Below are 51,340 nucleotides of genomic sequence, written 5' to 3' on the forward strand. Positions count from 1 at the left end.
GTGGCGGGGATGGGCCATTCGCCGAAGATCGCCCAGCCCCAGAAGATCGCCAGCGGCAGCCCGACGTATTCGAAGGGCGCGATCACCGCCGCATCGGCGAGCCGGTAGGAGGCGCTCAGCGCGTAGCCGACGAAGCCCGAGATGCAGCCGAGCAGCAGGAAGACCAGCGCGTCGCTCGCGCCGGGGAGAACCCAAGGGCGCAGCAGGAACCGCGCCGCCTCGCTGTCGAAGCTGTCCATGTAGCGCCCGTCGCCGGCCACCAGGTAGAATCCCGCCGAAACCACCAAGAACATCAGTTGCAGGTGCACCGCCAGCGCCGAGGCGCGGGTGGTCACCCCGAGCTTGCGCGTCAGCACCTGAAGCAGCGCGTAGAGCAGCGCCGAGACCACCGGCAGCAGCAGCACCAGCCGCGCGCCCGAATTGCCCTCCGGCGAGTCGGCCCAGGGCTGCTGCATGACCACCACGCCGAGAAAGCCGACAAAGACCGCCCCGAGCCGCCACGGCCCCACCTGCTCGCCGAGGATCGGCACCGACAGCAGCGTGATGAACAGCGGCGCCACGAAGAACAGCGCCGTCGCCTGCCCCAGCGGCAGGATCGCCACCGAGGCGTAGAAGGTCATGTTCGCCAGCACCACCAGCACCCCGCGCGCGAGATGCAGCCAGGGCGTGTCGCTGCGCAGCAGTTTCCAGCCGCCCTCGATCTTCAGCATGACCAGGATGATGCACAGCCCCACCGCCGCGCGCGTCGCGACGATCTGGTGCAGCGGGTAGCCGCCCGAAAGCAGCTTGATCAGCATGTCGTTGATGGAGATCCCCGCAACCCCCGCGCAGATCAGCGCGATTCCGAGGCCGGGACGGTGAAGGCTGGTGGCAGATGCGGCGAGTGTCATGCCCCGGCTCTAGCCCGGCCCGCAGGCAAGCGCCATATGCAAACACCCGCAACCAACGTCCTTCGAAGGAGGCTGCAAATCTCTTCGAAGAGATTTGCCCGCCGCTCCTGACGGAAACCGGCAGCAGACCCCTGCCGCACAGCCCGGCCTGCGGCATCGCACGTTGCGCTTTGCGCCGGGGGGCCTAGGTTTGCGCTCACACAAGCGGGAGGGCAGCGCATGTCCATGGTCGAGGTGACCCAGGTCACGAAAAAATACGATGGCGGCTTCGAGGCGCTGAAGGGCGTCGATCTGACCATCGAGGACGGCGAGATTCTCGCCCTGCTCGGCCCCAACGGCGCGGGCAAGACCACGCTGATCTCGATCATCTGCGGGCTGGTCACCCCCTCGGGCGGCCAGCTCCGCGTCGGCGGACACGACGTGGTCACCGACTACCGCGAGACCCGCCGCCTCGTCGGGCTGGTGCCGCAGGAGATCAACCTCGAACCCTTCGAGAAGGTGCTCAACACGGTGCGCTTCTCGCGCGGACTCTTCGGGCTGAAACGCAACGACGCGCTGATCGAGGACGTGCTGCGGCGGCTCTCGCTGTGGGACAAGCGCGACACGCCGATCCGCGCGCTCTCGGGCGGGATGAAGCGCCGGGTGCTGATCGCCAAGGCGCTGGCGCATGAGCCGAAGGTGCTGTTTCTCGACGAGCCCACCGCCGGGGTCGACGTCGAGCTGCGCCGCGACATGTGGGAGATCGTCGCGGACCTCAAGGCGCGCGGCACGACGATCATCCTCACCACCCATTACATCGAGGAGGCCGAGGCCATCGCCGACCGCATCGGGGTGATCAACCGCGGCCGCATCCTGCTGGTCGAGGACAAGCAGAGCCTGATGACCCGACTCGGCCGCAAGGAGCTGCGCATCTCGCTCGATGCCCCCCTGGGTGCCCTGCCGCCGTCGCTGGATGGCCGCGGGCTCGAGCTGCAGGACGGAGGCCACATGCTGGTGCACCGCTACGACAGCACCGCCGAGCGCAGCGGCATCGCCCGGCTGATGGCCGATCTCGCCGCCGAGGGCATCGCCGTGCGCGACGTGGCCACGCGGCAAAGCTCGCTCGAGGAGATTTTCGTCAACATGGTGCACAACGAGGAGGACGCGGCATGAACCTCCGGGGCGTCTGGGCCATCTACCACTACGAGATGAGCCGCTTCTTCCGCACGCTGATGCAGAGCTTCCTGTCGCCGGTGATCTCGACCTCGCTCTACTTCGTGGTCTTCGGTGCCGCCATCGGGTCGCGCATCGACGAGGTCGAGGGCGTCAGCTACGGCGCCTTCATCGTGCCGGGTCTGGTGATGCTCTCGGTGATCACCCAGGCCATCGCCAACGCCAGCTTCGGCATCTACTTCCCGAAGTTCATCGGCACGATCTACGAGCTGCTGTCGGCCCCGGTGAACTTCCTCGAGATCGTCATCGGCTACGTCGGCGCGGCGGCGACGAAGGCACTGTTCATCGGCGTGGTGATCCTCGGCACGGCGACGCTCTTCGTCGACCTGCAGGTGGAGCATCCCGTCGCCATGGTCGCCTTCCTGCTGCTGACCTGTATCAGCTTCGCGCTGCTCGGGTTCATCATCGGCATATGGGCCGGCAACTTCGAGCAGCTTCAGCTCGTGCCCTTGCTGGTGGTCACGCCGCTGATCTTCCTCGGCGGCAGCTTCTACTCGATCTCGATGCTGCCGCCGGTGTGGCAGACGATCACCCTGTTCAACCCGGTGGTCTACCTGATCTCCGGCTTTCGCTGGGCCTTCTTCGGCATGGCCGACGTGCCGGTCGGGCTGAGCCTGCTGGCGATCGCCGGCTTCACCGGCCTCTGCCTCGCGGTGATCTGGTGGATCTTCCGCACCGGCTGGCGGCTGCGCAGCTAGGCGCCGAGTTCGAAGGCGGCCTCGGCCACGTCGCGCCCGTTGACCTGCACGATCACCGCGTGCGGGCCGGGATGCAGCCGGAACGTGGTGGCGTCGCCCTTCAGGTGGTGACGCTTCTCCAGTCGCAGCGGCACGCCGGGCGCGAGCGTGGCCGATTTCAGCTTGAACACCTTCTCGGCGCTGCCGTTGGGGCGGTGGAAGCGCAATCGGTAGTCCACCAGAACCGGCCCGCCCTCGGGTGAGCTCAGCTCGACCGCGATCCCCAGCCTGTCGCCAATCTTCATCTCCGTGGAGGAAAGCGTCACGCGCGCCGCAACCAGCAGATCGGCGCGGTAGCCGAGCAGCGCCAGCGCCTCGGGCTCGCCGCGCTTGACCGCGGTGCGCAGGGCGTGGCGGGTGATCCAGGCCATTTCCTTCGGCTGCTGCCGGCCCTCGTCCTGCCAGCGGGCGAGACGGGTAAGCACCTCCGCCGGGGCGATCTTCGTCAGGTCGTTGAGATGGTTGGCCACCGAGCGCGTGACGAAACGGGTGTCATCGGCGTGCAGGGCATCGAGATAGCGCAGCGGCACCAGCGGATCGAGCGTTATCCCCATGCCCCAGGGCAGCTTGGGCCGGGTGCCCTCGGAGACGAGCCGCCGCACGTGGTAGTTCGGATCGTTCACCCAGGTGTCGAGCCGTGCCAGCACCTCCTCGGGCCAGCGGTTGAGAAAGGGCCGCAGCGCGAACTCCATCGAGAAGCGCTGCGTGGCGGCATGGATCAGATCGAGCGCGCGCGCCGGATGCGCCATGCCATGTTTCACCGCCAGAACGCCCGGCACCGCGTGGATGAAGCGCCCGAAGTCGTCATCCCCAAGCGTGGGATCGAGAGCCTCCGGCATCGCCGCCTCGACCTGTTCCGCCATTTCGGGAAACCCCAAAGGAAGCTGTTCCGCCAGCGCATCGGCCAGGAGCTCCAGCCGCGCATGCACCCCGAGCCCCGTGAGCCGCGACAGGGCGGTCTCGACGAAGCGCCCCGCATCGAAGCCGGGCAGCACGGAAAAATCGCGACCGAGGTCGGTCAGCGACTCGCGGTTGAACAGCTGATCTGAGAGCGAGGAACCCGCGCCCCCGCCCTGCCCGTCCGGCCCTCGTGCCATGTCTGCCCCGCTCAGATCGTCGCCAGCGTTTCGCCACCGTCGAGCACGATGTTCTGCCCGACGATGAAACGCGCATGAACCGAGCAGAGATAGGCGCACATGCGCCCGAAGTCCGCCGCCTGCCCGTATGCGCGCGTCGGGATGCCCGCAGCACGCGCCGCGCTGACCTCGGGGATGGGGCGGCCGGTCTTCTCCGACTCGTGCCTGTCCATCTGTACGATCCGGTCGGTTTCATGCACGCCGGGCAGCAGGTTGTTGATCGTCACGCCCTTCTCCGCCACCTGCCGCGAGGTGCCCGCGACGAAGCCGGTGAGCCCCGCCCGCGCCGAGTTCGACAGGCCAAGCTGCAGGATCGGTGCCTTCACAGAGCGCGAGGTGATATTGACCACCCGGCCCCAGCCGCGGTCCATCATGCCCGGCAGCAGCGCCTGCATGAGCGCGATCGGCGTGAGCATGTTGCCGTCGAGCGCCTTGAGAAAATCGGTGCGGTCCCAGTCGCTCCAGATGCCCGGCGGCGGGCCGCCGGCGTTGGTCACCAGGATGTCGGCGCCGCGCGCCACCTCGAGCACCTGCGCCCGGCCGTCCTCGGAGACGATGTCGGCGACCACCGTGGTCACCTCGACGCCATAGGCCCGGCGGATTTCCTCGGCCGTGGCCTCGAGCGTCTCTGCGCCGCGTGCGTTCATCACGAGGCTACAGCCCGCCTCGGCCAGCGCCTCGGCACAGCCGCGCCCCAGTCCCTTCGACGAGGCGCAGACCAGCGCCGTCTTTCCCGCGATCCCGAGATCCATCCTGTTCTCCCTTTTCCGTCCACCGGCGAAACGCCGGGTCACCTCTGCCGGCAAAACGCCGGGTCCGGGGCCATATGATGACACATTCCCCTGACAGACAATGGCATGTAAGCTGGGACAGCTTTTCCGGCCAAGCGCCCCGAAGCAAAGACCCCGAATTCAAGACCCGGAAGCCAGGACAGTGCACGCAGGCCCATTTCGGGAAGACCCGAAGAGAGGCTGGCGCAGGTAGAGACGAGTGATGTCAGACGCCCTTTACACTTCCGCCGGCCCGCGCCCGGCGCACAGCGTGACCGTCTACCGCGGCGCCGATCTTCGCGTGGTAAGCGGCGCCAATCTCGGCGACGAGCTGAGCTTTGCCGACGACCTGCAGCCCGACGACATCTACGCGCTCTCGCCGCGGGCACGCCCCTGCCGGCTCGCCGTCCAGCCCTCTGCGGGCGCCCCCGTCCACGTTGCGCCCTTTCACGTCGCACCCGGCAGCGAGACCGGGCACCCCGGCGCCGCGCTGCATCTGGATTGCTGCGTGATCTTCATGAGCGGCGACGGCGCCATGACCGAGGCGATCGTGCTGGTCGAGACCGATTCCGACGGGCTGGTGGCGCAGGTCTACATCATGCCGCTGGCGCCGCTGCAGCCCCGCAAGGACTACGCGCTTGTCGGGATTTCCGCCGAGGGCGCGCTGGCCCGCTTCGCCCAGGCCGCCTGCGTGTCCTTCACCCGCGGCACGCTGATCACCATGGCCTCCGGCGCGCAGCGCCCGATCGAGGATCTGCGCCCGGGCGACCGCGTGCTGACCCGTGACGACGGCCCGCAGGACATCCGCTGGATCGGCAACCAGGTGGTGCGCGCCAGCGGCGCCTTCGCGCCGATCCTGATCCGCGCCGGGGCGCTCAACAATGCCCGCGATCTGCTGGTCAGCCCGGACCACAGGCTGTTCATCTACCAGCGCCGCGACCGGCTCGGCACCGGCCGCGCCGAACTGCTGGTGCGCGCCCGCCACCTGCTGAACGGCGAAAGCATCGTGCAACAGGACGGCGGCTTCGTGGAGTACTACCAGATGCTCTTCGACCATCACCAGATCATCTACGCCGAGGGCATCGCGGCGGAATCCATGCTCGTCGACACGCGCACCCGCGCCGCCCTGCCCGCTGAACTCTCCGAACAACTTGCCGCGCTGCTGCCGCGCCACCGCGCCTCGGACCAGCCGGAGATCGAGGTGCAGGAAGTGATGCTGCAGAGGCCCGACGCGGCCGAGCTGCTGCGGCGCTCCTCGGTGGGCTGAGACGGCGGCGGCGCTGACGGTTCCGGAAAATGGGGGCGCTGCCCCCGTCCGCTGACGCGGCCTCCCCCGGGATATTTTCACCTAGGTGAAAGCGCATAGGGCTTCTTCTCTTTCCAAATACGCCGGCCCGAGGCGGCAGCCCGCGCGGCGCTCAGTGGTTGCGCAGCGCGGCGATCAGCTCGTCCTTGCTCATCTGCGAGCGCCCGTCGACGCCGATCTCCTGCGCCCGCTCGTAGAGGTCTTCCTTGGTCCAGTCCTCGTAGGGCGGCGCCTTGCCGCCCTTCTTCGAGGGGTGCATGTCGGGATTGGCCTTGGCATTCGCGATACGTGCCGCCTTCTCCGCCGAGTAGCCCTGCCCGCGCAGGTCCTCGTAGAGCTTGTCGTCCTTGATCGAGGGGCCGTGATCCTTGGTCATCGGAGGTCTCCTTTCAAAGCCTCAACCGCCGCCCGCGCCGCGCGGTTCCCCATAGACAAAACCCCCGCCCGCACCTATACGCGCGCTCATGCTGGACACCGCTTCGAACCGCCCCACCCTGCCGCCCGAGATCGCGCGGCGCCGCACCTTCGCGATCATCTCGCACCCGGATGCGGGCAAGACCACGCTGACCGAAAAGTTCCTGCTTTTCGGCGGGGCGATCCAGATGGCCGGACAGGTCCGCGCCAAGGGCGAGGCGCGGCGCACCCGCTCGGACTTCATGAAGATGGAGCAGGAGCGCGGCATCTCGGTCTCCGCCTCGGCGATGTCCTTCGAATATGGGCAGTTCCGCTACAACCTCGTGGACACGCCGGGCCACTCGGACTTCTCGGAAGACACCTATCGCACGCTGACCGCGGTCGATGCGGCGATCATGGTGATCGACGGCGCCAAGGGCGTGGAAAGCCAGACCCGCAAGCTCTTCGAAGTCTGCCGGTTGCGCGACCTGCCGATCCTGACCTTCTGCAACAAGATGGACCGCGAGGCGCGCGACACCTTCGAGATCATCGACGAGATTCAGGAAAACCTTGCCATCGACGTGACGCCCGCCAGCTGGCCGATCGGCATGGGCCGGGATTTCGTCGGCTGCTACGACATGATCCACGACCGGCTGGAACTCATGGACCGCGCGGATCGCAACCGCGTGGCGGAATCGATCAAGCTGTCCGGCCTCGACGATCCGAAGCTGGCGGAGCACATTCCGGCAGAGCTGCTCGAGCAGCTGCGCGAGGAGGTCGAGATGGCGCGCGAGCTGCTGCCGGCGCTCGATCCGCAGTCGGTGCTCGAAGGCCATATGACGCCGATCTGGTTCGGCTCGGCGATCAACTCCTTCGGCGTGAAGGAACTGATGGACGGCATCGGCGAGCTCGCGCCCGAGCCGCAGCCGACCTCGGCCGCGCCCCGGCAAATTGCCCCCGACGAGAAAAAGGTCGCCGGCTTCGTCTTCAAGGTGCAGGCCAATATGGACCCCAAGCACCGCGACCGCGTCGCCTTCGTGCGGCTGTCGTCGGGCCACTTCGAGCGCGGCATGAAGCTGACCCATGTGCGCACCAAGAAGCCCATGGCGATCTCCAACCCGGTGCTCTTCCTTGCAGCCGACCGCGAGCTGGCGGAAGAGGCTTGGGCGGGCGACATCATCGGCATCCCCAACCACGGCCAGCTGCGCATCGGCGACACGCTGACCGAGGGCGAGGCGCTCAAGGTCACCGGCATCCCGTCCTTCGCGCCGGAACTGCTGCAGAGCGTGCGCGCGGGCGATCCGCTGAAGGCCAAGCACCTGGAAAAGGCGCTGTTCCAATTTGCCGAGGAAGGCGCGGCGAAGGTGTTCAAGCCGTCGATCGGCTCGGGTTATATCGTCGGCGTCGTCGGCGCGCTGCAATTCGAGGTTCTGGGCGCGCGGATCGAGCAGGAATATTCGCTGCCGGTGCGTTTCGAGCCCTCGCAGTTCACCTCGGCGCGCTGGGTGCATGGCGAGAAGGCGGCGGTGGAGAAATTCACCAACGCCAACAAGCAGCACATCGCCCACGACAACGACGGCGACATCGTCTACCTGACGCGCATGCAGTGGGACATCGACCGGGTCGAACGCGACTATCCGGGCGTGACCCTCTCGGCCACCAAGGAGATGATGGTCTGAGCCGGGCTGTTGCAGCGCTGCACAGGCTAACAGACTGACCCAAGGTCACTTTCCGCTTCGGGACGCCGCGAAATCACAATTTCGCGGCGTCTTTCGCTTTCGCGGGACAAACCCGGGGCCGCTCTGGCTATACTGGTGCGGCAGAGGGTGCGAAGCCCCGGGCAGAGCACGTAAACCAACGACAAGAAACGACAAGACAGGCACAGAGGCAGCATGTCCCAAGACACCCTGACCATCCGGCCGCTCGAGGCCGGGGACGAGGCCGCGTGGCGCGATCTCTGGACCGGCTATCTCACCTTCTACGAGACATCGGTGCCCGAGGCGGTCTACGCCAGCACCTTCGCGCGGCTGCTCGGCGACGATCCGCGGGATTTCCGCGGGCTGCTTGCGCTGGTGGACGGCGCGCCGGTCGGGATGGTGCATTACCTCTTCCACCGGCATTGCTGGAAGATCGAGGACGTCTGCTACCTGCAGGATCTCTACGCCGCCCCCGAGGCGCGCGGCATGGGCATCGGCCGGGCGCTGATCGAGGCGGTCTATGCCGCCGCCGATGAGGCCGGCGCGCCGGGTGTCTACTGGATGACCCAGGACTTCAACACCACCGCGCGCCAGCTCTACGACCGGATCGGCACGCACACCCCCTTCATCAAGTACCAGCGGGGCTGAGCCATGCGGCGGCTGGTTCTCTCGCTCGGCCTGCTGATCGGCGCCTGCGCCCCTATGGCGCCGGAGAGCGTCAGCCGCGCCGCCGGTGCCGCCACCGTGGCACCCGATGTGAGCCCGCCGCTGGCCAGCCGCTTCGGCGCCCCCGACCCCGTGCCGCCGCGGGCCGGAAACGCGCAGATCGCGCGGGATTTCCTCGATCTTTCCTTCGCGCTGGAATCGGGCCGCGCCCTGCCGGTGCTCAGCCGCTTCGAGGGGCCGGTGACGCTGCGCGTCGCGGGCAAGGCGCCGGCAAGCCTCGGGCCCGATCTCGACCGGCTGCTGCGCCGGCTCCGCGAGGAGGCCGGGATTGACATCACCGAGGTGCAGGCGGGCGAGGCCAATATCACGCTGGTCCCGGTGCCGCGCAGCAAGATCCGCAAGCAGCTGCCGCAGGCCGCCTGTTTCGTCATTCCCGGCGTCAGCTCCTGGAGCGCATACCGCCGCGCGCAGAACGCTGGCGCGGCGAGCTGGACCGAGGTGCGCGAGCGCGAGACCGCCGCCATTTTCCTGCCCGCCGATGCCGCGCCGCAGGAGCTGCGCGACTGCCTGCACGAGGAGATCGCGCAGGCGCTCGGCCCGCTGAACGATCTCTACCGGCTGGGCGAGAGCGTGTTCAACGACGACAACGTGCACACCGTGCTCTCGGGCTACGACATGCTGGTGCTGCGCGCCTATTACGACCCAGCCCTGCACTCGGGAATGGGACGCGGCGAGGTGGCCGCGGCGCTGCCCGCCCTCCTCGCAAGGCTCAACCCGGCAGGCGAGACCGTGCCCGACCGCCGCCTTGCGCCCGCGCCCCGGCCCTGGATCGAGGCGTTGCAGACCGCGCTTGGCCGCAGCGAGCCGCTGGCGCAGCGCCGCGCCGCCGCGCAGCGGGCCCTGCAGCTCGCCCGCGCCGAGGGCTGGACCGACCACCGGCTCGGCTTTTCGCATTTCGCGCTTGGCCGCCTGCTGACCGGCGACGATCCCGCCGCGGCGGAGGTGCAGTTCCGCTCGGCCCGCCGGGTGTTTGCCGCCCTGCCCGATGCGCGGCTGCACGAAGCCTATGTCGATGCCCAGCTCGCCGCGCTGGCGCTGCGCACCGGCCACGCCGAGCAGGCGCTGGCGCTCACCGCGCCGCAGGAAGCCGTGGCGCGCCGCCACGAGAATGCCGCGCTGCTGGCCAGCCTGATGACCCTGCGCGCCGAGGCGCTGGATCAGCTCGGACGCGGCACCGAAGCCGCCTCGGTGCGGCTGGACTCTCTGGGGTGGGCGCGCTACGGCTTCGGCCCGGATTGGGACGGCGGCGCGCAGATGCGCAGGCTCGCCGCGCTCGACCGGGCGCAAGGGAGCTGAGGACACCAGATGATCGTGATCGCGGGAGCCATTCTTGGCGCCATCATCGGCGGGATGACCGCCGCGCGCCGCAAGGGCAACAGGGCCGATATCGCGCAATTCGCCGCGGTCTACGGCATCGCCTTCGCGCTGGCCGGGCTGATCCTGACGATCTTCGTGGAGAAGTTGGCGTTCTGAGCTTTCGAGATGCCTGGAAAGAGGGGGCTCTGCCCCCGAGGCGCTGCGCGCCTCTCCCCCGGGATATTTTTGCCTAGAAGAACGGGCCGGGTTGAGGCTTCGGGGCGGGCGCGGCATCATCGCCGCCGGGAGGTGAGCCATGTTCCTTCGGTTCTTCGAGACATTGCGACAGGCCCAGGTGCCGGTGTCGCTGCGCGAATTCCTGAGCTTCCTCGAAGCGCTGAAGGCGGGGCTGGCGCTTTACGACGTGACCGGCTTTTACTACCTCGCGCGCACCGCGCTGGTGAAGGACGAGCGCCATCTCGACCGCTTCGACCGCGCCTTCGCCGAGGCCTTCAAGGGGCTCGAGGCGATCTCCCTCGACGACATGCTCGAGGCGTTGGACCTGCCCGAGGACTGGCTGCGCAAGATGGCCGAGACGCATCTCAGCCCCGAGGAGCGCGCCGAGATCGAGGCGGCGGGCGGCTTCGACAAGCTGATGGAGACGCTCAAGCAGCGGCTGCGCCAGCAGCAGGGGCGGCACCAGGGCGGCAGCAAATGGATCGGCACCGCTGGCACCTCGCCCTTCGGCGCCTATGGCTACAACCCCGAGGGCGTGCGCATCGGCCAGGAGGAGAGCCGCCACCAGCGCGCGGTAAAGGTCTGGGACAAGCGCGAGTTCCGCAATCTCGACGACCAGGTCGAGCTCGGCACGCGCAATATCAAGGTGGCGCTGAAGCGGCTGCGGGCCTGGGCGCGCGACGGCGCGGCGGAGGAGCTCGATCTTGACGGCACCATCCGCGCCACCGCCGAGCACGGCTATCTGGATGTGCAGACCCGGCCCGAACGGCGCAATGCGGTCAAGGTGCTGCTCTTCCTCGACGTGGGCGGCTCGATGGACCCGCACGTGAAGGTGGTCGAGGAGCTGTTCTCGGCGGCGCGGGCCGAGTTCAAGCACCTCGAGCACCACTACTTCCACAATTGCCTTTACGAAGGGGTCTGGCGCGACAACCGGCGGCGCTGGGGCGCGCAGATGCCGACCTGGGAGGTGCTCAATACCTACGGGCCGGACTACAAGTGCATCTTCGTCGGCGACGCCTCGATGAGCCCCTACGAGATCGCCGTGCCGGGCGGTGCCAACGAGCACTGGAACAAGGAAGCGGGCGAGGTCTGGCTGCGCCGGGCGCGGACCCAATGGCCCGACCACCTGTGGATCAACCCGGTGCCCGAGAAATACTGGGGCTACACGCAGTCGATCGCTATGATCCGCGAGATTTTCGAGGATCGGATGGTGCCGATGACGCTGGAAGGGATCGAGCGCGGGATTCGCGAGCTGGCGCGCTAGAATTCCACCTCGAGCTCGACGATCTCGTCGGGCTCGGCCAGCGCGCCCGCGGTCCATTCCTTCATCGGCGCCCAGCCCAGGATCGTGTCCACATAGCCCTCGAGCCGGTCATCGAGCTGCACCGAGTAGGTGCGGAAGCGGGTACAGACCGGCGCATACATGGCATCGGCCACCGAGGGGGTCTCGCCGAAGAGGAACGGCCCGCCGTGACCGTCGAGGCATTCGTTCCAGATCACCTTGATCCGTTCGACGTCGGGGCGCGCGCCGGAGAAGATCTTGAAGCTCTGGTGCCGCGCCTTGAGGTTCATCGGCAGCGCCGAGCGCAGGTTGTAGAAGCCCGAGTGCATCTCGCCCGAGATCGAGCGGCAATGCGAGCGCGCGGCGATGTCCTCGGGGTAGAGCCCGGCGTCGGGGAAGATCTCGTTGAGGTACTGGGCAATGGCCAGCGTGTCCCAGACCTGCACCCGCCCGTGGATCAGCCGCGGCACCAGCACCGTCGGCGAGAGCAGCAGCAGCTCCTGACGGGCGGTGGCGTCGGAGGTGTCGACCATTTCCTCGACGAAATCGAGCCCGGCCATGCGGCACAGCAGCCAGCCGCGCAGCGACCAGGACGAGTAGTTCTTCGATGAAATGGTGAGCGTTGCTTCCGCCATGTCTGCCCCTCCGTGCTGCCTCTCGACGCGAGACCTCATTTTCTTGTCGCATCGGGCGCTCCGAACTGGCTAGCGTTTTCCGAAGGCAGCGAGGGGAAAACGACGTGCTCTACGCCGGATACCAGGGACTTGATGATTTTATCGCCCCTTTGCGCATGGCGGCGATGCAGGGGATCAACTTTATGCCCCGACTCAACGGCCCCTTCGCGCAGCTCACCCGGCACAACGCCGCGGCGCTCGAGATGATGTCGCGTTTCCGGCTGAGCCACAGCCGCCCGGCCTTCGGCATCAATTCCGTGCGCGTCGACAACCGCGACGTGCCGGTGGTCGAGGAGGTCGCGCTGGACCTGCCCTTCGGCACCCTGCTGCGCTTTCGCAAGGACATGGACACGCCACAGCCAAAGGTTCTGGTGACCGCGCCGCTCTCGGGCCATTTCGCCACGCTGCTTGCGGGCACGGTGAAAGTGCTGCTGCGCGACCATGACGTCTATGTCACCGACTGGAAGAACGCCCGCGATGTGCCCGTCTCCGATGGCGATTTCGGGGTCGAGGATTATATCTCCTACGTCATTCGCTTCCTCGAGGAACTGGGCCCCGGCGCGCATATCCTCGGCGTCTGCCAGCCCTGCGTGCAGGCGCTCGCGGCGGTGGCGGTCATGTCCGAGGAGCGCAACCCTGCGACGCCGCGCTCGATGACGCTGATGGCCGGGCCGGTGGACGTGCGCGAGAGCCCCACGATGGTCAACGATCTGGCCAACGAGAAGCCCATCGAATGGTTCGAGCGCAACGTGATCGCCCGCGTGCCCTGGCGCTACGCCGGGGCCGGGCGCAAGGTCTACCCGGGCTTCGTGCAGCTCACCGCCTTCATGTCGATGAACATGGAGCGCCACCGCGAGCAGCACAAACGGCTCTACGATCACATCGTCGCCGGGGAGACCGAGCAAGCGCGCAAGATCAAGGAGTTCTACGACGAGTATTTCGCGGTGCTCGACCTCACCGAGGAATTCTACATCGAGACCATCGAGCGGGTCTTCCAGAAGGCCGAGCTGGCGACCGGCGAGATGACCTACCGCGGTCGCAGGATCGACCCTTCGAAGATCCGCCACACCGCGCTGCTCACGGTCGAGGGTGGGCGCGACGACATCTGCGGGCTCGGCCAGACCTCGGCGGCGCATGATCTGTGTTCCTCGCTGCGCCCGCACCTCAAGCGCCATCACCTGCAGGCCAACGTCGGGCACTACGGCGTGTTCAACGGCCGCAAGTGGGAAAACGAGATCTACCCGGTGGTGCGCAACATGATCCTAGCCATGGAATAGGCCGCGAGCCCCCGAGACACGGGACACGGGGGTCGCGACAAGGGGGCCGGGCCGTGGCGGAAAGGCGACGCTGCCGCGCCATGCAGCGGCGCGCGCCTGAGGGAGATTGCCTGTGCCGCGCGATGACGCCAGTCTCCGCGCCATGAGCGGAGAGAAGACACCCCCCTATCCCGGCGGAATCGCAGCCATTCTCACCCAGATGGAGGGGCGCCGCGAGGCGCTAGACTTCGCCCCGGGCGAAGCGCTGCCGCCCTACGAGACGCCGCTCGCCGGGCTCTCCGCGCAGATAATCTCCGACCCCGATGCCGACCCCGCCGAGGCGCCGCCCTTCCGCTCGAACCATCACCGCAAGCGCCACGCGCTGCGGCGGGAACTGACCGGCCGGTCGGAGCTGGTGTTTCTCAACGCGCTGCTCATCGCCCACCTGCGCAAGCGCGCGTACCCCGCCCACGCCCCGGCGCTGTTCCAGCGGCTCTGGACCGAAGAGGGCGCGGCGCTTCTGGAGCAGCTCGACCCGCGATGGCTGGTCTCCTCGGTGACCACCTTCGGCGATCACGGGCTGAGCCTGGTGCAGCGCTCGGTGGGGCTGTCGCTGAGCACGCTTTTCGGAACGATGAAACTCTACGAGAGCGAGCGGCTCTACTCGGGGCTGCCGGCCGACCGCCCCTTCGCGCTGGACACCCGCGACCGCGGGTCGCTGCCGATGGAGATGGACGGCTACTCGCTGTCCGGCGGCGGGCTCGACGTGAACATGATCGGGCGGCTGTGGCTGGAAGCCGAGGGCGATCCGGTGATCCAGCCGCTCGCCCATCACCTGCTCGAGATGCTGATCGCCGACGACCGGACGGTGTTCCGCCGGATGATGACCATGCGCAAGCGACAAGCGCGGCGCGCCGGCGCGCGGCCCAAGGGTGATCTCTCCGGCAATATCGCGCCCGTCCCCGCCAGCCATCGAGGCCTGACGCCCGAGACGCTGCGCTGGGGGCTGACCTCGACCATCCGTGCACCGCTGCCCGAGATCGCCCGCTTCGCAGCCCATCACCTCGAGCTTGGCGCTGCGGCGCTGCAGATCCATCTCGACACACCCGATCCCGAGGCCGAGGCCTATCTCACCCGCCACCCCGCGGTCCGCGTCATCCAATGCGATGCCGCCTACTGGCAGGCCAGCGGCCGCGCCCGGCCCGAGGCGCATCAGGTCCGGCAGGCCTTCAACGCCACGCAGGCCCTGCGCGACGGTCTGGGGGTGCACTGGCTGGGACACCTCGACGTCGACGAGTTCCTGCTGCCGCAGCGCCCCATGGCCGCGCTGCTGGCCGAGGTGCCGCACGCCGCCGCCTTTGCCCGGATCGCCCCCGCCGAGGCGCTGGCGCCCGACGACGGCCTGCCGCACCGCTTCAAGACCACCCACAAGCACGCGGGGCAGCCCAAGGCGGTGCTGCAGGAAATCTACCCGACCTTCGGCGCGCATCTCTACGGCGGCTTCCTCAGCCACACCTCGGGCAAGGTCTTCGCCCGCACCGGCATCGAGGACACAAGGCTCGGCCTGCACAGGCTGAAATACCGCGGCGCGGACGCCAGCAACCGCCACCGGCTGGGCGAGGTCTGGCTGGGCCACCTGCATGCGCGCAGCTGGGAACAGTTCCGCGCCGATCTCGAATTTCGCCGGACGCGCGGCTCCTACCGGAAAGGCTCGGAGCGTCCCGAGATGGGACAGGCCGAGCTGATCGGTTTTCTCACGGAGGAAGAGGGCGACGCCGGGCTGCGCGCGCTCTTCGACGAGGTCTGCGCAGACACGCCCGAGCTGCGCAGGCGGCTCGCGGCGTATGGCATGCTGATCGAGCCGCCCTTCGATCCCGACGCCGCCGTCACCCGCGTCTTCGGGCGCGCGCCGTGATCCGCTGGGGCACCGTCACCACCACCAATGCGCCGCTGCCCCGCATTCTCGAGTTTGCCGCCTGGCACCTCGAGCAGGGCGCGCAGCGGCTCTACATCTACCTCGACGAGGCCGACCCCGCGGCGGAAGAGGTGCTCTCCGCCCACCCCAAGATCCGCGCCTTCACCACCGACGCCGCCTGGTGGGCTAAGCGCGGCAGGCGCCCCGAGAAGCACCAGGCCCGGCAGGCCCGCAACGCACGGCACGCCAACAACCGCAAGCCCGAGGTGGACTGGCTGGCGCATATCGACGTGGATGAGTTCCTGTTGCCCGCCCGCCCCTTGGCAGTTCAACTGTCCGAGCTGCCGCCAGACTGCCTCTGCGCCCGCGTGCGCCCGGTCGAGGCTCTGGCCAGCGCGCCGGATCAGGCCGAGACGCTGTTCAAGGCCTTCCCCCTAGACCAGAGCGCCCGCCAGCGCGCCGCCGAAGCCTGCTTTCCCACTTGGGGCCGGCACCTCTCGGGCGGCTTCCTGAGCCACGTGGCCGGCAAGCTCTTCTTCCGCCCCGGCACCGAGGGGCTCGACATCCGCATCCACAACGTGACCCTCGGCGAGCGGATGAACCCCGGCGAGCGGCCCCTACCCGAGACCGAGCTAGGCCATTTCCACGCGGCGGACTGGACGCATTTCCTGGCGGCCTACCGCTTCCGCCTGACCCGGGGCTCCTACCGCGCCGACCTGAAGCCTCAGGCGCGCGGCGCAGGCGCGGTCAACCTCAACACGCTCTTCGCGATGATCGAGGAGGACGGCGGCGAGACGGCGCTGCGCGCCTTCTACAAGGAGGTCTGCACCGCCACGCCCGACCTTGTGCAGAGGCTCTCGGACCACGGCCTTCTGCGCCGGCGCACCATGACCCTGCCTGCGCTGCGGGCACGACACTTTCCCGCAGCCCCCGAGACCTGATGGTCGGTTGACCCAGCGGTCGACCCCCCGTCAACTCGAGGCTCCGCAAACCGAGACCCTCCATGCTCACCGTCCTCAGCCATGACATCCTGCCGGTCTTCACGCTGCTGGCGCTCGGCTTCCTGCTTGGCCGGCGCGGCATCTTCGCGCGGCAGGACGCGGCCTCGGCCAACCGGGTGGCGCTGATGGTGATGCAACCGGGGCTGATCTTCCTGGTGATCGCGACGGTGCCCTTTGCCGCGCTCGAACTGCGCAGCCTGCTTGCCTACGGCGCCTGCGAAGCGCTGGCCTTCGGCGCCTCCTACGCGCTCGCCCGCCGCGCCTTCGGCTGCGAGAAACTCGAGGCGTGGCTGCTGGCCATGGCTGTGGTCTTCGTCAACTCGCTGCTCTACATCCGCCCGATCGCGCTGCTGCTCTACGGCGAGGACGGCGCGCTTCCGGTGACCGCGGTGGTCGCCTGGGACACGGCCATCGCCTTTGCCTTCTTCATCATCAGCTCGGATCTCATCGCCCGCCCCTCGGCCGGGCCCTTGCCGGCGCTGAAGCGGCTCTCGGTGAACCCCACGCTGATCGCCATCGGGCTGGGCGTGGTGGTCAACCTCTCCGGTCTGCCGCTGCCCGAGCCGATCCTCACCGCCTGCCGCTTCGCCGGGGCCGCAACCGCACCACTGGTGCTCTTCGCGCTTGGCGTGCTGCTCTCGGGGCAGAGCCTGAAACCCTCGCCGGTGGTCGCCACATACTCGGGGCTGAAACTGCTCGGCTTCCCGCTGCTGGTGACGTTGGCGGTCTGGCTGGCCGGGGCGAGCGATCTGTGGCAGGCGCAGTTCAGCTTGCTGGCGGCGGGACCGTCGGGGGCCATGGCCTTTGCGCTGGCGCTGCTGCACGGGATCCGCACCGACCGCATCGCGGCGGTCACCATCTGGACCAGCGCGCTGTCCCTGCTCTCGCTGGCGGCGCTGGCCTGAACGTCAGTCCTTCGCCGGGAAGACGAAGCAGCGGTCGCGGCGCACGGTCAGCCACAGCGGCGTGCCGGGCTTCGGCAGGAAGACGTTGGGCACCGTGGCGCGGATCATGCCGCCGTCGAAATCCATCCGGAACTCCACGAGGCTCTCCGAGCCCATGAAGCGCGCCCGCTCGACCACGCCGCGCGCCGGGGTGCCGGCCATCTGCGTCGGGTTCGGGCCGCGCCCGCCGCGGTCGAAATCGATGCCCACGTGCTGCGGGCGGAAGACGATGTCGACCTCGCCGCCGTCGGGCACCCCGGGCGCCAGGAAGGGGCCGAAGGGCGTATCCGCCAAGGCCCCCTGAACTTTGCCGCGCAGCGAATTGATATCGCTGAAGAATGCGACCGCCGCCTTGTCCGCCGGGGCGTTGTAGATATTGTAGGGCGCACCGCGCTGGACGATCTTGCCGCCGCGCATCAGCGCGATCTCGTCGGCCATGCGCATCGCTTCCTCGGGCTCGTGGGTGACCAGCAGGACCGAGGCGCCCTCTTCCTTCAGCACCGCCAGCGTCTCGTCGCGGATGCCGTCGCGCAGCCGGTTGTCGAGGCCGGAGAAGGGCTCGTCCATCAGCATGATGCGCGGTTTCGGCGCCAGCGCGCGGGCCAGCGCCACGCGCTGCTGCTCACCGCCCGACAGCTGGTGCGGGTATTCGTCGATGAAATGCGCCAGCCCGACACGATCGAGCAATTCCACCGCCCGTGCCCGCTTGGCGCTGCCCGCGCCCCTGAGGCCGAAGGCGACGTTCTCGCCCACCGACAGATGCGGAAAGAGCGCGAAATCCTGGAACATCAGGCCGATGGCCCGGCGCTCCGGCGGAATGCGGAAGACCGTGTCGCAGATCAGCGTGCCGTCGACGAAGATCGAACCGCTGTCCTGCATGTCGACCCCGGCGATCATCCGCAGCGTCGTCGACTTGCCGCAGCCCGAGGGGCCCAGCAGACAGGTCACGTGCCCCGGCTCGATGGTCAGCGAGACGTCGTCCACGACGGCGCGCCCCTCGAACCGCCGCACGAGGTTCCGGATCTCCAGTCGGGGGTGCGCCACTGCTGCCTGCCTCGCGTTGTTCCCGAAGAAAAGCGTCGGGGATTGAGCTTATCCGCCGGAGTAGCAGCCCCCAAAGCGGCAGACAAGAACAAGGGACCCACGCGCCAGGCCAACTCCTGCCCCCTGCGCGCTCCGCACAAGGAGCACGCAGCCTCCAAGGCAGAATTTCCCGCAAGAGACCACCGGAGTCGGGCGCGTCGGGACTGCGTCAAATACGCACACGGACCATGCAATCAGGGGTTGATCTTGAGCCCGCCTGCGCTACCAAAAAGGCCTCACGGCCATAGTAACTCAAAGTAACATTCGCAATACTTCATTAGAATTTTTCGACCTGACATTACCGTTAGAATTCGGCTAACTTTGCTAAAATTCACGTCAGCGTGGCCGTTTTCGGGTTGTGATACCGTGTGAAATCGGCTGCCTTCTCTCGACGCCGCCAACGACGATCAGGGAGTTCCATGTCACTATTCATCATTGCGCTCCTTCCCTTTCTCGGAGCCCTGCTGCCGGGCCTGATGATTCAGGCCGGTCGCCGGGCCTGCGGAATGACGACGCTGTTCGTCACCCTCGCCGCGCTGCTCGGATTGGTCACCCACCTGCCCGCGGTCTGGGCCGGCGAGACGATCACTGCCTCGGTCGAGTGGATGCCGACGCTCGGGCTGAACATGACGCTCTTCCTCGACGGGCTGGGCATGATGTTCGCCATGCTGATCCTCGGGATCGGCGCGCTGGTGATCATCTATGCCCGCTACTACCTGACGCGCGATGACAACATGGGCGAGTTCTACACCTACCTGCTGCTCTTCCAGGGCGCGATGGTGGGCATCGTCCTGTCGAACAACATCCTGCTCCTGCTGATCTTCTGGGAGCTGACCTCGCTGTCGTCCTTCCTGCTCATCGGCTTCTGGAAACACCTGCCCGAGGGCCGCCAAGGCGCACGCATGGCGCTCACGGTGACCGGCATGGGCGGTCTGGCCCTGATCGGGGGCATGCTGCTGCTGGGCGCGGCGGCGGGCACCTACGAGATCACCGAGATCATCGCGCGGCGCGATGTCATCCAGGCCTCGCCCTACTACCTTCCGGCGCTGCTGCTGATCCTGCTCGGCTGCTTCACCAAGTCGGCGCAGTTCCCCTTCCATTTCTGGCTGCCGCACGCCATGGCCGCGCCGACGCCAGTGTCGTCCTACCTGCACTCGGCGACCATGGTGAAGGCGGGCATCTTCCTGATGGCGCGGCTCTGGCCGGCGCTCTCCGGCACCGAGGAATGGTTCTGGATCGTCACCTCGGCGGGGCTGATCACCATGGTGCTGGGCGCCGTCATCGGCCTGTTCAAGCACGACCTCAAGGCGCTGCTGGCCTTCTCGACGGTCTCGCACCTCGGGCTCATCACCATGCTGCTCGGCACCGGCACCGCCTATGGCGCGATGGCGGCGGTGTTCCACATCCTCAACCACGCGGCCTTCAAATGCTCGCTCTTCATGAGCGCGGGCATCGTCGACCACGAGGCCCACACCCGCGACATCCGCCGCCTTGGCGGGCTGCGCCACCTGATGCCGATCACCGCGACCATCGCCATCGTCGGATCGCTGGCGATGGCCGGCATCCCGCTGTTCAACGGCTTCCTGTCGAAGGAGATGTTCCTCGAGGAAGCCTCGCACACGGTGCTCTTCGGCTCGCACTGGCTGGTGCCGGTGCTGGCGACGTTGGGGGCGATCTTCTCGGCCGCCTACAGCTTCCGCTTCATCGGCCATGCCTTCCTCGGGAAGACCCGCGACGACTATCCGCACACGCCGCATGACCCGAACTTCGGCATGTGGGGACCGCCGGCCTTCCTGGGGCTGATCGTGGTCACCGTGGGCTGCCTGCCCTTCCTCGCCGAACCGGTGGTCAAGCTGGTGACCGCCGCGGTGATCGGCGAGGTGGCCGAGGTTCCGGGCGCCCACCTCGCGCTCTGGCACGGGGTCACCCCGGCGCTGATCATGTCGATCATCGCCACCGTCGGCGGCCTGATCCTGCTGGCGCTCTTCACCCCGCTGCTGAAGGGCTGGGACGCCGCGCCGCGCCCCGAGGCCAAGCAGATCTTCGACGCGCTGATAGGTGCCTGCGCCCGCGGAGCAGAGCGCCTGACCTTCGGGCTGCACAACGGCAGCTTCTCGCGCTACGCCGCGATCTTCACCGTGACCGTGCTGGCGGTTTCCGCACACGCCTGGTTCACCGGCACCCTGGGGCCGGTGACGCGCGAGATGCTGCCGATCCAGCCGCTGCCGCTGGCGGGCTGGGTGCTCATCGTCAGCGCCACCGGGTTCATCGTCTTCTTCCACCGCAACCGGCTTGCGGCGCTGATCCTCATGGGGGTCATCGGCACCATGGTGTCGATCGCCTTCAACTACCTCTCGGCCCCGGACCTCGCGCTGACGCAGATCTCGGTCGAGGTGGTGACGATCATCCTGCTGCTGCTGGCGCTGAACTTCCTGCCCAACACCACGCCGATCGAATCGTCGGTCTCGCGCCGGGTGCGCGACGGGCTGCTGGCGGGCGTCGCCGGGCTCGGCGCGGCCGGGCTCACCTATGCCATCCTGCGCCGCGACTTCTCGATGGGCACGATCTCGGACTACATGCTCGAGAACTCCTACTACGGCGGTGGCGGCACCAACGTGGTGAACGTGATCCTCGTGGACTTCCGGGGCTATGACACCTTCGGCGAGATCATCGTGCTCGGCATCGCCGCGCTGGTGATCTACGCGGTGACCGAGGCGCTGCTGACCGGCCCGGTGCGGGCGCGGCTGCTCAACCGCGTGCCCGACCAGGACCAGGCCGGGGACGCGCACCCGCTGATGATGGTGGTGGTCACCCGGCTGCTGCTGCCGGTGGTGCTGATGGTCGGCGCCTACATCTTCCTGCGCGGCCACAACGAGCCGGGCGGCGGCTTCGTCGCGGGTCTCGTGGTGTCGATCGCCGTGGTCATGCAGTACATGGCCTCGGGCTTCGCCTGGGCCAACGAGCGCCAGCGCTACCCCTACCACGGGGTGATCGGCGCGGGCGTGCTGATCGCCGGGCTCACCGGCATCGGTGCCTGGCTCTTCGGCCGCCCCTTCCTGACCTCGACCTTTGGCTACGTGAAACTGCCCGGTCTTGAGGAGTTCGAGCTCGCCTCGGCCATGGCCTTCGACCTCGGCGTCTTCCTCGCGGTCGTGGGGGCCGTGCTGCTGTCGCTCGAGAGCTTCTCGCGCATGGCGCGCCGCTCCGGCGACGAGACCAGCGAGCATGCGATGGACATCGACCCCTCGCGCGACACCGAAAACGAGGGGGCCTGATCCATGGAGTTTCTCATCGCGACCACCATCGGCGTGCTGACCGCCGCGGGCATCTACATGGTGATGCGGCTGCGCACCTTCCCGGTGATCATCGGCACCTCGCTGCTGACCTACGCCGTGAACCTCTTCCTCTTCGCCTCGGGCCGGCTGGTGATCAACCAGCCGCCGATCCTGCGCGACGACGTGTCGAGCTACACCGACCCGCTGCCGCAGGCGCTGGTGCTGACCGCCATCGTGATCTCCTTCGGCATGACCGCCGTCGTGGTGATGATCGCGCTCGCCTCCTACCTCAACGCCGATGACGACCACGTCGACGAGGCAGGGCATCTGGCAAAGGAGCGCCGCGCCGGAGACGACCCCAAAGAAGACCCTGAGACGCAACAGGGCGAGAACAAGGAGTTCCGCGCATGATGCACTGGATCATCGCCCCCGTGCTGCTGCCCGCGATGATGGCCGCCATCATCGTGCTGGCCGCGCGCTTCCACGAGAGCCTTCAGCGCATCTTCTCGGTCGCCTCGCTGGTGGCCACGCTCGCCATCGCCATCGGCCTCTACGTGCAGGCCAGCGACGGCACGGTGACGCTCTACCAGCTCGGCGACTGGCAGGCGCCCTTCGGCATCGTGCTGGTGGCCGACCGGCTGGCGACCACGATGGTCCTGCTGACCGCCGTGCTCGCGCTGCCGGTGCTGGTCTATGCCATCGGCTCGGGCTGGGACCGGCGCGGGCAGCATTTCCACGCGCTCTTCCAGTTCCAGATCATGGGGATCATGGGCGCCTTCCTGACCGGCGACGCCTTCAACCTGTTCGTGTTCTTCGAGGTGCTGCTGATCGCCTCCTACGGGCTCATGGTCCACTCGGGCGGCGCGACGCGCACCCGGGCGGGCGTGCAGTACATGCTCTACAACCTGCTTGGCTCGACGCTCTTCCTGTTCGCGCTCGGCACGCTCTACGCGCAGGCGGGCACGCTGAACATGGCCGATCTCGCGCAGCGCGTGGCGCAGGCCGATCCGGGCAATTCGGCGGGCCTGCGCGTCGCCGCCGTGCTGCTGCTGCTGGTCTTCGCGATCAAGGCCGCGCTGCTGCCGCTGCACTTCTGGCTGCCCTCGAGCTATGCCGAGGCGCCCGCCCCGGTGGCCGCGCTCTTCGCCATCATGACCAAGGTCGGCGCCTATTGCATCATCCGCGTGCACACGATGATCTTCCCGCCGAGCTCGCCGCTGATGGCGGGCGCGCATGAGGAATGGCTGCTGCCGCTGGCGCTGATCACCCTGGCGATCGGCATGATCGGTGTGCTCGGCGCGCGCGAGATCGGGCGTCTGGTGGCCTTCTCGGTGGTCGGCTCGATGGGCATGCTGCTCGCTTCCGTGGCGCAGTTCACCCCCGCCGGCATCGCCTCCGCGCTCTATTACGCGCTACATTCGACGCTGACCACGGCGGCGCTGTTCCTGATCGTCGACGTGATCCGCGAACGGCGCGGCAGCGTGGCCGGCACCGTCCGGGAAACCCTGCCCATGGCGGGCGGCGCGCTGGTCGCCGGTCTGTTCTTCGTGGCCTGCATCGCCATGGCGGGCCTGCCGCCGCTGTCGGGCTTCGTCGGCAAGCTGCTGATCCTCGAAGCCTCGCAGGGCAGCGCGGCGATGAGCTGGGTCTGGGCCGTAGTGCTCGGCTCGTCGCTTGTCGCGGTCGTCGGCTTCTCGCGCGCGGGCTCGACGATCTTCTGGAAGCCGCACCAGCTCGCGGTCGAGCACTGCGGCACGGCAGAGGATCCCGAGGACGAACAGGGCGCCCGCGAAGTGCGTGACCCCACCGACGGCCATGCGCCGCTGCCGATGCTCGCCATCGGGACCCTGGTCGCCCTGCTGGTCGCCCTGACGATCTTCGCCGGTCCGGTGATGCGGCACCTCGACGCCACCGCCGCGCAGCTCTTTGCACCGGAGCCCTATATCTCCACCGTGCTCGAGACGCCCGGCAAGGAGATCGTGAAACACTCTGACGATCACTCCGAAGACGGGTCGGAAGACCATGGCGAGACCGGCTCGGGCGGTGGGGACGTGCCCGCCGACGAGGGGCATGACCCGGGTGCCGAGGCGGCAACTGACGACGCATTGGGAGGACACTGATGGCCACGCGTTTCGTGCAAAGGCTCTTTCCGCACCCGCTGCTCTCGGTGGCGCTGGTGATCATCTGGCAGCTGCTGGCGAACGAGCCTTCAATCAACAGCCTCGTCTTCGGGGCGATCCTCGGCGTGCTGCTGCCCTTCGCCACCGCCGCCTACTGGCCGAACCGCCCGCAGGTGACCCGGCCCTGGATGCTGATCCCCTACGGCCTCGTCGTTGCCTGGGACATCATCACCGCCAATATCACCGTCGCGCTGATCGTGTTGTTCAAACCCAACCGCAACATCCGCTCGGCCTGGGTCAACGTGCCGCTCGACATCCGCACCCCCGAGGCGATCACCGCGCTCGCCGGAACCATCACCCTGACGCCCGGCACCGTTTCGGTGGATCTCTCGGACGAGGGCCACGCGCTGCTGGTGCACGCGCTGCACACCGATGATCCCGAGGCAGTTGCCCGCAAGATCAAGCACCGCTACGAACGCCGCCTGAAGGAGATTTTCGAATGATCGTCACCTATGCGCTCATCTTCGCCTTCGCCGCCGTGAGCCTGTCGCTCCTGCTGACCATGATCCGGCTGGTGAAGGGCCCCCGGAGCGGCGACCGCATCCTTGCGCTCGACACGCTGTCGATCAACGCCGTGGCGCTGATCATCCTCGTCGGCATCGCCGGGGCGACGCAAATCTACTTCGAGGCGGCGATCATCATCGCCATGCTCGGCTTCGTGTCGACCGTGGCCGTGGCCCGCTTCGTGCTGAGGGGAGACATCATCGAATGAGCCACGGCATCCTCGACATCGCCATTGCCGCCGCGCTGGTCATCGGCGGGCTGTTCACTCTGGTGGGCTCGATCGGCCTGCTGAAGCTGGAGGCGCCCATGGCCCGGCTGCACGCGCCGACAAAAGCCTCGACCCTGGGCGTGGGCTCGATCCTGCTGGCCTCGGTGCTCTACGCCTATGCCTCCGGCGCCCCGTCCTACCACGAGTTGCTGATCATCGCCTTCCTGTTCATGACGGCGCCGGTCTCGGCCTATTTCATCGGCAAGGTGCACATCCACCTCGGCCAGAACCGCAAGCCGCTGCCGAAACCCGCGCGCGACCGCCTCTGGGCGACCGAGGCCAAGCGCGAGGAGGACACGCCGAGCGTGCCCGAGATGAAGGCCGACGCGTAAGCGCAAAAGGCGGCGGTCAGCCCGCCGCCTCGAGCGCCTTGCCGAGCCGCGGCAGCCGCGCCTTCTTGAGCAGCCCGCGCATGCTCCAGTCCTCGCCCGACAGCCGCCGCGCCTCTGCGAGGACCGCCTCGCAGGCGTCCTTCACGTGGCCCGGGTTGGCCTCGCAGAGACCGCGCAGGAAGCCGTCGGCATCGACGCGCGAGAGCCCTTCCTCGGCGAGGATGTTGCGCGGGAAATCCTTGGCGTTCTCCGTGACGATGAGATCGGCACTGCCGGAGATGGCCGCCGCCAGAACGTGCAGGTCTGCCGGATCGGGCAGCCAGAGCCGGTCTTCCATGGCGGGTTGGTACCGCACCTCGGAGCCCGGCCATGCGGCGCGCACCTGCGCGATCTCGCCGCGCGCCTGCACCTCGCCCATCGGGCCGAGCTTGCGCGCCGCCAGCGCCCATTCTTCCAGGATGCGCCCCGACCACAGCGGCTGGTAGAGCCCCTGCGCCGCGACGCCCAGCAGCACCTCGCGCATCACCGTCGGGTAGATGACGCAGGTGTCGAGCAGCACCTTCACAGGCGGAACACCAGCGCCTTCAGGTAGCCCGACTCCGCCAGCTGCGGCAGCAGCGGGTGATCCGGCCCGGCAAAGCCGGTGTGCAGCAGCTGCGCCCGGCGCCCGGCCCGGCCGATGCCGCGCAGGCAGGCGCCGGTGAAGCTCGACAGGTCCGCCGCGTGGGAGCAGGAGCAGAGCACAAGGTAGCCGCCCTCTTCGACCAGCGGGGCCGAGAGCCGCGCGACCTTCTCGTAGGCGCGCAGGCCAGCTTCCAGCGCCGGCTTGGCCGGAGCGAAGGCGGGCGGGTCACAGACCACGAGGCCGAAGCGCTCGCCCTCGGTCCCCAGCGCCTCGAGCGTGTCGAAGGCATCGCCCTGGCGGGTGGCGAAGCGGTCCGCCGCGCCCATCCGCTTGGCGCCCTCCTCGGCCAGCGCCAGCGCCGAGGCCGAACCGTCGACCGACAGCGCGCTTGCCGCGCCGCCCGCCAGCGCCGCCAGGGCAAAGCCGCCGACGTGCGAAAAGACGTCGAGCATCTTCTGCCCGCTCGCCAGCCGCGCCGCGAAGCCGTGGTTCGGGCGCTGGTCGTAGAACAGGCCGGTCTTCTGGCCGCCGGTGAGGTCGGCCATGTATGTCGCGCCGTTCATCTCGACCGGCAGCGGCGCCTCGGGCGCCTGGCCCAGCAGCACCGCATCCTGATCGTCGAGCCCCTCGAGCTGACGGCCGCGACCGCCGGCGTTCTTGAGGATGTTCGTCACCCCGGCAACCTCGGCCAGCGCCTCGGTCAGCTCCGGCAGCAGCAGCTCGGCCCAGGCGGCGTTGGGCTGGATCACCGCAGTGTCGCCGAAACGGTCGATGATCACCCCGGGCAGCCCGTCGGCCTCGGCATGCACCAGCCGGTAGTAGGGCGCCGGGAAGAGGCGCGTCCGCAGCTCCAGCGCGCGGGTCAGCTTGGCGACGAGCCAGGCCTTGTCGATCTGTGCCTCGGGATCGCGGTCGAGCATCCGGCAGATGATCTTCGAGCTCGGCGTCACGCCGACCAGCCCCAGCACCTTGCGGTCATTGTCCTCGAGCCGCGCGACGGTGCCGGCGGCGAGGTTGCGGGTCCGGCGGTCAACCACCAGCTCGTTGGCATAGACCCAAGGGTAGCCCCGGCGCAGCGCCTGCGGCTTGGCCTTGGGAAGGAGACGGACGGTAGGGAGATCGGGCTGTGTCATCTGGCCCCTTTAGCGCCGCGCGGGGACGTTGGGAAGCACCTTCGCAGCGACCAGGGCGCATATCGCGCCTCCCCGACGTGCGGGCGTAGCGGGGACGCGGCCATTTCATCGCAAGGGCGCAGGACCTGCCCCAATTTCGCGCGTGCGCGCCCGGAGGCGCTCTCCCGCCACCGTTGCGGCTTTACTGATAGCGCTAACCGGGTTACATCCTCCCCAAGGACGCCAGACCGGGCCGACCCCGGACAGCGAAAGGAGCCCCCTCTCATGTCGCTCAACGCCACCATCGCAAAGGTCACCGCCGAGATCGAGGCGCGCTCGGAGAACCTCCGCGGCACCTATCTCGACCGCATGCGCCGCGCCGCCGAGGAAGGCCCGCGCCGCGCCCACCTGACCTGCGGCAACCAGGCCCACGCCTATGCCGCCACCGGCCAGGACCAGCACGCGCTGGCGACGGGCCGCGCCCCGAACCTCGGCATCGTCACCGCCTACAACGACATGCTCTCGGCCCACCAGCCCTACGAGCGCTACCCCGAATTGCTGCGCGCCGCCGCGCGCTCGGTCGGCAGCACGGCGCAGGTGGCGGGCGGGGTTCCGGCCATGTGCGACGGCGTCACCCAGGGCCAGGTCGGCATGGAGCTATCGCTGTTCTCGCGCGACGTGATCGCGCTGGCCACCGGAGTTTCGCTCTCCCACAACACCTATGACGCCGCCGTCTACCTCGGCGTCTGCGACAAGATCGTGCCCGGCCTCGTCATCGCCGCGGCCACCTTCGGCTACATCCCCGGCCTCTTCCTGCCCGCCGGGCCGATGACCTCCGGCCTGCCCAACGACGAGAAGGCCCGCGTCCGCCAGCAATACGCCACCGGCGAGGTCGGCCGCGACAAGCTGATGGAAGCCGAGATGAAGAGCTACCACGGCCCCGGCACCTGCACCTTCTACGGCACCGCCAACTCCAACCAGATGCTGATGGAGTTCATGGGGCTGCACCTGCCCGGCAGTTCCTTCATCAACCCCAACACCCCGCTACGCGATGCGCTGACCGAGGCCGGGGCGAAGCGGGCGCTGGCGATCACCGCGCTCGGCAACGAGTACCGCCCGGTCTGCGACGTGCTCGACGCCAAGGCCTTCGTCAACGGCATCGTCGGCCTCATGGCCACCGGCGGGTCGACCAACCTCGTGCTGCACCTGCCCGCCATGGCGCGCGCCGCGGGCGTGGCGCTGGAGCTGTCGGACTTCGACCAGATCTCGCAGGCGGTGCCGCTGATGGCCAAGGTCTACCCAAACGGGCTGGCGGACGTGAACCACTTCCACGCCGCGGGCGGGCTGCAGTACATGATCGGCGAGCTTCTGGACGCGGGCCTCATGCACGAGGACGTCAAGACCGTGGCGGGCGACGGCATGAGCCTCTACACCCAAGAGCCCAAGCTGAAGGACGGCGCCATCGTCTACGAGGACGCCCCGCGCGAGAGCCAGAACGACAAGATCCTCCGCCCCGCCTCGGACCCGTTCCAGAAGAGCGGCGGTCTCAAGCAGATGATCGGCAACCTCGGCCACGGCATCATGAAGATCTCGGCGGTCAAGCCCGAGCATCATGTCGTCGAGGCGCCGGTGCGCGTCTTCCACGATCAGGCGCAGGTGAAGGACGCCTTCAAGGCAGGCGAGTTCACCTCGGACACCATCGTCGTGGTCCGCTTCCAGGGGCCGAAGTCGAACGGCATGCCCGAGCTGCACAGCCTGACGCCGACACTGGCGGTGCTGCAGGACCGCGGCCTCAAGGTGGCGCTGGTCACCGACGGGCGCATGTCCGGCGCGTCGGGCAAGGTGCCCTCGGCGATCCACGTTTGCCCCGAGGCCGCCGACGGCGGCCCGCTCGCCAAGCTGCGCGACGGCGACATCGTGCGACTCGACGCGGGCGCCGGCACGCTGCAGTGCCTGACCCAGGGCTTCGAGGACCGCGAGAATGCCACCGCCGACCTTTCGGGCAACGGCCACGGCGTCGGGCGCGAGCTCTTCGAGGCGTTCCGGCAGAACGTCGGCCTCGCCTCCAACGGCGCCGCGGTGGTGGTCTGACCCCCGCCCGTGCCACGCGCGGGCCTTGCCCTTTCAGCGTTCCGAAAATACTCAATACACGACCGTTCCGGTCCCTGTGACATCCAGACAAAGGCCCCGCCCATGACCCCCCAGGACGCCAGCCGCGCCAATGAAGCCCTCTGCAAGCTCGCCCCGGTGATCCCGGTGCTGGTGATCGACGACGTCGCCCACGCCCGCCCGCTGGCCGAGGCGCTGGTCGCCGGCGGCCTGCCGGTGCTCGAAGTGACCCTGCGCACGCCGGTGGCGCTCGACGCGATCCGCGAGATGGCGAAGGTCGAGGGCGGCGTGGTCGGCGCCGGCACTCTGCTGACCCCCGAGGACGTGAAAGCCGCGGTCGAGGCGGGGGCGAAATTCGGCGTCTCGCCGGGCGCGACGGATAAGATCCTCGACGCCTGCGAGGCCGCGGACCTGCCGCTGCTGCCCGGCGCCGCCACCGCCTCAGAGGCGATGGCGCTGCTCGAGCGCGGCTACACGGTGCAGAAATTCTTCCCCGCCGAGGCCAATGGCGGCGCCCCCGCGCTCAAGGCGATCGGCGCGCCGATCCCGCAGGTGAGCTTCTGCCCCACCGGCGGCGTCAGCATGAAGAACGTCGGCGACTACCTTTCGCTGAAGAACGTGCTGTGCTGCGGCGGCTCCTGGGTCGCGCCGAAGGACCTCATGCAGGCGGGCGACTGGGACGGCATCGTGGCGCTGGCGAAGGAGGCGGCGGCGCTGCCGCGCTGATCCCGGCGTTGCAAGGGGGGGCGCTGCCCCCCGGCCTGCGGCCTCCCCCCGGGATATTTTCGCCTAGGCGAAAGCCCATTTTGGATGTCCTGCCAGGTTTATCCCTTCTTCTCTTTCCAAATACGCGCGCCGCAGGCGCTCCCGGCGCAGCCGGGACTTCCGCCGTCAGGAGCGCCGCGCCGCGCGGCCTCCGCGGCGACGTGGCCGCGCCGGGGCACGCCCGTCGGTCATCACCCGCGTCATCGGGTGGCCCGGCGTGCCGTGGCGCGCCAGCAAGCCGTCGAGCGCCGCCTGCGGATCCGTCCCCTCGGGCAGCGACAGCGCCCAGTCGAGGAAGATCGAGCGGCATTCCTCGAGGCTGATGCCCTCGATCCGGTAGGCTTCGGCGATCAGCGCCTTGGGGTCGAGCGCATCGCCCTTCATGCGGCAGGCCCCGGCAGGGCGGCGTCGATGATCGCCGCGGCGCGGCTGGTCATCTCGTCGAGCTTCGCGCGCAGGGCGTCCGGGCCGTCGACCCCGGCGAGGCTGCTGAGGAAGGTGCAGCCGCCGACCCCCAGTTCGTCGGGATCGAGCCGGCCCTCGGTGATCAGCCGCGCGCCGATCTGCAGCGCCCAGCAGAGCCGGTAGGTGGCGGCGAGGTGATCGGCCTCGGCGCGGCCCAGCCAGCCGTCCTGCGCCGCCGCCGCGAGGCCGCGCGCGGTGCGCCGCGGCGCCTGCCCCGAGAGCAGCGCCCCGGCCTGGCCGACCAATTCGATGTCCTGCATCCGGCCCTGCCCCAGTTTCGGATCCCAGGGATCGCCGGCGCCCTTGGCAGCGGCAATGCGGGCGCGCATCTTCGCCAGTTCCGACAACACCTCCTCCCGGCCGCGCGGGGCGGCCAGCAGTTCGCGCCGCCGCGCCTCGACCTCGGCCGCCAGATCCTGCGGCCCGGCCATGACCCGGGCGCGGGTCAGCGCCAGGTGCTCCCAGACCCAGGCGTTCTCGCGCTGGTACTCGGTGAAGGCGGTGAGCGAGGTCGCCACCGGCCCCTGGTTGCCCGAGGGGCGCAGGCGCATGTCGATCTCGTAGAGCCGCCCCTCGGCCATCGGCGCCGTCATCGCGGTGATCAGCGCCTGGGTCAGCCGGGCGTAGTAGGTGCGCGCGGGCAGCGGGCGGCGGCCCTCCGAGGCCTCGACCCCGTTGGCGTCGTAGATCACGATGAGATCGAGGTCGGAATGCGCGTGCAGCCGCCCCGCCCCGAGGCTGCCCATGCCGACCACCACCGCGCCGCGGCCCGGGGCATCGCCGTGCTTGCGGGCGAATTCCGCCTGCACCACCGGGGTCAGCGCGGCCAGCGTCGCCTCGGCCAGTTCGGCGTAGTGCTTGCCCGCTTCCTGCGGCTCGGAGATGCCGCGCAGCAGGTGCACGCCGATGCGGAAGTGCCACTCGTGCTGCCAGCGCCGGGCCTGGTCGAGCTGGCGCTCGTAGTCATCCTCCCGCGCGAGCACCTGCGCCAGATCGGCGGTGAGCGCCGCCACCCCCGGCCAGGGCGCGAAGAAATCGCCGCCGATCACCGCGTCGAAGACCTGCGCGTTGCGCGACAGGTGCAGTGCCAGCTCGGGCGAGACCGAGACGATGTCGACCAGCAGATCGACGAGCTGCGGGTTGGCCTCGAATAGCGAGAAGAGCTGCACCCCCGCCGGCAGCCCGGCGAGGAAGCCGTCGAAGGCGGTCAGCGCCTCCTCGGGGCGGGCGGCACGGCCGAGGCGGCAGAGGATTTCCGGGCGCAGACGGTTGAAAATCTCCACCGCGCGGCTCGACCGCAGCGCCGGGTAGCTTGGCCAGCGTGCCACCAGCGGGCTGTCCTCCAGCGGCGAGGCGGCGGTGGGCTCGCCGCGGCTTTCCGGGGCAAAGAAGCCCTCGGTCAGCTCGTGCACCTCCTCGAGCCGGGCCCTGAGGTCGGTCTTCAGCTCGGAAAGGTCGCGCCCGCAGAGGGCGGCGAGCCGGGCGAACCCCTCCTCGCCACTTGGCAGCGCGTGGGTCTGCGCGTCCTGCACCATCTGGATGCGGTGCTCGATCTCGCGATGCGCACGGTAGTGCTCCGTCAGCGTGTCCGTCACCCGCTGCGGCACCCAGCCGGTCTCGGCCAGCACCCGCAGCCCCGGCACCGTGCCGCGCACACGCAGCGCGGGATCGCGCCCGCCAGCGATGATCTGCCGGGTCTGGGTGAAGAACTCGATCTCGCGGATGCCGCCGCGGCCCAGCTTCATGTTGTGCCCCGGCAGAGTGATCGGCCCCGAGAGCCCCTTGGTCTCGCGGTAGCGCAGACGCATGTCGTGGGCGTCTTTTATCGCGGCGAAATCGAGGTGCTTGCGCCAGACGAACGGCCGCAGCGACTCGAGAAAGCGCGCGCCCGCGTCGGGATCGCCGGCGCAGGGCCGGGCCTTGATCCAGGCGGCGCGCTCCCAGGCGCGGCCGAGGCTCTCGTAGTAGCGCTCCGCCGCCTCCATCGCCATGCAGACCGGGGTGACGGCGGGGTCCGGGCGCAGCCGCAGGTCGGTGCGGAAGACATAGCCCTCGCCGGTCAGGTCGTTGAGCGTGGCGCTCATGCGCTTGGTGGCGCGGATGAAGGCGGCGCGGGCCTCGTGGAAGTCGTCGCGGTCGAAGCGGGTCTCGTCGAACAGGCAGATGAGGTCGATGTCGGAGCTGTAGTTGAGCTCCCCCGCGCCCATCTTGCCCATGGCAAAGACCACCATCCCGCCGGCGGTGGCGATATCCTCCTCGGTGGCGCCGGGCAGCTTGCCGCGCTTCACCTCGCGGGCGATGGCCTCGCGCAGGGCGAGCTGCGTGGCGAGGTCGGCGAAGTCGGTGAGCGTGCCGGTGACCTGCTCCAGCGGCCAGGCGCCACCGAGGTCCGCCAGTCCGACCAGCAGCGCGACCCGGCGCTTGGCCTCGCGCAGCGGCACGCCGGGATCGCCCTCGGCGTTGCGCAGCGCGTCGAAAAGCGCCGCCAGCGCCTCTTGCGGCGCCTCGACCGCGCCTTCGAGCCAGGCGCCCTCCTTGCGGATCAGCCCGGCGAGATAGGGGCTGGAGCCGCCCGTGCCCTCGATCAGTTCGGCGACGGCCCCCGAGGCCCAGGGCACGGCGGCGCGCGCCTCCTGGCCGAGGGCGGGCTCGAAGGGGCGTGGCAGGCGGGTGATCGCATTCGCAAGGCTCATGGCGGCAGATGGCCACGACTGGCGGCTTTGTGCAATGCCGTCTGCACTCTGGCGGCTTGCCGCGGCGCCGCTGGGGCGGCTATGCCTCGGGGCCAGAGAGACAGGAGACGAGCATGAGCAAGAGCCTGAAACGGGTGCGCGCGGCGCTTGAGGACGCCGGGCTGCCGGTGGAGATCCTCGAGGTCGAAAAGGCCCGCACCGCGCAGGAGGCAGCCGATGCGGTGGGCTGCGAGATCGACCAGATCGCCAAGTCGATCATCTTCCGCGCCGAGCAGAGCGGCGCGGCGGTGCTGTTCCTCACGGCGGGCGGCAACCGGGTCTGCGCCGAGAAGGCCTCGGCGCTGGCGGGCGAGCCGCTGGGCAAGGCGGATGCGGCGCTGATCCGCGGCCAGACCGGCTTCGCCATCGGGGGTGTCTCGCCGGTCGGGCATCTGTCGCCGATCCGGGCGTGGATCGACCCGCGGCTGCTGGAGTTCGCGCAGGTCTGGGCGGCGGCAGGCACGCCGCGGCACCTCTTTGCACTCGACGCCCACGTTCTGCCCGGGCTCACGGGCGCGGTGGCGGCGGAGTTCACCGAGTGACCGGCGTGGCGTTTCTGACCGATGGTGACGGGCCTGACCGCCCCACGGTGATGCTCGCCCACGGCGCGGGCGCCGCGATGGACAGCGACTTCATGGCGCATATGGCGGCGCTCTTGGCAACGCACGGACTGCGGGTCGTGCGCTTCGAGTTCGGCTACATGGCGCAGCGGCGCAGCGGCGGCTCGAAACGGCCCCCGCCGAAGGTCGCGCTGCTGCAGGAGGAATACCGGGCGGCGGTCGAGGCCCTGTCCTGCGACGGCCCGCTGTTCATCGGCGGCAAGTCCATGGGCGGGCGGGTCGCGAGCCTGATCGCGGATGACCTCTTCGCGGCGGGCACGATCACCGGGCTGGTCTGTCTCGGCTATCCGTTCCACCCCATCGGCAAGCCCGAGACGCTGCGCACGGCGCACCTTGCGGCGCTGCAAACGCCCGCGCTGATCTGCCAGGGCACGCGCGACCCCTTTGGCACGCGCGAGGAGGTGGCGGGCTATGCGCTGTCGGACCGCATCTCCCTGCACTGGCTGGAGGATGGCGACCACGACCTCAAGCCGCGCAAGCGGGTAAGCGGGCTCAGCCACGAGGACAACCTCGCCGACGCGGCGTCGGCGGTGGCGAGCTGGACGGGGCGAGTCCGCTAGGCCCCGCGCCCAGCGCAGGTCGCGCCTTTCCCGGTCGCCCAGCCCGCCCAGACCGCCCAGACCGCCCGGCGCGAAAAATGTAAAAACCTTTCACATCACCCCTTGAAGGGAGCGGGTCGAATACCGATCTTCGTTAATGTGAAGACCATTCACATCACATCGAACCGAAAGGAAACGACCCATGACCGCCGCCTCGCAGCACTACACCCAGCCCGCCAACCCCGGCTGGCTGCGCCGTGCCGAGTTCTGGCTCGACCAGCGGGGCAAACCCGCGTGGATCGTCGCCATGATCCTCGGTTTCATCTTCTTCTGGCCGATCGGGCTCGCCCTTCTGGCCTACATGATCTGGAGCAAACGCATGTTCGGAAAGTCCTGCCGCAATCGCCACAGCAACCGTCACGCCGCGTTCCAGCAAGGCTTCAACGCCATGCGCCCCAGCGGCAACGCCGCCTTCGACGCCTACAAGGCCGACACGCTGCGCCGCCTCGAGGACGAGCAGAAGAGCTTCGAGGACTTCCTGCAGCGCCTGCGCGAAGCCCGTGACAAGGCCGAGTTCGACCAGTTCATGGACGAACGCGACCGCAAGGCCCGCGACGCGCACGAAAAGGGCGAGATCGCGGAAGCCTGATCGCCTGCGCAGCGCACAGCCATGGCCCGGCACGGGCCATGGCTCGAGCACGCCCCGGGAGCTTGCCCTCTGGACTTTTCCGGGCATCATTCCCACCTGACCCGTAACCCCCACACGCCTGACCCCGCCCGAGACGGACAGCCCGAGCGAGAGACACATGTATCCCAACGCGACCTATTCCCAGCTTCCCGACCCGGTGCACCAGCGCGCCTTCTACGAGAGTGTCGCGCTCAAGCGCGGCATGGCCTGGGTCATCGACACGATGATCGTTGCCCTTCTGGTGTTCATCGCCCTGCTGTTCACCGCCTTCCTCGGGGTGTTCATCTTCTTCGCCATCTGGCTGGTGGTCAGCTTCGGCTACCGCGTGGCGACGCTGGCGACCGGCTCGGCGACCTGGGGCATGCGCCTCATGGCCATCGAGTTCCGCGACTGGCAGGGCCAGCGCTTCGGCCTGCCGCAGGCGCTGCTGCACACGCTGGGCTACACGGTCTCCGTGTCGTTCGCACCGCTGCAGATCGTGTCGATCGTTTGCATGCTGGCCACCGAGCGCGGCCAGGGCCTGACCGACCTTGCGCTCGGCACCGTGGCGCTGAACCGCCGCGCGCTCTGACATCCGGCGCCGCGCAGACGCGCCCTCTCGGGGCCTTCAGCTTTGACTTGGACGCGCGGGGGCTTCGGCCCCCGTCTTCATGCGGCAGGCCCACGCGGGCCCGAAGCGCCGCCCAGCGCTCGATTGTTCATCCGTCAGAGGTCTTTCGCGGTGCAAAAGCCCGCCCCGTCGGCAGAGTCCCGCGCCCGGGCGGTCGCAAGATCGTGATTGCCGCATGTGTAAGGTGACGTGGGGTTGGCGACGGCGATTTTCGTTGTTACGTTTTTCTCTCCACCAGCCCGGACGGTTCCGAAATGCGCCACTCGCTGCCCCTTGCGCCGCAATTCTACGTCACGGCGCCGCAACCCTGCCCCTATCTGCCGGGCCGGATGGAGCGAAAGCTGTTCACCGCCCTGCAGGGGGACAGCGCCGAGAAGCTCAACGACAGCCTGTCCAAGCAGGGGTTCCGCCGGTCTCAGAACGTGCTCTACCGCCCCTCCTGTTCCGAGTGCTCCGCCTGCCTCTCGGCGCGGATCGACGTGCGGCGCTTTGCGCCCTCCAAGAGCCAGCGCCGCTCGCTGAGGCGCAATGCCCACCTGCGCCGCCGTGCCTCGAGCCCCTGGGCCACCGAGGACCAGTTCGAGCTGTTCCGCCGCTACCTCGATGCGCGCCACGCGGATGGCGGCATGGCCGACATGGACATCTTCGAGTTCGCCGCGATGATCGAGGAGACGCCGATCCGCAGCCGCGTTGTCGAATACACCGACGGCGAGCGGGGCGATCTGGCGGCGGTCTGCCTCACCGACGTGCTCGATGACGGGCTGTCCATGGTCTATTCCTTCTACGACCCCGAACTGCCCAAGGCGGGGCTCGGCACCTGGATGATCCTCGATCACATCGACATCGCCCGCGAGGCGGGGCTTCCTTACGTTTATCTCGGCTACTGGGTGCCCGGCTCTCCGAAGATGGGCTACAAGGCGCAGTTCTCGGCGCTGGAGATCTACCGCCGCGGCCGCTGGGAGCCGATGCGCGGAGACGACGACTACGCCTCCGAAACCCACCCGCTGAGCACCGACCCGATTGCCGAGCAGGTCGCGAATATCTCGCTGCCCGACAGCCGGGGCTGAGACACGGGCACCGAGGAGCTGGAGGATCGCCCTGCGATCCTGCCTCCGGCGGGGATATTTCTGCCTAGAAGAAAAGCCGGGCGTGGCGCCCGCCAGCCTGCGGATCACGATCCCCGGTGGCGGGCCGTCCGGTGCTTTCCTCGGGCCGAATGTTCTGGCAATGTTCTCATTCACACCCCTATTTCCGACTCTGCTGCCACCGTCCCCATGCGTCCCCTGCCCGCCAGCGCGCCTCTTGCCGAGGCCGACCCCCTCGCCCTCTGCCCCGCCCGGGTGCATGAGGCCGAGGGGCGTGCCCGGCGCGGCTTCGCGCTGTTCCAGGCAACGCGCCACGAGGGGCCGCTGATCTGGATCCTGCCGCGACACGCCCCGCAGAGCCCGCTGCTGAGCGGCCTGCCCGAGGGCGTCGGGGCACGGCTGCACCTGGTGCGGACGCAAAGCGAGACCGATCTTCTCTGGACCGCCGAGGAGGCGCTGCGCTGCCCCGCCGTGGGGCTGGTGGTGGCCGAGCCGGGAGAGCTCCTGTCGCTTACCGCCGGGCGGCGACTGCAGCTGGCGGCCGAGGCCGGGAAAACCACCGGGCTCATGCTCATCCAGAGCGGCCAGGGCAGCAATGCCGCCGAGACACGCTGGGCCTGCGAACAGCTGCCCAGCCCAGCGCCGGACTCGACTCTGCAGCAGTGGGAGCTTATCAAGAACAAAAGGGGAACACTGAAACTCTGGACCGTGGATTGGCGTGGCGAGACGTCTGCTTTCCATCTGGTTTCCGCGGCTGGCGAGCGACACGAGCCTGCGGAAACGCCCCCTTGAGGGGCCCTTTGCCCTGACCCTGCGGTCGGGCAATTCCGATCACCTGCACTGCGTCTCCCCGCTGGCGCAGGCGCACGGGCTGGCGCGCGGCATGGCGCTGGCCGATGCCCGTGCCATCTGCCCCGATCTCGCCACCCGCCCCGCCGACCTGGCGCGCGAGGCCGCGGCGCTGGCCGGGCTGCGCCGCTGGGCCGGGCGCTACGCGCCTCTGGTGGCCCGCGACGGCGCCGACGGGCTGATCGCCGACATCACCGGGGTGCCGCATCTCTTTGGCGGCGAGGCGGCTTTGCGCGCCGATCTGCACGACCGGCTCGACCGCGTGGGGCTGGCCGCCCAGAGCGCCATCGCCGGCACCCGCGGCGCCGCGCATGCGCTGGCCCGCAACGGCGGCGGCCTGCTGCCCGAGGGCGCGCTGGCCGAGGGGCTGGGGCCGCTGCCGGTCTCGGCCCTGCGCATCGACCACGAGACCGCCGCCACGCTCTCCCGCGTCGGGCTCTCGCGCATCGCCGATCTCGTGCACCTGCCCCGCGCGCCGCTGGCGAAACGCTTCGGCCCGGCGCTGGTGATGCGGCTCGACCAGGCGCTCGGCACCCGCCCCGAGCCGGTGGACGCCGAGCGCGAGGCGCCGCATTTCGGCGTGCGCATGACCCTGCCCGAGCCCATCGGTCTGCAGGAGGACGTCATGGCCGGTCTCGCGCGCCTGCTCGAGCGGCTCTGCGCCCTGCTCACCCACCACCAGCACGGCGCGCGCCGGGTGCTGCTGGAGCTGCGCCGGGTCGACCGCGAGACGGCGCATGTGCGGGTCGGCCTTGCCCGGCCCATGCGCGACCCCGCCCGTATCGCCGCGCTCTTCGAGAAAGGCGTGGCCGAGGTCGAGGCAGGCTTCGGCATCGACGCGCTGCGGCTCTGCGCCGAGGTGACGGAAAAACTGCCGCCCGAGCAGCTGGGGCCGGGCGGGCCGAAGCTGCGGAGCGAGGATGCGCTGGCCGATCTCATCTCGCGGCTCGGCAATCGGCTCGGCTTCGACGCCGTGCAGCGCCTGCTGCCCGCCGACAGCACCATCCCCGAGCGGAGCTTCCTGCTTGCCCCCGCCGCCTACAGCGCCGCCGAAGAGTCCCCCGCCCGGCGCGGCCCGCCGCGGCCGCAGCTCCTGTTTCCGCCCGAGATGGTCAGCAGCGCGCGCGGCGCGCAGCCCGGCCATCCCCCCGCGCAGTTCCGCTGGCGCAACATGCACTTTTCCACCCTGCGCGCCACCGGGCCGGAACGGATCGCCCCCGAGTGGTGGTTCGACGATCCCGCCTGGCGCTCCGGCCTCCGCGATTACTGGCGCATCGAGACGCGCGAGGGGCCGCGGCTCTGGCTGTTCCACACGCCGCAGGTGGCGGGCTGGGACGCGGGCGGTGCGCAGGACTGGTTCGTGCAGGGGGAATTCGCATGAGGAACTTGCCATGACCCCCTATGCAGAGCTCTGCGTCACCAGCAACTTCACCTTCCTCACCGGCGCCTCCCACCCCGAGGAGCTAGTCACCCGCGCCGCCGAACTGGGCCTCGAGGCGATCGCCATCACCGACCGCAACTCGGTGGCCGGGGTGGTGCGCGCCTTCTCGGCGCTGAAGGAGCTGGAGCGGCTGCAGGGCGAGGCCCGCGAGGCGGCGGAAGCGGCAGCGCGCGAGGCCCCGGCGATCCGTTCGCAGTCTCTGACCGATCCGTCGAGCCGCCAGCGCGTGGCCCAGGTGCCGCCCGGTGCCGCGCCGCTGCTGCCGCCCGAACGCCCGCTGCCCCGGCTCATCGCGGGGGCGCGGCTGGTGCTGTCCGACAGCCCGCTCGAGTGGCTCGCCCTGCCCTGCGACATCGCCGCCTGGGCGCGGCTGACGCGGCTGCTGTCGCTGGGCAAGCGGCGGGCGGAGAAAGGCGCGTGTCACCTCACCCGCGCCGACCTGCATGCCGCCTGCGAGGGGATGATCCTCATCGCCCTGCCGCCCGACCCGCTGGAACCCGGGGCACCCCGCACGCTCCCCGACCCCGAGCTGCGCGAGATGCTGAGGCGCTGCCCCGGCCGCACCTATCTCGGGGCCGCGCCAGTCTACGACGGGCGCGACCAGATCCGGCTCGACCGCCTCGCGCGGCTGTCGCAGCAGACCGGCCTGCCGCTGGTGGCCGTGGGGGACACGCTCATGCACCGCTCGGCCCGGCGCCCGCTGGCCGATGTGCTGACCTGCCTGCGCGAGGGCTGCACCATCGACAATATCGGCAGCCGGCGGCTGACCAACGGCGAGCGGCGGCTGAAGTCCGGCGACGAGATGGCCCGGCTCTTCCACCGCTACCCCGCCGCCCTGCGCCGCACCACCGAGATCTCGGGTCGCTGCGCCTTCCGCCTCGACGAGCTGCGGTACCAGTACCCCGACGAGGCACGGGACGGCGAGCCGGCGCAGGACCGGCTCGCCCGGCTCTCGCGCGAGGGGCTGCACTGGCGCTACCCCGCAGGCCCGCCGCCGAAGATCGTGCACCGGGTGGAAAAGGAACTGCGGCTGATCGGCGAGATGAGCTACGCCTCCTACTTCCTGACGGTCTACGACATCGTCGCCTTTGCCCGTTCGCGCGGCATCCTGTGCCAGGGGCGCGGCTCGGCGGCCAACTCGGTGGTCTGCTACCTGCTCGGCGTCACCGAGGTGCCGCCCGAGAGCATCACGCTGATCTTCGAGCGCTTCATCTCCAAGGAACGCGGCGAGCCGCCCGACATCGACGTCGATTTCGAGCATGAGCGCCGCGAAGAGGTGATCCAGTGGATCTACGAACGCTACGGCCGCGAGCGCGCCGGGCTCACCGCCACGGTGATCCACTTCCGCTCGCGTGCGGCGATCCGCGAGGTGGGCAAGGTGATGGGGCTGAGCCAGGACGTGATCGCAAGGCTCTCGGGGCAGATCTGGGGCTGGTCGTCGAGCGCCCCCGACGAGGACCGGATGCGCGACGCCGGGATCGACCCCACCGACGACCGGGTGCTGATGACCGCCAAGCTGATCGAGGAGATCATCGGCTTCCCGCGCCACCTGTCGCAGCACGTCGGCGGCTTCGTCATCACCCAGGGGCGGCTCGACGAGCTTTGCCCGATCGAGAACGCGGCGATGGACGACCGCACGGTGATCGAATGGGACAAGGATGACATCGACGCGCTGGGACTTTTGAAGGTCGATATCCTCGCGCTGGGGATGCTGACCTGCATCCGCAAGGCGTTCTCGCTGCTGGTCGAGCACCGGGGCCAGCATCTGACGCTGGCCAACGTCCCCGCCGAAGACCCAAAGGTCTACGACATGCTCTGCCGTGCCGATGCCATCGGGGTGTTCCAAGTGGAGAGCCGGGCGCAGCTGAACTTCCTGCCCCGGATGCTGCCGCGGCGCTTCTATGACCTCGTGTGCGAGGTGGCCATCGTCCGCCCCGGCCCGATCCAGGGCGGCATGGTGCATCCCTTCATCAACCGCCGTCAGGGCAAGGAGCCGGTCGAAGACCTTGGCCCGGCGATGATGGAGGTGCTGGGCCGCACCTACGGCGTGCCGCTGTTTCAGGAGCAGGCGATGCAGATTGCCGTGGTCGCCGCCGGCTTCACCCCCGCCGAGGCCGACCGGCTGCGCCGCTCGCTCGCCACCTTCAAGCGCATGGGCACCATCGGGGCCTTCCGCGACCGGTTCGTGTCGGGGATGCTGGCGCGCGGCTATGCCGGGGATTTCGCCGAGCGCTGCTTTGCCCAGATCGAGGGCTTCGGCAGCTATGGCTTTCCCGAAAGCCACGCCGCCAGCTTTGCCCGGCTGGTCTACATCTCGGCCTGGCTGAAGAAGCACCACCAGGCGATCTTCACCTGCGCCCTGCTCAACTCGCAGCCCATGGGCTTCTACGCCCCGGCCCAGCTGGTGCGCGACGCGCGCGAGCACGGCGTCGAGGTGCGCCCGGTCTCGGTGAACCATTCCGACTGGGACAACACGCTCGAGCCCCGCCCCGATGGCAGCCTCGCCCTGCGGCTCGGCTTCCGCCAGATCAAGGGGCTGCGCGAGGAGGATGCGGCGTGGATCGTCGCGGCGCGCGGCAACGGTTATCCCGATGTGGAAAGCCTCTGGCGCCGCGCCGGGGTGAAGCCCGCGACGCTGGAGCGGCTGGCCGAGGGCGACGGTTTTGCCGCGCTCGGCCTCACCCGGCGCGATGCGCTCTGGGCCGCCAAGGCGCTGCAGGCGCCGAAACCCCTGCCGCTCTTCGGGGGCGATGGCGAGGGTGACCTGGAGCCCGACGTGATCCTGCCCGCGATGACGCTCGGACAGGAAGTGGTCGAGGATTACCTCTCGCTGCGCCTGAGCCTGCGTGCCCACCCGATGGAACTCTTGCGCCCGCGCCTGCCGGAAAGCCTGCCGCATCTGCAGATGGACAAGGTGCCCCACCGCCACCGCATCACCGTCACCGGACTCGTCATCACCCGCCAGCGCCCCGGCACCGCCTCGGGGGTGATCTTCCTGACGCTGGAGGACGAGACCGGCACCTCCAACGTGGTGGTCTGGACGAAAATCTACGAGACCTTCCGCAAGGCGGTGATCGCGGGCCGACTGCTGCGCGTCACCGGGCGGCTCGAGCGCGAGGGCGTGGTGACCCATCTCATCGCCGAGACGGTCGAGGACCTGTCGGAGCTGCTGTTCGATCTCGGCGGACCGGTGCCGGTCCTCGGCCCGATCGAGAGCAACGACGGCCGCGCCGACGAAACCCGCCGCCCGGTCGGGGGCAGCCGCCGCGGCAGCGCCGCCCGGCATCCCCGCGAGCAGGCAAAGAAACTGTTCCCGAGCCGGGACTTCCACTGACAAGATCAACCAAAGGGCGAAGCCGCAGCCCCATCAGCTCGTGAAGAAGAGAAATCCCCGCTGCCACAAGATCACCATTGCGAAGCCGCCTCGGCTTACCGTAATTTCGATCCCCGTAAACTTGCTGTCCCAGGGCCACGGACCACGCAATGATTCTCGCCACAACCGATCTCGAAGCGACCGCTCTCTCGACGGTCATGGGCTATCTCGCGCAGCGCACCACCGTCTGCGCCAAGGTGCTCGACCAAGACGGCAAGGTGGTTGCCGTGAACAAACGCGGCCTCGAGCTGCTCGACACGGATGCCGATGCGATCTGTGGGCAGGTCTGGACCAGCTTCTGGGAGGGCGAGGAATGCGCCAAGGCCGAGGCCGCGATAGCCACTGCCTTGGCAGGCAAGCCCGCGAGCTTCGTCGGCACCTTCGTGCATGAACACGCCGGTCCGAGCGTCTGGGAAGTGGAGATCGTGCCGCTGGACTGGAAGGACGGCAAGGTCGACCGCGTGCTCGCCCTGTCGTCCTTCATGTCCGGCATGGCGCCCAGCGGCAGGCGGACCCGCGAAGATTTTGAGGACCGCCAGATGCTCGGCTCGCTCAGCGAGCTGTTCCACACGCTCAACAACCTCACCGCCGTGTCGACCAGCGCCGCAAACATCCTGCGCCGCGGCGTCGATCAGGATCGCGCGGAGGCGCTCGCTGAAGCGCTCACCGAGGCCGGCGAGCGTGCCGCCCAAGCGGTGGAAAGCCTGCGTCGGCAGGTCGGCGGCCCGACGGACGGCGAGCAAGCCGCCTGAGCGCCTCGCTTCCGCGCCTGCTCCGGCAGACGAACCGTCTCAGGCCTGATCGCCCAAGGTCAGCCCAAGGTCAGCCGACCGACCGCCTTTGACAGGGTCTCGATGGTGAAAGGCTTGCTGGTCATCGGCGCGCTGGGGAACCGCGACAGCCAGTCCGACTGCCCGGCATAGCCGCTCGCCAGCACGAAGGGCACACCGCGCCGTGCCAGCATCTCGGCCACCGGCAGGCTCGTCTCCGATCCGAGGTTCACGTCGAGCACCGCCACCGCCACCGGATGCGCGTCGATGATGCGCAGCGCCTCGGCCACCGACGAGGCGGTGTGCACCGTCTCGGCACCGAGGTCCGACAGGATGTCGGCGGCGTCCATGGCGATGATCATGTTGTCCTCGACCACCAGCGCCACGCCCGAGAGCCCCTCGCTCTCAACCGTCGCGCCCTCGGACGCCCGAGCCGCGACCGGTTCGGCCTCGGGCGCGTCGGTCACGTAGCGCTCCGGCAGCAGGAACTCGGCGCGCAGGCCGGTCACCTCGAAATGCACCTCGGCCTTGCCCTTCAGCTCGAAGGGAATGGACTTTTCGATGATCGTGGTGCCGAAGCCGCGCCGCTCCGGCGCGCGCACCGCCGGGCCGCCGCGTTCGGTCCAGCCGATCCGCACGACGCCGTCGGGCAGCCGCTCCACCGCCACCTCGACCCGCCCCGCGGGCCCCGAGAGGGCGCCGTATTTCACCGAGTTGGTCACCAGCTCATGCAGCACCAGCGCCATGGTCGAGAAGGCATCCGGCGCCAGCAGCACCGGCCTGCCGGTGATCGTCACCCGGTCCTGCTCGCCGGCGATATAGGCCTCGAGTTCGACCTCGAGCAGCTCGCGCAGCGCCACCGGCTGCCACTCGGTCGAGGTCAGCTGGTCATGCGCCTGCGCCAGCGCGTGGATGCGCCCGTCGACCGCGGCGGTGAACTCCTCGATGGTCTGCGCCGAGCGCCGCGACTGGCCGACCAGCGAGCGGATCAGCCCCAGCACGTTGCGCACCCGGTGGTTGAGTTCGGCGATCAGCAGCTCCTGCTGGTCCTGAGCGCGCTTGCGTTCGGCGTTCACCTCGTCGGAGAGCTTCAGAACCACCTCGAGCAGCGTCACGCGGATCGACTCGGCGGCCTTGAGCGCGGTGGTCGACCAGGTCTCCGAGCGGCCCGCCACGTCCTGCTGCCAGGTCTCGAAGCTCTTGCGCGGGGTCAGCCGCGCACCAAGCGGGCCGACCTCGACCGGCTTGTTGGGGTTGCCGGCCCAGTTCACCTGCCGCACCACCTCGGAACGGAACAGAACGAGGTAGTCGCGCGGCGTGCGCGAGACCGGAATGGCGAGGATACCGGCGCAATCCGGCAGCAGGCTTTCCATCGAGGGCATCCGCGCCGACAGGCAATCGGTGGCATAGACCCGGCTGGCAGCCGCGGTGTTGAGGAAACGTGCGACGGTCTGGAACGGCTCCTTCGGGGGCGCCAGACCCTGCGTCACGTATTCGCCGTCGGAATAGAGCGCGATGCCGTCATGCGGGATCACCTTGGCGATCTCGCGAGCGATGCTGGGCAGGCTCGCCACCAGCCCCTCGCCCGAGCTGACCTGCATCATCAGCCGGTCGTGCAACCGCTGCGCCCGCCCGACGGTGTCGCTGGTCGCCTTGGCCTCCTGCCGCTCGAGTTCGTAGGCAAAGAACTGCGCCAGCAGTTCTACCGCGGTGCGCCGCTCATAGTCGACATGCAGCGGCGCGCGGTGATGGCAGGCGAACAGCCCCCAGAGCTCGCCGCGGATGACGATCGACACCGACATCGAGGCGCGCACCTTCATGTTGCGCAGGTATTCGAGGTGGATCGGCGAGACCGCCCGCGACATCGCCAGCGAGAGATCCAGAGGCTGACCCTCGGGGCTCTGCTGCGGCACGATGGGCGAGACCTCGTCATCGACGTCTGCGATCAACCGCAGCAGGCTGCGCTTGTAGAGCGCCCGCGCCTGGCGGGGAATGTCGGAGGCCGGGAAATGCAGCCCGAGGTAGGTCTCGGCGTCGCCGCCGTCCTTGGCCTCGGCGATCACCGTGCCGTCACCCTCCGGGCCGAACTGGTAGACCATCACCCGGTCGAAGCCGGTCAGCGCGCGCAGCTGCCGTGCCGCCTCTTCCGAGGCGCCGACAAGGTCCTTCTGCGCCGAGACGCGCCGCAGCATGGGGGTGACCTGCGCCAGCTCGTCCTGCTCGCCGCTGCGCGACTTGGGCTCGAACTCGAAGATGAAGCTCAAGCCGGACTGATGCGCGCTGACGTCGAACAGCCGCCCGTCGCCGAAGACATCGAAGCCGAAGAGCCGCGCCACGGCGTTCTCGTGGCTGGTGCCGCCGAGCTTTTCGCGCAGCTTGGTGACGGTGTCGCGGGGCATGACCTCGCTGAAGCTGCGCCCCGTCAGCTCCTCTGCCTCGAGCCCCAGAAGTTGCCCGGCATTGCGCGAGACGTGCTGCACGATCCAATCGGCCGAGATGGCGACGAGTGCGGCGAAGCTCTGCACGTTGCCCAGTAGGTGGATCGGTTCACGGTCGCAATTGGTCAGGTCGACGGGCGTGTCGGTCGAGATGAAGGAGTCGTTCATGGTGCTCCGTTGGCAGGCGCGGTCAGAACGGCGCGTGCCTCGTGTTCGAAGATGGAAAAGCCGCGGATGGCGTCGCGCAGGACCCGCTGCGCCTCGGAGTCGGTGGCAGGCCGGGCACCAAGCCGCAGGCAGAAGGCGCGCCAGGCCACGCGATCGCCGGCCAGGGCGAAGAAGCCGCGCACGGGCGGTTCGGGCAGCGCGCGGCGCAGCACCGACACGCCAAGCTGGGAGCCGAGAAGCAGATAGGCCACCGCATCGCCGTGCAGCGGCAGGTCTAGCCCCGGCCCCGGCGAGGACGCCGGTCCAAGATCGTCGTCGAGCGCCGCCAGCGTGGCACGCAGCGCCGTGCTGGCCTCGGCGGCATCCCAGCCGCAGGCCTCGGCAAGCCGAGTAAAACCACGTCTCTGCACGTCGCAGAACGCCCGGCGATCATGTTTGTCCGAAAGATCGAGACGCGAAAGTTCCGCGTCGAGCCTCTGATGCGGCCCCGCGGTCGCGCTGCGCAGCGCATCCCTGAGGTTGGCTTCCCGGAGCACCTCCGGGACGTCTACGAAGTCCTTCACCCTGCCTGGCCCTGCTTTTCTTATTTTCCCGACCGCATTAAACGCCCCGGTCCCGGAAAGGTTCCGCGCCACGCAGAATTTTCCTGTTGCCTCCGAGCCTGTCCTGCTGTGCCTTGCAGGGCATGCATTGCTGCCGGAGGACTCCATGCTGAAAACCATCGACCCGCTGCTCACCGGGGATCTGCTCGCCATCCTGCGCGACATGGGCCACGGCGACGAGATCGTCCTCGTCGACGCCAACTTCCCCGCCGCGCGGGTCGCGCAACGGCTGGTGCGCCTGCCCGGCCTCGGCATCGACCGCGCCGCCGAGGCGATCCTGTCGCTGTTGCCGCTCGACGATTTCGTCGACGCCCCCGCCGCCGTCATGGCCTGCCCTGACGGGCGGCCCGAGATCTTCGATGTGTTCGACCGACTGCTCGCCGAGGCCGAGGGCGCGCCGGTGACGGTCGAACAGGTCGACCGCTTCGATTTCTACGAACGCGCCAAGCGGGCCTACGCCGTGGTCGCCACCGGCGAGCGCCGGCTCTACGCCAACCTCATCCTCAAGAAGGGCGTGGTGCGGGCCTAGGGGACATGCGCCCGGCCCGTTCACCGGGCCATGCTCGCGTGGCGGATCGCGGCGCGGCCTGAGCCTGAGTTCAACCGGGGCGCTCTGTGCCGCCGCTTCCCGGGCGACTATGCAGGCACGGAGACCTGCTCCACCCGCTTGTCCATGCGGCGCCCGGTCTGCGCGTCGAAGAGATGCAGCCTCGCCGGATCGAGCGCGACGCGCACCTCCGGCCCGAGCGGCGTGTCATGCGTGTCGGTGACCGCCAGCGCCTGATCGCCGACCATGCCGTGGATGATACGCTGCGCGCCCAGTTCCTCGATGTAGTCCACCCGCATCGGCAGGCCGGTGTCGACAATGCGGAGGTCCTCTGCGCGCAGCCCCAGCGTGACAGGCCCCGCCGCGTTGCCGAGGCGCGCCAGCGCGTGGCCCTCCAGCAAGAGCTGACCGCCCTCGATGTGCGCATCGAGAAGGCTCATGGCCGGTGCGCCGATGAAGGAGGCGACGAAGGTCGAGGCGGGCTTGCGGTAGACCTCGAGCGGCGCGCCGATCTGTTCGATCCGGCCGCCGTTCAGCACCACCAGCCGGTCGGCGAGAGTCATCGCCTCGAGCTGGTCGTGGGTCACGTAGAGCGAGGTCGTCCCGAGCCGCTGCTGCAGCTTGCGGATTTCCATGCGCATCGACACCCGCAGCTTGGCGTCGAGGTTCGACAGCGGCTCGTCGAAAAGGAAGGCGGCGGGCTGGCGCACGATGGCGCGGCCCATGGCCACCCGCTGCCTCTGGCCACCCGAGAGCGCGCGCGGCTTGCGGTCGAGGTATTGACCAAGCTCGAGCATCCGCGCCGCCTCGGCGACGCGCTCCTCGATCACCGCCTTGCTCTCGCCGCGGTTCTTCAGCCCGTAGGCCATGTTGTCGCGCACGCTCATGTGCGGGTAGAGCGCGTAGTTCTGGAACACCATGGCGATGTCGCGCTCGGCCGGGTCGAGATCATTCACCCGCCGCCCGCCGATTTGAACGTCGCCGCGGGTCACCGTCTCCAGCCCCGCCACCATGCGCAGCAGCGTGGACTTGCCGCAGCCCGAGGGGCCGACCAGAACGATGAACTCGCCGTCCTTGATGTCGATGGTCACGTCCGTGACGGCATCGACTCCGCCCGCATAGGTCTTGCCGACCGACTTGAGAGTAAGCTCAGCCATTATTTATCGCTTTCCGTCAGGCCCTTGATGAACATGCGCTGGAAGATCACCACCACGGCAACCGGGGGGACCATGGCCAGCACCGCAAGAGCAAAGGCTTCGTTGTAATCGGGGATCTGGCTGCCGACCCAGACCTGCAGGATCGACTTGATGCCGCGCATGAGCGTGTAGAAGCTCTCGTCCGTGGTCATCAGCAGCGGCCAGAGGTACTGGTTCCAGCCGTAGATGAACATGATGATGAAGATCGCCGCCATCATCGTCTTCGACAGCGGCACCAGCACGTCGATGAAGAATTTCACCGGCCCCGCCCCGTCGATCCGCGCCGCCTCGAGCAGTTCGTCGGGCACCGAGCGGAAGAACTGCCGGAAGAAGAAAGTGCCCGTGGCCGAGGCCAGCAGCGGCACGATCAGCCCGGTGTAGGTGTTCAGCAGATGCAGCTCGGACATGACCTGGTAGGAGGGCATGATCCGCACTTCCAGCGGCAAGAGCAGCGTCGCGAAGATCGCCCAGAAGAGCAGCGTCGCGAAACGGAAGCGGAAGTAGACCAGCGCATAGGCGGCCATCATCGACAGCACGATCTTCCCGACCGCGAAGCCGAGCCCCATGATCAGCGAGTTGCGCAGCATCAGCAGGCCGGTGACGTCGCCGGTGAAGCCGCCGCGGTGGGTCAGCACCTTGGTGTAGGTCTCGATGCCGTTGCCGCCGGGCAGCAGAGACAGGCCGTTGGAATGGACGTCGACCGCGGTATGGGTCGAGGACATCAGCGCCATCACCACCGGGGCGCAGAGAAACAGCGCGCCGAGGATGAGGATAAGGTGATCGAAGGGTTTGATCTTCTGCATGGGCCTATCCGTAGTGCACGCGGCGTTCGAGGAAGCGGAACTGCAGCACGGTCAGCAGCGCCACGACGCCCATCAGGATCACCGACTGCGCCGAGCTGCCGCCGATGTCGTTGCCTTTGAACCCGTCGAGATAGACCTTGTAGACCAGCGTCATCGGGTTGTTGGCGGGCTTGTCCTTCACGATGACGTCGATGATCGGGAAGGTGTCGAACATCGTGTAGGTGATGTTGATCACCAGCAGGAAGAAGGCGGTGGGCGCCAGCAGCGGCAGGGTGATGTCCCAGAAGCGCCGCCAACCGGAGCGCGCGTCGATCAGCGCCGCCTCGCGCACCGAGACGGGCACCGACTGCAGCCCCGACAGGAAAAAGATGAAGTTGTAGGGGATCTGCTTCCACACGGCGATCACGATGAGCGCGGTGGCAGTGTCCCAGTAGTTGATGCCGACCTTGAGATCATAGCCGAACCACGCCGCCAGGTCCTTGAGCGGCCCCATGTGCATGTCGAAGAACATCATGCCGATCAGCCCGGCGACCGGCGGCGCGATGGCATAGACCGAGATCAGCAGGGTCTTGTAGCTCTCGGCGCCGCGGATCACCTTGTCGGCCTTGACCGCCAGAAGCAGCCCGATCCCCAGCGCCAGCGCGGTTACCACCACGCAGAAGAAGGCGGTGAAAGCGGCGGTGCCGAGGTATTCCGAGCTGTTCAGCGCGTCGGTGTAATTCTCCATCCCGACGAAGGTCGCGCCGAAGCCGAAGGGGTCCTCGAGGTAGAAGGAGGAGGTCACCGCCTGCACCGAGGGCCAGTAGAAGAAGATCACCACCACCGCGAGCTGCGGCAGCAGGAAGAGCCAGGGGGTGAGCGGGCGATCAAACTGCACGCGCTTGGCGGGGGTGGCGGTCTCGCCGGACCACCAGGCGCGGAGGCGCATGACCAGCGTCCGGTCGGCCTCCACCATGTTGAGCGGGGTATCGGTCACGGGCTGTGTCCTGATCGGGAAAGGCGCCGCCGCGCGGCGCGGCAATGGCATCGGGGCCCCGGGCGGCGGCCCGGGACCCCGGAACTCGGCGGAGCCGGTCCTTAGTTGGCGGTCTTGGCGAAGCGCTCGAGCAGCGCGTTGCCCTCTTGCTGGATGGTGTCGAAGGCCGCCTTCACCTCGGTCTCGCCCGAGAAGATGCGGTTGAACTCGCGCTCCATCACGGTGCGGATCTGCGGGTAGAAGCCCAGGCGGTAGCCCTTCGACCACTCGCCGCCCGGCAGCATCAGCTGCTGGATGCCGACCTCGGCCACCGGCTGCTCGTCGTAGTAGCCTTCACCCTTGGCCATCTCGTAGGCGGCCTCGGTGATCGGCACGTAGCCGGTGTTCTTGTGCCAGTAGACCTGCGTTTCCGGCGAGGTCAGGAAGCTGAAGAACTGCGCCGTGCAGGTGTTCTGCTCTTCCGGCTTGCCGGCCATGGCGAAGAGCGCCGCGCCGCCGATGAAGCTCTGGGTGCCGGCGCCCTCGATGCTGTCCCAATAGGGCATGTAGACCGCGCCGAAGTCGAAGTCCGCCGACTTCTGCAGGCCGCCGAAGCTGCCCGAGGAGCCGATCCACATCGCCGCCTCGCCTTCCTCGAAGGGCTTGAGGTTGTCGGCCCAGCCGGCGCCGTAGAAGCCGTAGAGACCCGCGTCGGCCCATTCCTTCAGCTTCTCGAACATCATCACCTGGTTCTCGTCGTTGACGACGATCTCGGTGCCCTGCGTCGAGTCATACCCGTTGTTGTTCGTGGCGAACTGCTGGTTGTTCCGCGACTTGAAGTTCTCGACCATCATCCAGGTCAGCTGCGAGGCGGTCATCGGCAGGTAGCCGGCCTCTTTCAGTTTCGGGGCGACCTCTTCGAACTCTTCCCAGGTCTTCGGCGGCTGCACGCCGGCCTTCTCGAAGGCGGCGGTGTTGTAGTACATGATCGGCGCCGAGGAGTTGAACGGCATGCCGATGAACTTGCCGTCGCTGTCGGCGTAGAAGTTGCGCACGCCGGCGATGAAGTCTTCGCGGTTGAAGTCCTGGCCTGCGCCCTTGATCAGATCCTCGGCGGCAATCGTCGCGCCCTTGGCGGCGATGATCGTCGCGGCGCCGGCGTCGAACACCTGCAGGATGTTCGGCTGCTCGCCCGAACGGAAGGCGGCGATGCCCGACGACAGCGCCTCTTCGTAGGTGCCCTTCGAGATCGGGGTCAGGTTGCACTGATCCTGCGCGGCGTTGAACTGCTGCGAGATCTCGTTGATCACCTCGCCGTTGCGGCCGCCCATGCCGTGCCACCAGGTGATGTCGGTTGCGGCGTAGGCGGTCGAAGCAAGCAGCAGCGAGCCGATCGCGACTCCGGTTGTCTTGAACATTGTGGTGTCCCCCGTTCTTGTTCTGCGCCCGGGGGTAAGCGCGCTCTGTGACGATCACGCTTCCGCTGGGTGACATTTGCATGACGCAGGGGAGTAGCGAATTTCCGGAACATCGGGTCACGGCAGCTGCGACACCAGAGCCCTGCTCGCGGCGCCGCGACGCGGCCCGGAACGCGCAATCCCGACGGCCAATACGCGCGCCGCAAAAGCAAAAAGCGCCCGTTGGGGCGCTTGCATGTGGTGTTTTGTAGATTTGGTTGCGGGAGCAGGATTTGAACCTGCGACCTTCAGGTTATGAGCCTGACGAGCTACCGGG

The 51,340-nt window shown here is 68.7% G+C and carries 46 protein-coding genes (1 of these 46 cut by a window edge); 30 read left to right on the forward strand and 16 right to left on the reverse strand.

Features of this window, described 5'->3' with window-relative positions; genetic code table 11:
* Positions 1–890: the 5' portion of a DMT family transporter gene (locus LC039_RS14310; RefSeq protein WP_226625387.1), read on the reverse strand. 115 nt of this gene lie to the left of the window's left edge; only the first 890 of its 1,005 coding nucleotides appear in the window; the start codon lies at positions 888–890; its stop codon lies beyond the left edge, outside the window.
* Between the two features lie 219 nt (positions 891–1,109).
* Between LC039_RS14310 and LC039_RS14315 the strand changes: the two genes are divergently transcribed.
* The gene (locus LC039_RS14315; protein WP_226625390.1) at positions 1,110–2,042 is read left to right on the forward strand and encodes an ABC transporter ATP-binding protein; all 933 of its coding nucleotides are present in this window, start codon (positions 1,110–1,112) and stop codon (positions 2,040–2,042) included.
* Positions 2,039–2,800, forward strand: coding sequence for an ABC transporter permease (locus LC039_RS14320; protein WP_226625393.1), 762 nt, complete (start codon positions 2,039–2,041; stop codon positions 2,798–2,800). The genes LC039_RS14315 and LC039_RS14320 overlap by 4 nt, the downstream gene beginning before the upstream one ends.
* Here LC039_RS14320 and LC039_RS14325 read toward each other — a convergent pair.
* Both LC039_RS14325 and LC039_RS14330 read right to left on the reverse strand, forming a co-directional pair.
* Positions 2,797–3,936, reverse strand: a complete 1,140-nt coding sequence (locus LC039_RS14325; protein WP_226625395.1) for a hypothetical protein — start codon at positions 3,934–3,936, stop codon at positions 2,797–2,799. The two genes, LC039_RS14320 and LC039_RS14325, sit on opposite strands and share 4 nt — an antisense overlap.
* An 11-nt stretch (positions 3,937–3,947) precedes the next feature.
* A complete protein-coding gene (locus LC039_RS14330; protein WP_226625398.1) occupies positions 3,948–4,727 on the reverse strand; it encodes an SDR family oxidoreductase in 780 nt (259 codons plus the stop codon).
* 241 nt (positions 4,728–4,968) lie between these two features.
* On the opposite strand from LC039_RS14330, the gene LC039_RS14335 reads away from it, so the two are divergent.
* Positions 4,969–6,012 carry a Hint domain-containing protein gene (locus LC039_RS14335; RefSeq protein ID WP_226625401.1) on the forward strand — a complete coding sequence of 348 codons (1,044 nt, stop codon included), beginning with the start codon at positions 4,969–4,971 and terminating at the stop codon, positions 6,010–6,012.
* A 151-nt stretch (positions 6,013–6,163) separates the two neighbouring features.
* Here LC039_RS14335 and LC039_RS14340 read toward each other — a convergent pair whose 3' ends face one another.
* Positions 6,164–6,427 (reverse strand): Rho termination factor N-terminal domain-containing protein, encoded by a 264-nt coding sequence (locus LC039_RS14340; protein WP_226625403.1) that lies wholly within the window; start codon positions 6,425–6,427, stop codon positions 6,164–6,166.
* 88 nt (positions 6,428–6,515) lie between these two features.
* Here LC039_RS14340 and LC039_RS14345 point away from each other — a divergent pair, with 88 nt between their 5' ends.
* From LC039_RS14345 to LC039_RS14365, 5 genes are all read left to right on the forward strand, one after another.
* Positions 6,516–8,123, forward strand: coding sequence for a peptide chain release factor 3 (locus tag LC039_RS14345; protein ID WP_226625406.1), 1,608 nt, complete (start codon positions 6,516–6,518; stop codon positions 8,121–8,123).
* 213 nt (positions 8,124–8,336) lie between these two features.
* Complete coding sequence (locus LC039_RS14350) at positions 8,337–8,789, forward strand: GNAT family N-acetyltransferase (RefSeq protein WP_226625409.1); 453 nt, start codon at positions 8,337–8,339, stop codon at positions 8,787–8,789.
* Positions 8,790–8,792: 3 nt separating this feature from the next.
* Positions 8,793–10,163, forward strand: a complete 1,371-nt coding sequence (locus tag LC039_RS14355; protein ID WP_226625416.1) for a DUF2927 domain-containing protein — start codon at positions 8,793–8,795, stop codon at positions 10,161–10,163.
* 9 nt (positions 10,164–10,172) lie between these two features.
* Entirely contained in the window at positions 10,173–10,340 is a 168-nt protein-coding gene (locus tag LC039_RS14360; protein WP_226625418.1) for an apolipoprotein acyltransferase, read from the forward strand.
* Positions 10,341–10,479: 139 nt separating this feature from the next.
* Positions 10,480–11,664 carry a vWA domain-containing protein gene (locus LC039_RS14365; protein WP_226625421.1) on the forward strand — a complete coding sequence of 395 codons (1,185 nt, stop codon included), beginning with the start codon at positions 10,480–10,482 and terminating at the stop codon, positions 11,662–11,664.
* On the opposite strand, the gene LC039_RS14370 is transcribed toward LC039_RS14365, so the two are convergent.
* A complete protein-coding gene (locus LC039_RS14370) occupies positions 11,661–12,317 on the reverse strand; it encodes a glutathione S-transferase family protein (protein WP_226625424.1) in 657 nt (218 codons plus the stop codon). The two genes, LC039_RS14365 and LC039_RS14370, sit on opposite strands and share 4 nt — an antisense overlap.
* A 182-nt stretch (positions 12,318–12,499) precedes the next feature.
* On the opposite strand from LC039_RS14370, the gene LC039_RS14375 reads away from it, so the two are divergent.
* The 4 genes from LC039_RS14375 (at position 12,500) to LC039_RS14390 (ending at position 17,433) form a co-directional block, all read left to right on the forward strand.
* Complete coding sequence (locus LC039_RS14375) at positions 12,500–13,633, forward strand: polyhydroxyalkanoate depolymerase (protein ID WP_226625427.1); 1,134 nt, start codon at positions 12,500–12,502, stop codon at positions 13,631–13,633.
* 142 nt (positions 13,634–13,775) lie between these two features.
* Positions 13,776–15,527: a glycosyltransferase family 2 protein gene (locus LC039_RS14380; protein WP_226625430.1), complete on the forward strand. Its 1,752-nt coding sequence runs from the start codon at positions 13,776–13,778 to the stop codon at positions 15,525–15,527.
* Positions 15,524–16,468: a glycosyltransferase family 2 protein gene (locus LC039_RS14385; protein ID WP_226625433.1), complete on the forward strand. Its 945-nt coding sequence runs from the start codon at positions 15,524–15,526 to the stop codon at positions 16,466–16,468. Before LC039_RS14380 ends, LC039_RS14385 begins: the two co-directional genes overlap by 4 nt.
* 62 nt (positions 16,469–16,530) lie before the next feature.
* Positions 16,531–17,433, forward strand: coding sequence for an AEC family transporter (locus LC039_RS14390; protein ID WP_226625436.1), 903 nt, complete (start codon positions 16,531–16,533; stop codon positions 17,431–17,433).
* A 3-nt stretch (positions 17,434–17,436) separates the two neighbouring features.
* Here the strand turns inward: LC039_RS14390 and LC039_RS14395 are convergent, their stop codons facing one another.
* The gene (locus LC039_RS14395) at positions 17,437–18,516 is read right to left on the reverse strand and encodes an ABC transporter ATP-binding protein (RefSeq protein ID WP_226625438.1); all 1,080 of its coding nucleotides are present in this window, start codon (positions 18,514–18,516) and stop codon (positions 17,437–17,439) included.
* A gap of 458 nt (positions 18,517–18,974) precedes the next feature.
* Here LC039_RS14395 and LC039_RS14400 point away from each other — a divergent pair, with 458 nt between their 5' ends.
* Genes LC039_RS14400 through LC039_RS14425 form a run of 6 tightly spaced genes read left to right on the forward strand, consistent with a single transcriptional unit; the run spans position 18,975 to position 25,114 of the window.
* Positions 18,975–21,830, forward strand: a complete 2,856-nt coding sequence (locus tag LC039_RS14400) for a monovalent cation/H+ antiporter subunit A (protein ID WP_226625441.1) — start codon at positions 18,975–18,977, stop codon at positions 21,828–21,830.
* Between the two features lie 3 nt (positions 21,831–21,833).
* A complete protein-coding gene (locus LC039_RS14405) occupies positions 21,834–22,241 on the forward strand; it encodes a Na+/H+ antiporter subunit C (RefSeq protein WP_226625443.1) in 408 nt (135 codons plus the stop codon).
* Complete coding sequence (locus tag LC039_RS14410) at positions 22,238–23,950, forward strand: monovalent cation/H+ antiporter subunit D (protein ID WP_226625452.1); 1,713 nt, start codon at positions 22,238–22,240, stop codon at positions 23,948–23,950. The genes LC039_RS14405 and LC039_RS14410 overlap by 4 nt, the downstream gene beginning before the upstream one ends.
* The gene (locus tag LC039_RS14415; RefSeq protein ID WP_226625453.1) at positions 23,950–24,453 is read left to right on the forward strand and encodes a Na+/H+ antiporter subunit E; all 504 of its coding nucleotides are present in this window, start codon (positions 23,950–23,952) and stop codon (positions 24,451–24,453) included. The genes LC039_RS14410 and LC039_RS14415 overlap by 1 nt, the downstream gene beginning before the upstream one ends.
* Positions 24,450–24,722 (forward strand): K+/H+ antiporter subunit F, encoded by a 273-nt coding sequence (locus LC039_RS14420; protein ID WP_226625455.1) that lies wholly within the window; start codon positions 24,450–24,452, stop codon positions 24,720–24,722. The genes LC039_RS14415 and LC039_RS14420 overlap by 4 nt, the downstream gene beginning before the upstream one ends.
* Positions 24,719–25,114 (forward strand): Na+/H+ antiporter subunit G, encoded by a 396-nt coding sequence (locus LC039_RS14425; RefSeq protein WP_226625459.1) that lies wholly within the window; start codon positions 24,719–24,721, stop codon positions 25,112–25,114. The genes LC039_RS14420 and LC039_RS14425 overlap by 4 nt, the downstream gene beginning before the upstream one ends.
* Positions 25,115–25,130: 16 nt before the next feature.
* Here LC039_RS14425 and LC039_RS14430 read toward each other — a convergent pair whose 3' ends face one another.
* Both LC039_RS14430 and LC039_RS14435 read right to left on the reverse strand, forming a co-directional pair.
* Positions 25,131–25,679, reverse strand: coding sequence for an RSP_2648 family PIN domain-containing protein (locus LC039_RS14430; protein ID WP_226625461.1), 549 nt, complete (start codon positions 25,677–25,679; stop codon positions 25,131–25,133).
* Positions 25,676–26,872 (reverse strand): RSP_2647 family RNA methyltransferase, encoded by a 1,197-nt coding sequence (locus LC039_RS14435; RefSeq protein WP_226625463.1) that lies wholly within the window; start codon positions 26,870–26,872, stop codon positions 25,676–25,678. The genes LC039_RS14430 and LC039_RS14435 overlap by 4 nt, the downstream gene beginning before the upstream one ends.
* Positions 26,873–27,136: 264 nt before the next feature.
* Here LC039_RS14435 and edd point away from each other — a divergent pair, with 264 nt between their 5' ends.
* Together edd and LC039_RS14445 are read left to right on the forward strand one after the other, a co-directional pair.
* Positions 27,137–28,942, forward strand: a complete 1,806-nt coding sequence (gene edd / locus LC039_RS14440; protein ID WP_226625466.1) for a phosphogluconate dehydratase — start codon at positions 27,137–27,139, stop codon at positions 28,940–28,942.
* 102 nt (positions 28,943–29,044) lie between these two features.
* Positions 29,045–29,686 carry a bifunctional 4-hydroxy-2-oxoglutarate aldolase/2-dehydro-3-deoxy-phosphogluconate aldolase gene (locus LC039_RS14445; RefSeq protein WP_226625469.1) on the forward strand — a complete coding sequence of 214 codons (642 nt, stop codon included), beginning with the start codon at positions 29,045–29,047 and terminating at the stop codon, positions 29,684–29,686.
* A gap of 165 nt (positions 29,687–29,851) precedes the next feature.
* Here the strand turns inward: LC039_RS14445 and LC039_RS14450 are convergent, their stop codons facing one another.
* Positions 29,852–30,109 carry a hypothetical protein gene (locus tag LC039_RS14450; RefSeq protein WP_226625471.1) on the reverse strand — a complete coding sequence of 86 codons (258 nt, stop codon included), beginning with the start codon at positions 30,107–30,109 and terminating at the stop codon, positions 29,852–29,854.
* Positions 30,106–32,883, reverse strand: coding sequence for a glutamine-synthetase adenylyltransferase (locus LC039_RS14455; RefSeq protein ID WP_226625474.1), 2,778 nt, complete (start codon positions 32,881–32,883; stop codon positions 30,106–30,108). The genes LC039_RS14450 and LC039_RS14455 overlap by 4 nt, the downstream gene beginning before the upstream one ends.
* 113 nt (positions 32,884–32,996) lie before the next feature.
* Between LC039_RS14455 and LC039_RS14460 the strand changes: the two genes are divergently transcribed.
* The 9 genes from LC039_RS14460 to LC039_RS14500 all read left to right on the forward strand — a co-directional run bounded on the left by LC039_RS14460 (position 32,997) and on the right by LC039_RS14500 (position 42,879).
* Positions 32,997–33,464 (forward strand): YbaK/EbsC family protein, encoded by a 468-nt coding sequence (locus LC039_RS14460; RefSeq protein WP_226625477.1) that lies wholly within the window; start codon positions 32,997–32,999, stop codon positions 33,462–33,464.
* A gap of 5 nt (positions 33,465–33,469) precedes the next feature.
* Entirely contained in the window at positions 33,470–34,102 is a 633-nt protein-coding gene (locus LC039_RS14465) for an alpha/beta family hydrolase (RefSeq protein ID WP_226625479.1), read from the forward strand.
* A gap of 181 nt (positions 34,103–34,283) precedes the next feature.
* Positions 34,284–34,730, forward strand: coding sequence for a DUF2852 domain-containing protein (locus tag LC039_RS14470; RefSeq protein ID WP_226625482.1), 447 nt, complete (start codon positions 34,284–34,286; stop codon positions 34,728–34,730).
* Positions 34,731–34,887: 157 nt separating this feature from the next.
* Positions 34,888–35,340 (forward strand): RDD family protein, encoded by a 453-nt coding sequence (locus tag LC039_RS14475; RefSeq protein WP_226625485.1) that lies wholly within the window; start codon positions 34,888–34,890, stop codon positions 35,338–35,340.
* Positions 35,341–35,633: 293 nt separating this feature from the next.
* The gene (locus LC039_RS14480) at positions 35,634–36,446 is read left to right on the forward strand and encodes an arginyltransferase (protein WP_226625487.1); all 813 of its coding nucleotides are present in this window, start codon (positions 35,634–35,636) and stop codon (positions 36,444–36,446) included.
* Between the two features lie 207 nt (positions 36,447–36,653).
* On the forward strand, positions 36,654–37,256 hold the full coding sequence (locus LC039_RS14485; RefSeq protein WP_226625494.1) for an ImuA family protein: 603 nt from the start codon (positions 36,654–36,656) through the stop codon (positions 37,254–37,256).
* Complete coding sequence (locus LC039_RS14490) at positions 37,183–38,694, forward strand: Y-family DNA polymerase (protein WP_226625506.1); 1,512 nt, start codon at positions 37,183–37,185, stop codon at positions 38,692–38,694. The genes LC039_RS14485 and LC039_RS14490 overlap by 74 nt, the downstream gene beginning before the upstream one ends.
* A gap of 10 nt (positions 38,695–38,704) precedes the next feature.
* Complete coding sequence (locus tag LC039_RS14495) at positions 38,705–42,088, forward strand: error-prone DNA polymerase (RefSeq protein ID WP_226625509.1); 3,384 nt, start codon at positions 38,705–38,707, stop codon at positions 42,086–42,088.
* A 149-nt stretch (positions 42,089–42,237) separates the two neighbouring features.
* Positions 42,238–42,879, forward strand: coding sequence for a PAS domain-containing protein (locus LC039_RS14500; protein ID WP_226625512.1), 642 nt, complete (start codon positions 42,238–42,240; stop codon positions 42,877–42,879).
* A 59-nt stretch (positions 42,880–42,938) separates the two neighbouring features.
* On the opposite strand, the gene LC039_RS14505 is transcribed toward LC039_RS14500, so the two are convergent.
* On the reverse strand, positions 42,939–45,503 hold the full coding sequence (locus LC039_RS14505; RefSeq protein ID WP_226625516.1) for an HWE histidine kinase domain-containing protein: 2,565 nt from the start codon (positions 45,501–45,503) through the stop codon (positions 42,939–42,941).
* Positions 45,500–45,913 carry a hypothetical protein gene (locus tag LC039_RS14510; protein WP_226625519.1) on the reverse strand — a complete coding sequence of 138 codons (414 nt, stop codon included), beginning with the start codon at positions 45,911–45,913 and terminating at the stop codon, positions 45,500–45,502. Before LC039_RS14510 ends, LC039_RS14505 begins: the two co-directional genes overlap by 4 nt.
* 298 nt (positions 45,914–46,211) lie before the next feature.
* On the opposite strand from LC039_RS14510, the gene LC039_RS14515 reads away from it, so the two are divergent.
* A complete protein-coding gene (locus LC039_RS14515; RefSeq protein ID WP_226625521.1) occupies positions 46,212–46,634 on the forward strand; it encodes an RbsD/FucU family protein in 423 nt (140 codons plus the stop codon).
* Positions 46,635–46,741: 107 nt separating this feature from the next.
* Here LC039_RS14515 and LC039_RS14520 read toward each other — a convergent pair whose 3' ends face one another.
* The 4 genes from LC039_RS14520 to LC039_RS14535 all read right to left on the reverse strand — a co-directional run bounded on the left by LC039_RS14520 (position 46,742) and on the right by LC039_RS14535 (position 51,024).
* A complete protein-coding gene (locus tag LC039_RS14520; protein ID WP_226625524.1) occupies positions 46,742–47,809 on the reverse strand; it encodes a sn-glycerol-3-phosphate import ATP-binding protein UgpC in 1,068 nt (355 codons plus the stop codon).
* Complete coding sequence (ugpE, locus tag LC039_RS14525; protein ID WP_226625527.1) at positions 47,809–48,651, reverse strand: sn-glycerol-3-phosphate ABC transporter permease UgpE; 843 nt, start codon at positions 48,649–48,651, stop codon at positions 47,809–47,811. The genes LC039_RS14520 and ugpE overlap by 1 nt, the downstream gene beginning before the upstream one ends.
* Before the next feature lie 4 nt (positions 48,652–48,655).
* Positions 48,656–49,627: an ABC transporter permease subunit gene (locus tag LC039_RS14530; protein ID WP_226625528.1), complete on the reverse strand. Its 972-nt coding sequence runs from the start codon at positions 49,625–49,627 to the stop codon at positions 48,656–48,658.
* Positions 49,628–49,728: 101 nt separating this feature from the next.
* A complete protein-coding gene (locus LC039_RS14535; RefSeq protein ID WP_226625535.1) occupies positions 49,729–51,024 on the reverse strand; it encodes an extracellular solute-binding protein in 1,296 nt (431 codons plus the stop codon).
* Positions 51,025–51,340: the final 316 nt, after the last annotated feature.

This window comes from Alloyangia pacifica (genome assembly GCF_020524285.1).
GTDB classification, from domain to species: Bacteria; Pseudomonadota; Alphaproteobacteria; order Rhodobacterales; family Rhodobacteraceae; genus Salipiger; species Salipiger pacificus_B.

Coding starts and splice junctions, on each gene's coding strand:
- LC039_RS14405 (WP_226625443.1), top strand. CDS start 21,834: ATGGAGTTTCTCATCGCGACCACCATCGGCGTGCTGACCGCCGCGGGC.
- LC039_RS14410 (WP_226625452.1), top strand. CDS start 22,238: ATGATGCACTGGATCATCGCCCCCGTGCTGCTGCCCGCGATGATGGCC.
- LC039_RS14380 (WP_226625430.1), top strand. CDS start 13,776: ATGAGCGGAGAGAAGACACCCCCCTATCCCGGCGGAATCGCAGCCATT.
- LC039_RS14475 (WP_226625485.1), top strand. CDS start 34,888: ATGTATCCCAACGCGACCTATTCCCAGCTTCCCGACCCGGTGCACCAG.
- LC039_RS14535 (WP_226625535.1), bottom strand. CDS start 51,024: ATGTTCAAGACAACCGGAGTCGCGATCGGCTCGCTGCTGCTTGCTTCG.
- LC039_RS14515 (WP_226625521.1), top strand. CDS start 46,212: ATGCTGAAAACCATCGACCCGCTGCTCACCGGGGATCTGCTCGCCATC.
- LC039_RS14365 (WP_226625421.1), top strand. CDS start 10,480: ATGTTCCTTCGGTTCTTCGAGACATTGCGACAGGCCCAGGTGCCGGTG.
- LC039_RS14470 (WP_226625482.1), top strand. CDS start 34,284: ATGACCGCCGCCTCGCAGCACTACACCCAGCCCGCCAACCCCGGCTGG.
- LC039_RS14450 (WP_226625471.1), bottom strand. CDS start 30,109: ATGAAGGGCGATGCGCTCGACCCCAAGGCGCTGATCGCCGAAGCCTAC.
- LC039_RS14330 (WP_226625398.1), bottom strand. CDS start 4,727: ATGGATCTCGGGATCGCGGGAAAGACGGCGCTGGTCTGCGCCTCGTCG.
- LC039_RS14340 (WP_226625403.1), bottom strand. CDS start 6,427: ATGACCAAGGATCACGGCCCCTCGATCAAGGACGACAAGCTCTACGAG.
- LC039_RS14375 (WP_226625427.1), top strand. CDS start 12,500: ATGCCCCGACTCAACGGCCCCTTCGCGCAGCTCACCCGGCACAACGCC.
- LC039_RS14400 (WP_226625441.1), top strand. CDS start 18,975: ATGTCACTATTCATCATTGCGCTCCTTCCCTTTCTCGGAGCCCTGCTG.
- LC039_RS14460 (WP_226625477.1), top strand. CDS start 32,997: ATGAGCAAGAGCCTGAAACGGGTGCGCGCGGCGCTTGAGGACGCCGGG.
- LC039_RS14495 (WP_226625509.1), top strand. CDS start 38,705: ATGACCCCCTATGCAGAGCTCTGCGTCACCAGCAACTTCACCTTCCTC.
- LC039_RS14420 (WP_226625455.1), top strand. CDS start 24,450: ATGATCGTCACCTATGCGCTCATCTTCGCCTTCGCCGCCGTGAGCCTG.
- LC039_RS14480 (WP_226625487.1), top strand. CDS start 35,634: ATGCGCCACTCGCTGCCCCTTGCGCCGCAATTCTACGTCACGGCGCCG.
- LC039_RS14520 (WP_226625524.1), bottom strand. CDS start 47,809: ATGGCTGAGCTTACTCTCAAGTCGGTCGGCAAGACCTATGCGGGCGGA.
- LC039_RS14320 (WP_226625393.1), top strand. CDS start 2,039: ATGAACCTCCGGGGCGTCTGGGCCATCTACCACTACGAGATGAGCCGC.
- LC039_RS14350 (WP_226625409.1), top strand. CDS start 8,337: ATGTCCCAAGACACCCTGACCATCCGGCCGCTCGAGGCCGGGGACGAG.
- LC039_RS14355 (WP_226625416.1), top strand. CDS start 8,793: ATGCGGCGGCTGGTTCTCTCGCTCGGCCTGCTGATCGGCGCCTGCGCC.
- LC039_RS14325 (WP_226625395.1), bottom strand. CDS start 3,936: ATGGCACGAGGGCCGGACGGGCAGGGCGGGGGCGCGGGTTCCTCGCTC.
- LC039_RS14500 (WP_226625512.1), top strand. CDS start 42,238: ATGATTCTCGCCACAACCGATCTCGAAGCGACCGCTCTCTCGACGGTC.
- LC039_RS14445 (WP_226625469.1), top strand. CDS start 29,045: ATGACCCCCCAGGACGCCAGCCGCGCCAATGAAGCCCTCTGCAAGCTC.
- LC039_RS14425 (WP_226625459.1), top strand. CDS start 24,719: ATGAGCCACGGCATCCTCGACATCGCCATTGCCGCCGCGCTGGTCATC.
- LC039_RS14485 (WP_226625494.1), top strand. CDS start 36,654: ATGCGTCCCCTGCCCGCCAGCGCGCCTCTTGCCGAGGCCGACCCCCTC.
- LC039_RS14315 (WP_226625390.1), top strand. CDS start 1,110: ATGTCCATGGTCGAGGTGACCCAGGTCACGAAAAAATACGATGGCGGC.
- LC039_RS14345 (WP_226625406.1), top strand. CDS start 6,516: ATGCTGGACACCGCTTCGAACCGCCCCACCCTGCCGCCCGAGATCGCG.
- LC039_RS14455 (WP_226625474.1), bottom strand. CDS start 32,883: ATGAGCCTTGCGAATGCGATCACCCGCCTGCCACGCCCCTTCGAGCCC.
- LC039_RS14435 (WP_226625463.1), bottom strand. CDS start 26,872: ATGACACAGCCCGATCTCCCTACCGTCCGTCTCCTTCCCAAGGCCAAG.
- LC039_RS14335 (WP_226625401.1), top strand. CDS start 4,969: ATGTCAGACGCCCTTTACACTTCCGCCGGCCCGCGCCCGGCGCACAGC.
- LC039_RS14370 (WP_226625424.1), bottom strand. CDS start 12,317: ATGGCGGAAGCAACGCTCACCATTTCATCGAAGAACTACTCGTCCTGG.
- LC039_RS14360 (WP_226625418.1), top strand. CDS start 10,173: ATGATCGTGATCGCGGGAGCCATTCTTGGCGCCATCATCGGCGGGATG.
- ugpE (WP_226625527.1), bottom strand. CDS start 48,651: ATGCAGAAGATCAAACCCTTCGATCACCTTATCCTCATCCTCGGCGCG.
- LC039_RS14415 (WP_226625453.1), top strand. CDS start 23,950: ATGGCCACGCGTTTCGTGCAAAGGCTCTTTCCGCACCCGCTGCTCTCG.
- LC039_RS14390 (WP_226625436.1), top strand. CDS start 16,531: ATGCTCACCGTCCTCAGCCATGACATCCTGCCGGTCTTCACGCTGCTG.
- LC039_RS14505 (WP_226625516.1), bottom strand. CDS start 45,503: ATGAACGACTCCTTCATCTCGACCGACACGCCCGTCGACCTGACCAAT.
- edd (WP_226625466.1), top strand. CDS start 27,137: ATGTCGCTCAACGCCACCATCGCAAAGGTCACCGCCGAGATCGAGGCG.